At 39.1% G+C, this 57,671-nt stretch carries 51 protein-coding genes (1 of these 51 cut by a window edge); 19 read left to right on the top strand and 32 right to left on the bottom strand.

The genetic code is table 11. The features are described 5' to 3' along the window. Nucleotides 1–1,365: the 3' portion of a polysaccharide biosynthesis C-terminal domain-containing protein gene (locus MWU84_RS04935; protein ID WP_246898933.1), read on the top strand. Its footprint begins 105 nt before the window's first position; only the last 1,365 of its 1,470 coding nucleotides appear in the window; the start codon falls outside the window, past its left edge; the stop codon is at nt 1,363–1,365. Nucleotides 1,366–1,434: 69 nt separating this feature from the next. Here the strand turns inward: MWU84_RS04935 and MWU84_RS04930 are convergent, their stop codons facing one another. Together MWU84_RS04930 and uvrA are read right to left on the bottom strand one after the other, a co-directional pair. Next, entirely contained in the window at nt 1,435–2,736 is a 1,302-nt protein-coding gene (locus MWU84_RS04930) for a hypothetical protein (protein WP_246898931.1), read from the bottom strand. Between the two features lie 353 nt (nt 2,737–3,089). Next, nucleotides 3,090–5,873: an excinuclease ABC subunit UvrA gene (gene uvrA, locus MWU84_RS04925; protein ID WP_246898929.1), complete on the bottom strand. Its 2,784-nt coding sequence runs from the start codon at nt 5,871–5,873 to the stop codon at nt 3,090–3,092. Nucleotides 5,874–6,114: 241 nt separating this feature from the next. Between uvrA and MWU84_RS04920 the strand changes: the two genes are divergently transcribed. Together MWU84_RS04920 and MWU84_RS04915 are read left to right on the top strand one after the other, a co-directional pair. Next, nucleotides 6,115–6,696, top strand: a complete 582-nt coding sequence (locus MWU84_RS04920; protein ID WP_246898927.1) for a sigma-70 family RNA polymerase sigma factor — start codon at nt 6,115–6,117, stop codon at nt 6,694–6,696. A 746-nt stretch (nt 6,697–7,442) separates the two neighbouring features. Further along, nucleotides 7,443–8,024: a sigma-70 family RNA polymerase sigma factor gene (locus MWU84_RS04915; RefSeq protein WP_031444405.1), complete on the top strand. Its 582-nt coding sequence runs from the start codon at nt 7,443–7,445 to the stop codon at nt 8,022–8,024. 234 nt (nt 8,025–8,258) lie between these two features. Here MWU84_RS04915 and nth read toward each other — a convergent pair whose 3' ends face one another. Next, a complete protein-coding gene (nth, locus tag MWU84_RS04910; protein WP_246898925.1) occupies nt 8,259–8,921 on the bottom strand; it encodes an endonuclease III in 663 nt (220 codons plus the stop codon). 87 nt (nt 8,922–9,008) lie between these two features. Between nth and bcp the strand changes: the two genes are divergently transcribed. Continuing rightward, a complete protein-coding gene (bcp, locus tag MWU84_RS04905) occupies nt 9,009–9,458 on the top strand; it encodes a thioredoxin-dependent thiol peroxidase (protein ID WP_246898923.1) in 450 nt (149 codons plus the stop codon). 74 nt (nt 9,459–9,532) lie between these two features. On the opposite strand, the gene MWU84_RS04900 is transcribed toward bcp, so the two are convergent. Continuing rightward, nucleotides 9,533–10,993, bottom strand: coding sequence for a TonB-dependent receptor (locus MWU84_RS04900; RefSeq protein ID WP_246898921.1), 1,461 nt, complete (start codon nt 10,991–10,993; stop codon nt 9,533–9,535). A gap of 88 nt (nt 10,994–11,081) precedes the next feature. On the opposite strand from MWU84_RS04900, the gene MWU84_RS04895 reads away from it, so the two are divergent. Further along, on the top strand, nt 11,082–11,846 hold the full coding sequence (locus MWU84_RS04895; protein WP_246898919.1) for an MBL fold metallo-hydrolase: 765 nt from the start codon (nt 11,082–11,084) through the stop codon (nt 11,844–11,846). Between the two features lie 79 nt (nt 11,847–11,925). After that, the gene (locus tag MWU84_RS04890) at nt 11,926–12,420 is read left to right on the top strand and encodes a hydrolase (protein WP_246898917.1); all 495 of its coding nucleotides are present in this window, start codon (nt 11,926–11,928) and stop codon (nt 12,418–12,420) included. On the opposite strand, the gene MWU84_RS04885 is transcribed toward MWU84_RS04890, so the two are convergent. From MWU84_RS04885 to MWU84_RS04815, 15 genes are all read right to left on the bottom strand, one after another. Then, the gene (locus tag MWU84_RS04885; RefSeq protein WP_246898915.1) at nt 12,417–13,076 is read right to left on the bottom strand and encodes an alpha/beta hydrolase-fold protein; all 660 of its coding nucleotides are present in this window, start codon (nt 13,074–13,076) and stop codon (nt 12,417–12,419) included. The genes MWU84_RS04890 and MWU84_RS04885 overlap by 4 nt on opposite strands. Nucleotide 13,077: 1 nt before the next feature. Beyond that, the gene (locus MWU84_RS04880; RefSeq protein ID WP_246898913.1) at nt 13,078–13,404 is read right to left on the bottom strand and encodes a hypothetical protein; all 327 of its coding nucleotides are present in this window, start codon (nt 13,402–13,404) and stop codon (nt 13,078–13,080) included. Between the two features lie 82 nt (nt 13,405–13,486). Next, nucleotides 13,487–13,804, bottom strand: a complete 318-nt coding sequence (locus MWU84_RS04875) for a DUF4870 domain-containing protein (protein WP_246898911.1) — start codon at nt 13,802–13,804, stop codon at nt 13,487–13,489. Between the two features lie 25 nt (nt 13,805–13,829). Then, nucleotides 13,830–15,083, bottom strand: coding sequence for a dihydroorotase (locus tag MWU84_RS04870; protein ID WP_246898909.1), 1,254 nt, complete (start codon nt 15,081–15,083; stop codon nt 13,830–13,832). Further along, nucleotides 15,080–17,002, bottom strand: coding sequence for a BatA domain-containing protein (locus tag MWU84_RS04865; RefSeq protein ID WP_246898907.1), 1,923 nt, complete (start codon nt 17,000–17,002; stop codon nt 15,080–15,082). The genes MWU84_RS04870 and MWU84_RS04865 overlap by 4 nt, the downstream gene beginning before the upstream one ends. A 130-nt stretch (nt 17,003–17,132) precedes the next feature. Beyond that, on the bottom strand, nt 17,133–18,140 hold the full coding sequence (locus MWU84_RS04860) for a glycosyltransferase (RefSeq protein WP_246898904.1): 1,008 nt from the start codon (nt 18,138–18,140) through the stop codon (nt 17,133–17,135). Nucleotides 18,141–18,331: 191 nt separating this feature from the next. Beyond that, complete coding sequence (locus MWU84_RS04855; RefSeq protein ID WP_246898901.1) at nt 18,332–19,024, bottom strand: SGNH/GDSL hydrolase family protein; 693 nt, start codon at nt 19,022–19,024, stop codon at nt 18,332–18,334. 37 nt (nt 19,025–19,061) lie between these two features. Beyond that, a complete protein-coding gene (locus MWU84_RS04850) occupies nt 19,062–20,756 on the bottom strand; it encodes an NAD(P)/FAD-dependent oxidoreductase (protein ID WP_246898898.1) in 1,695 nt (564 codons plus the stop codon). A gap of 52 nt (nt 20,757–20,808) precedes the next feature. Further along, a complete protein-coding gene (locus MWU84_RS04845) occupies nt 20,809–21,306 on the bottom strand; it encodes a hypothetical protein (RefSeq protein ID WP_246898896.1) in 498 nt (165 codons plus the stop codon). Between the two features lie 155 nt (nt 21,307–21,461). After that, complete coding sequence (locus tag MWU84_RS04840; protein ID WP_246898894.1) at nt 21,462–23,270, bottom strand: acyl-CoA dehydrogenase family protein; 1,809 nt, start codon at nt 23,268–23,270, stop codon at nt 21,462–21,464. 82 nt (nt 23,271–23,352) lie between these two features. Continuing rightward, entirely contained in the window at nt 23,353–24,546 is a 1,194-nt protein-coding gene (locus MWU84_RS04835; protein ID WP_031444385.1) for an acetyl-CoA C-acyltransferase, read from the bottom strand. A gap of 58 nt (nt 24,547–24,604) precedes the next feature. Beyond that, a complete protein-coding gene (locus MWU84_RS04830) occupies nt 24,605–24,940 on the bottom strand; it encodes a four helix bundle protein (protein WP_246898892.1) in 336 nt (111 codons plus the stop codon). Nucleotides 24,941–24,999: 59 nt separating this feature from the next. Continuing rightward, a complete protein-coding gene (locus tag MWU84_RS04825; protein ID WP_246898890.1) occupies nt 25,000–27,390 on the bottom strand; it encodes a 3-hydroxyacyl-CoA dehydrogenase/enoyl-CoA hydratase family protein in 2,391 nt (796 codons plus the stop codon). 34 nt (nt 27,391–27,424) lie between these two features. Next, entirely contained in the window at nt 27,425–27,856 is a 432-nt protein-coding gene (locus MWU84_RS04820) for a MarR family transcriptional regulator (protein ID WP_246899055.1), read from the bottom strand. 136 nt (nt 27,857–27,992) lie between these two features. Beyond that, nucleotides 27,993–29,765, bottom strand: a complete 1,773-nt coding sequence (locus MWU84_RS04815) for an AMP-dependent synthetase/ligase (RefSeq protein WP_246898888.1) — start codon at nt 29,763–29,765, stop codon at nt 27,993–27,995. Between the two features lie 481 nt (nt 29,766–30,246). On the opposite strand from MWU84_RS04815, the gene MWU84_RS04810 reads away from it, so the two are divergent. Beyond that, the gene (locus MWU84_RS04810; protein WP_246898886.1) at nt 30,247–31,356 is read left to right on the top strand and encodes a hypothetical protein; all 1,110 of its coding nucleotides are present in this window, start codon (nt 30,247–30,249) and stop codon (nt 31,354–31,356) included. A 98-nt stretch (nt 31,357–31,454) separates the two neighbouring features. Here the strand turns inward: MWU84_RS04810 and MWU84_RS04805 are convergent, their stop codons facing one another. From MWU84_RS04805 to MWU84_RS04795, 3 genes are all read right to left on the bottom strand, one after another. Continuing rightward, on the bottom strand, nt 31,455–31,907 hold the full coding sequence (locus MWU84_RS04805; RefSeq protein ID WP_246898884.1) for a GNAT family N-acetyltransferase: 453 nt from the start codon (nt 31,905–31,907) through the stop codon (nt 31,455–31,457). 2 nt (nt 31,908–31,909) lie between these two features. Continuing rightward, nucleotides 31,910–35,596 (bottom strand): phosphoribosylformylglycinamidine synthase, encoded by a 3,687-nt coding sequence (gene purL, locus MWU84_RS04800; RefSeq protein ID WP_246898881.1) that lies wholly within the window; start codon nt 35,594–35,596, stop codon nt 31,910–31,912. Between the two features lie 142 nt (nt 35,597–35,738). Beyond that, nucleotides 35,739–36,605 (bottom strand): cation diffusion facilitator family transporter, encoded by an 867-nt coding sequence (locus MWU84_RS04795; RefSeq protein ID WP_246898879.1) that lies wholly within the window; start codon nt 36,603–36,605, stop codon nt 35,739–35,741. A 197-nt stretch (nt 36,606–36,802) separates the two neighbouring features. On the opposite strand from MWU84_RS04795, the gene MWU84_RS04790 reads away from it, so the two are divergent. Next, nucleotides 36,803–38,614, top strand: a complete 1,812-nt coding sequence (locus MWU84_RS04790; RefSeq protein ID WP_246898876.1) for an acyl-CoA dehydrogenase — start codon at nt 36,803–36,805, stop codon at nt 38,612–38,614. A gap of 100 nt (nt 38,615–38,714) precedes the next feature. Next, a complete protein-coding gene (locus MWU84_RS04785) occupies nt 38,715–39,155 on the top strand; it encodes a hypothetical protein (protein WP_246898873.1) in 441 nt (146 codons plus the stop codon). A 68-nt stretch (nt 39,156–39,223) separates the two neighbouring features. On the opposite strand, the gene MWU84_RS04780 is transcribed toward MWU84_RS04785, so the two are convergent. Continuing rightward, nucleotides 39,224–40,441: a methyltransferase domain-containing protein gene (locus MWU84_RS04780; RefSeq protein WP_246898871.1), complete on the bottom strand. Its 1,218-nt coding sequence runs from the start codon at nt 40,439–40,441 to the stop codon at nt 39,224–39,226. 71 nt (nt 40,442–40,512) lie between these two features. Here MWU84_RS04780 and MWU84_RS04775 point away from each other — a divergent pair, with 71 nt between their 5' ends. Next, complete coding sequence (locus MWU84_RS04775; RefSeq protein ID WP_246898869.1) at nt 40,513–41,544, top strand: oxidoreductase; 1,032 nt, start codon at nt 40,513–40,515, stop codon at nt 41,542–41,544. Between the two features lie 132 nt (nt 41,545–41,676). On the opposite strand, the gene MWU84_RS04770 is transcribed toward MWU84_RS04775, so the two are convergent. Genes MWU84_RS04770 through MWU84_RS04760 form a run of 3 tightly spaced genes read right to left on the bottom strand, consistent with a single transcriptional unit; the run spans nt 41,677 to nt 43,216 of the window. After that, on the bottom strand, nt 41,677–42,129 hold the full coding sequence (locus tag MWU84_RS04770) for a hypothetical protein (protein ID WP_246898866.1): 453 nt from the start codon (nt 42,127–42,129) through the stop codon (nt 41,677–41,679). Next, nucleotides 42,119–42,637, bottom strand: coding sequence for a hypothetical protein (locus tag MWU84_RS04765; RefSeq protein WP_246898864.1), 519 nt, complete (start codon nt 42,635–42,637; stop codon nt 42,119–42,121). The genes MWU84_RS04770 and MWU84_RS04765 overlap by 11 nt, the downstream gene beginning before the upstream one ends. A 33-nt stretch (nt 42,638–42,670) precedes the next feature. After that, entirely contained in the window at nt 42,671–43,216 is a 546-nt protein-coding gene (locus tag MWU84_RS04760) for an RNA polymerase sigma factor (protein ID WP_246898861.1), read from the bottom strand. Between the two features lie 227 nt (nt 43,217–43,443). Here MWU84_RS04760 and MWU84_RS04755 point away from each other — a divergent pair, with 227 nt between their 5' ends. Beyond that, nucleotides 43,444–44,109 (top strand): uracil-DNA glycosylase, encoded by a 666-nt coding sequence (locus MWU84_RS04755; protein WP_246898859.1) that lies wholly within the window; start codon nt 43,444–43,446, stop codon nt 44,107–44,109. A 226-nt stretch (nt 44,110–44,335) separates the two neighbouring features. Further along, nucleotides 44,336–44,752: a response regulator gene (locus MWU84_RS04750; RefSeq protein ID WP_246898857.1), complete on the top strand. Its 417-nt coding sequence runs from the start codon at nt 44,336–44,338 to the stop codon at nt 44,750–44,752. 51 nt (nt 44,753–44,803) lie between these two features. Here MWU84_RS04750 and MWU84_RS04745 read toward each other — a convergent pair whose 3' ends face one another. The 6 genes from MWU84_RS04745 to MWU84_RS04720 form a co-directional block, all read right to left on the bottom strand. Next, on the bottom strand, nt 44,804–45,652 hold the full coding sequence (locus tag MWU84_RS04745; protein WP_246898855.1) for a substrate-binding domain-containing protein: 849 nt from the start codon (nt 45,650–45,652) through the stop codon (nt 44,804–44,806). Between the two features lie 120 nt (nt 45,653–45,772). Then, nucleotides 45,773–46,648 (bottom strand): nucleoside phosphorylase, encoded by an 876-nt coding sequence (locus MWU84_RS04740; RefSeq protein ID WP_246898852.1) that lies wholly within the window; start codon nt 46,646–46,648, stop codon nt 45,773–45,775. A 1-nt stretch (nt 46,649) separates the two neighbouring features. Beyond that, a complete protein-coding gene (locus MWU84_RS04735; RefSeq protein WP_246898850.1) occupies nt 46,650–47,582 on the bottom strand; it encodes a DUF1835 domain-containing protein in 933 nt (310 codons plus the stop codon). Nucleotides 47,583–47,655: 73 nt separating this feature from the next. Further along, the gene (locus MWU84_RS04730; RefSeq protein WP_246898848.1) at nt 47,656–47,985 is read right to left on the bottom strand and encodes a translation initiation factor; all 330 of its coding nucleotides are present in this window, start codon (nt 47,983–47,985) and stop codon (nt 47,656–47,658) included. Between the two features lie 111 nt (nt 47,986–48,096). Beyond that, nucleotides 48,097–48,702 carry a DinB family protein gene (locus tag MWU84_RS04725; protein ID WP_246898846.1) on the bottom strand — a complete coding sequence of 202 codons (606 nt, stop codon included), beginning with the start codon at nt 48,700–48,702 and terminating at the stop codon, nt 48,097–48,099. A 77-nt stretch (nt 48,703–48,779) separates the two neighbouring features. Further along, a complete protein-coding gene (locus tag MWU84_RS04720) occupies nt 48,780–49,730 on the bottom strand; it encodes a 2-oxoglutarate and iron-dependent oxygenase domain-containing protein (protein WP_246899052.1) in 951 nt (316 codons plus the stop codon). 126 nt (nt 49,731–49,856) lie between these two features. Between MWU84_RS04720 and MWU84_RS04715 the strand changes: the two genes are divergently transcribed. The 7 genes from MWU84_RS04715 (at nt 49,857) to MWU84_RS04685 (ending at nt 57,618) form a co-directional block, all read left to right on the top strand. After that, nucleotides 49,857–51,833 carry a dehydrogenase E1 component subunit alpha/beta gene (locus MWU84_RS04715; protein ID WP_246898843.1) on the top strand — a complete coding sequence of 659 codons (1,977 nt, stop codon included), beginning with the start codon at nt 49,857–49,859 and terminating at the stop codon, nt 51,831–51,833. Between the two features lie 34 nt (nt 51,834–51,867). Then, a complete protein-coding gene (locus MWU84_RS04710) occupies nt 51,868–52,965 on the top strand; it encodes a HAMP domain-containing sensor histidine kinase (protein WP_348647849.1) in 1,098 nt (365 codons plus the stop codon). A gap of 4 nt (nt 52,966–52,969) precedes the next feature. Next, entirely contained in the window at nt 52,970–54,304 is a 1,335-nt protein-coding gene (locus MWU84_RS04705; RefSeq protein WP_246898840.1) for a sigma-54 dependent transcriptional regulator, read from the top strand. Nucleotides 54,305–54,663: 359 nt separating this feature from the next. Further along, a complete protein-coding gene (locus tag MWU84_RS04700) occupies nt 54,664–55,947 on the top strand; it encodes a Glu/Leu/Phe/Val dehydrogenase (RefSeq protein WP_246898838.1) in 1,284 nt (427 codons plus the stop codon). Between the two features lie 24 nt (nt 55,948–55,971). Further along, nucleotides 55,972–56,391, top strand: coding sequence for a GreA/GreB family elongation factor (locus MWU84_RS04695; protein ID WP_246898836.1), 420 nt, complete (start codon nt 55,972–55,974; stop codon nt 56,389–56,391). Between the two features lie 2 nt (nt 56,392–56,393). Then, complete coding sequence (locus tag MWU84_RS04690) at nt 56,394–56,771, top strand: hypothetical protein (RefSeq protein WP_246898834.1); 378 nt, start codon at nt 56,394–56,396, stop codon at nt 56,769–56,771. A gap of 352 nt (nt 56,772–57,123) precedes the next feature. Next, on the top strand, nt 57,124–57,618 hold the full coding sequence (locus tag MWU84_RS04685) for a lipocalin family protein (protein WP_246898832.1): 495 nt from the start codon (nt 57,124–57,126) through the stop codon (nt 57,616–57,618). Nucleotides 57,619–57,671 lie beyond the last annotated feature (53 nt).

The following is a 57,671-nucleotide window of genomic DNA, read 5'->3' as shown; positions in this document are numbered from 1 at the left end:
GACGAATATTTTGGATTGGTTAATGTAATATTATCGGCATCATCGGTTTTAATGCCTCTATTGGCATTTGGGATTCCCAATGCCATGGTCAAATATTATTCTGGTTTCCAAGGGCTTAGTGCTAAGGATGGGTTTTTGACCTTAATGGTGTTACTTCCTCTGGTGCTTATTGTGCCTATTGGAGCCATTTCCTATCTGGCCAATGAAACAATTGGTGATTTTTTGTCCAAGGAGAACCCAATTGTGAAAGGATATGTGTGGCATATTTTTATTATAGGTGTGGCAATGGCTTATTTTGAGGTGTTTTACGCCTGGGCCAAGGTTCAAATGAAGTCGGTTTTCGGGAACTTCATGAAGGAAGTATTCAGCAGAATAGTGGTTACCCTGCTGCTTTTGCTGATTTATTTTGAAATAATTTCGGTATTGACCTTTCTCAATGCCCTGGTAGGGATGTATATTCTTAGGACCCTTATCATGCAGGTCTATGCCTTAAGATTGCTCAACCTAAAGTTAGATTTCAATCTTCCTTCCAACACCCGTGAAATTATAAGTTATAGTACTCTTATTATATTGGGCGGATCTGCAGCTATCGTTCTGTTGGAGGTAGATAAAGTAATGATAAATCAGTTCATAGAAATTAAAAATGTGGCCTATTACAGTGTTGCTGGGTACATAGCAACCGTTATTGCGGTTCCGTCCCGGTCCATGCACAATATTACCTATCCTTTAACTGCGGAAATATTGTATAAAAAGGATATCAAAGCCCTTAAAACACTATATCAAAAAAGTTCACTGACTTTGTTTATAGTTTCCGGACTCATATTTATTTTAATTATTTTAAACCTGAACGATTTGTACAATTTACTGCCCGATTCATATCGCGGTGGATATGTAATCGTTTTTATCATAGGAGTGGCCAGGGTCTATGATGCGCTATTGGGGAACAACAATGCCATAATGTACAATTCCGACTATTATCGGGCACTGCTTCTTATGGGGGTTGCATTGGCCTTTCTAACCATTTTATTGAACCTTTGGCTAATTCCAAAATACGGCTTGGATGGCGCGGCCATTGCTAGTTTTATGGCTTTTTTTATTTATAATACTATAAAATTGGGTTTTGTGAAGCTAAAATTTGGTATTCAGCCCATTACCAAGGAGACTCTTAAAGTTGTCTTTCTTCTTTTAATGCTATCGGGCGTTTTTTACTATATATCCTTTCCTTTCCATCCGCTGGTGAATATAGCCCTAAAGAGTGTTTTGGTCCTATTCTGTTATATTTTTGTCTTATACCGCTTTAGAATATCCGAAGATGTATATGGAGCAATCTCATTTTATTTAGGAAAGTTTGGAAGTAAAAAATAAGACAAAATAAAACCCCGCAGGAACGAATTCGCTACGGGGCTAAACAACTAACCAACCTAAAAACTATTTTTAATTTCTTCTAGAACTTCTTCCTCTGGAGGAAGCAGTTGAGACTTGTCTTGCACTCTTGGAGGATGACTTTGCCACCGACCTCTTTGCTGGACTTGTAGACCGTATATTTGGTCGTTTTACGGACGTATTCCTTACAGTTGAACCACTATTACTTCTACTTGAAGAACTTCTTCTGACCGAAGTATTTCTAGGGCTTTTGCTCACTTCCCTTTTTACCGTTGTTCTAGTATTTCCGGAAGGTCTCCTCACTACCGATTTGCTTCTGGTTACAGAACTCCCGGTTCCATTACTACTCCTTGTAGTGGTTGTTCTTCTTACAGTTCTCTGGGCATTGCCCTTGTCGTTGGTGCGAATTGAAGAACTTCGGGAAATGGATTTGTTATTTCTAGCACTTGGGGAATTGCTTCTCACCGTGGTGCTTCTCCTTATGGTACTATTCCCATTACTGTTACTACGCTGGGTTGTGGATCTAGAAATAGTGTTATTTCTGGATGTTGTACTTCTGGATACATTATTACTTTTTCTTAAGCCATCTTTTCTACTGGCTACAGATCTGTTTGATCTTATGTTACTGTTACTTCTATACCTATGGTCCCTTACGGCCACCCTTTTGTCATTTCTGTAATGGGAGCTTCTCTTGTAATGAGCTGCCCTGTTATACTTATATTGGTGGCCAATCTTGGCATAAGCCCTACGCTTGTTGTAGTGATATGGCTTGTAATAGGTGTATCTTATTGGTTGATAATACCGTCTGTAAGGACTATTGAATACCAAACCAAAGCCAAAAGCCGGTCTTACGAAATAGCTATGGAAAGGGCTGTAAACATAATGCCTGTTGTATATATTTATAAATCCCCTATGATGGCTGTAAAGTCCACGGTTGTTATAATACACATAAAGACCACCAACTCTTGAAACCCTACCACTGTTATAGTTGATATCCACATCCCCAATTTGCGTTACTCTTCCATAGTAGTCATAGTACACGGGAACGTTCTCTACTTGGATAACCGCACCGTAGTCGTCATACTGTACGTATGGGTTGTAATCGTAGCCAGAATTAAATGTGATATTGGTGTGTCCAAAATTTACATTGGCATTCACACCACCTCTATTGTCAATATAGAAATCGAACTCCCCATCTGGGTAAACTGAAAATGTGATGCCACTTTCAACAAAAATAAATGAGTTATTATTTCTATAAGTATTGCTTGTGGCAACCTTATCTTCCGTTGAAGCTGCCTTGATACCTGAGGTACCTAATATAAGCGCTGTAAAAAGGAGTATTAAATTTCTCATGATATAAGGTTTTAATTTAGAATGCAACTATTTACATTCAATATCTATATACCAAACAGCATGCCAAAAATTTAAAATTGATTTTAAACTATTGATTATCAACTGTTTATTATTTTTACTTATTGAATTGTGATCAGAGAAATTTTAAAAGGTGAGAGCCAATAGGTAGTCTTCAGTTATCAGTTTTCAGTAAGCAGTGAACAGTGAATTAGGCAGTCTTCAGTAATCAGTAAGCAGTCTTCAGTAATCAGACGGGGGATATGAAAACTGTAAGGCAGCAGTTAATGTTAAGTATAATAACTAAAAACAATACTGGACAACTAATTCATATCCTATCTGTTTTGCTTGCTAGGCTAATGGGACAATTTCTCCTTTAAATACTTGGCCGTATAGGAAGTTTTGTTCTTTACCACCATTTCTGGGGTTCCCTGCACTAATAATTGTCCTCCCTTATTGCCTCCGTCAGGTCCAAGGTCTATGATGTAATCGGCACATTTGATCAAGTCTATGTTATGCTCTATTACAATGATGGAATGTCCTTTGGTTATTAATGCATCAAATGATTTAAGCAATTTTTTAATATCGTGGAAATGGAGACCCGTAGTAGGTTCGTCAAAAATAAACAGGGCCTTGTCCTTGGTGTTGCCCTTTACTAAAAATGAAGCCAGTTTAATGCGCTGTGCCTCACCCCCGGAAAGGGTAGAGGAAGATTGTCCCAAGGTTACATATCCAAGTCCAACATCTTGAAGTGGCTTCAGTTTGGTTACAATTTTGGATTGATTGTTCTTGTCAAAGAAAGCCACGGCATCGTCAATGGTCATATTAAGGATATGATCTATATTGGCATCTTCAAATTTAACTTCCAACACTTCTTTTTTAAACCTTTTTCCATGACAGGTTTCACATTCCAAATGTACATCGGCCATAAATTGCATTTCCACGGTAATCTCTCCTTCTCCTTTGCATTTTTCGCACCGACCACCATCAACATTGAAAGAAAAATGTTTGGCCTGATAGCCTCTTAGCTTGCTTAATTTCTGGTTGGCAAAAAGATTACGGATATCGTCATAAGCCTTAATGTAGGTAACAGGGTTGGATCTGGAAGATCGACCAATGGGGTTTTGGTCAACGTACTCTACGTGTTTTAAGGATTGAAATTTCCCCTCCATGGAGCTATATTGTCCGGCTTTTTCTCCGTATCCTCCCAGTTCCTTTAGAATTATGGGGTACAACAGTTTTTTCACCAAAGTACTTTTTCCACTGCCCGATACCCCGGTAATTACCGTTAAGATGTTAAGGGGAAAGGTAACATCTATATTTTTGAGGTTATTTTCCCTAGCTCCTTTTATTTCTATGTAATTTTTAAAAGGTCTCCTTGTCTTGGGTACTGCAATTTCCATGTTACCATTAAGGTAGGCCGCAGTAAGGGAATTGGATTTAAGAATTTCATCCATAGTTCCATATGCAACCACCTCACCTCCATGCGTGCCCGCTTCCGGGCCAATATCGATTACCTCGTCCGCCGCTTTCATAATGTCCTCATCGTGTTCCACCACAATTACGGTATTGCCCAAGTCGCGCAAAGATTTCAGCACTGTAATCAGGTTTTCGGTATCCTTTGGGTGAAGACCAATGCTGGGTTCGTCCAAAATATACATGGAGCCTACCAAACTACTTCCCAATGAGGTGGCTAAATTTATTCGTTGACTTTCTCCTCCGGACAAGGAATTGGATTTTCTGTTCAAGGTTAAATAACTAAGTCCAACATTATGCAGAAATCCCAATCTGCTTTCTATTTCCCTAAGTAATCTACTGGCAATTTTCTCCTCGTTGAAATTGAGGTTAATTTCCTTAAAGAAGCTGATAAGATCTTCAATAGGCAACTCCACAAGATCGGAAATGGATTTTCCAGAGACTTTTACAAAGTCGGTTTCCTTCCGTAAACGCCTTCCTTTGCAGGTACTGCATTTGGTTTTACCGCGATACCGGGACAGCATGACCCGGTTCTGTATTTTATAGCTCTTTTCTTCCAGGCCTCCAAAGAATTTATGAATACCGGTAAAATAGCTGTTCCCTTCCCAAACTAGTTGCTTTTGCTCTTCGGAAAGCTGATACCAGGGTTTGTGGATTGGGAAATCAAATTTGTAGGCCGCATTTACCAATTCATCCCTATACCATCCCATACTTTCCCCGCGCCATGGAAAAATAGCGTTTTCGTATACGGACAAAGAGGTATTGGGAATAACCAAGTCTTCATCTATACCTATAACATCCCCATAGCCCTCGCATTTGGGACAGGCACCGTATGGGTTGTTAAAACTGAACAAATGAACATTGGGTTCTAGAAATTGCATTCCGTCCAATTCAAATTTATTGCTGAATTGGGTATTTTGGCCGGTTGCTAGTTCCTGAACTATGCATTCGCCCTTTCCTTCAAAAAAGGCCGTGTCGATGGCATTGCCCAACCGGTTAAAAAAATCCTCGTCATTTTTATATATAATTCGGTCTACCACAAGTTTAAATTCCCGACCTACCTCTTTTAAATCCTCATCAATTCTGGTAACCTCTCCGTTGTACAATATTCTTGCAAATCCCTGCTTGGAGAACAATTGGAGCGATTTATAGGGATCTCTATCCTCACTAATTTTAATAGGAGCAAGTAAAAGTAGTTTGGTACCTTCTTCAAAGGTCTTTATATGTTCCACTACATCCGAAACGGTATGTTTTTTAACCTCGCTGCCGGATATAGGGGAAAAAGTACGGCCAACACGTGCGAACATTAATTTTAAATAGTCATATATTTCCGTAGTGGTCCCAACGGTAGACCTAGGATTGGTAGAATTTACTTTTTGTTCAATGGCGATTGCCGGAGCTATACCTTTAATATAATCCACTTTTGGCTTGTCCAATTTTCCTAAAAACTGCCTGGCATAAGAGGATAGACTTTCTACATATCTTCTTTGACCTTCGGCATAAAGGGTATCGAAGGCCAGACTGGATTTCCCCGAACCCGATAATCCGGTAATGACCACTAGTTTATTACGTGGTATTACAACGTCTATATTCTTTAAATTATGGAGCTTTGCCCCTTTAATTATAATATTATGCTTGGGATTAACGTCTGTTATTGTGGTCATGCTCGTATTTAAGTTTGCAAAGATACGATATGTGATTTTTATTCGCTAGTAGCCTTTGTCTTACAATTAAATATTATTCAAAGCAGGGAAAGTGCTTTGAATCGATTTATTTTTTTTTATATTTGATGCATAATAAACCCTAAATAGCCTATACGTAACAAAATTACTTTTTTAAAATTTTGCTTAAATGCACTTGTGAAAATAACAGGTATGTCATTTTAGCCTCAAAAAAGTAATTTGTATGGAACTATTAATAGAGGATTCAGTATTAGTAAAAGACTACATGAACGGGGACGAAAGAGCCCTGGAAGCATTGATCCACCGTCACAATCAACGACTTAGCAGTTTTATTTATTCCAAAGTGCAAGATCGGGAAATTACTGAGGATATTTTTCAGGATACCTTTATAAAGGTTATTAGAACCTTAAAGAAAGGTAATTATAACGAGGAAGGGAAATTTCTACCTTGGGTTATGCGGATATCCCATAACCTAATAATCGACCATTTTAGGAAGAGTAGACGAATGCCAAGGTTTGAAGGCAATAATGATTTCAATATTTTCTCTATAATTAGCGATGATCAGTTGAATGTTGAAAAGCGACTAATTAAAGATCAAATAGATCAGGATCTGACCTTACTTATCAAAGAATTGCCAAAAGATCAGATGGAAGTTTTGGAAATGCGTTTATATAAGGATATGAGCTTTAAGGAAATTTCTGAAAATACAGGTGTCAGTATTAATACCGCTTTGGGTAGAATGCGTTATGCACTTATCAATCTTCGGAAGATTGTAGAAAAGCACAACATTATTTTAACGAATTAATAGGCTTTATAACTGCCTTTCGTTAATTTCTTCATAACACTTGCGTTATTTGACAATAGCAATATATTATTATGGAGAAATTCAACGTTACTACAGAGAACAATTGTAAACTAATGTCGACACGTAGGTCCAAGATAGATTTTTTGTTGAATTACTCTAAATCATTATATATCATTAAAAGCGATAAATGCAATGATGAATTGCAGGAGCATTGCTTAAATTAGATTCTTCCGGCTATTTTGCCAATAGGTTGTGTGCACCAATATGAACTAATGGGCAACACCTTCAGAAAGACATTGGCATTATACAGGTATATGCCTTAAAAATTGAACTACCTCTATAGCTTCAAACTTATAATACACTTTCAAAGAATTTCTTACAGACTTAATTCCCTTTACACGACTCCCATAAAGATAATCTGTAGAGGGTTTTCTTTATACATTAATATATAGGTAATTATATATTTCCAGCAACTGACAATAATGAATAGTCTTACAAGTAATTTTTTTGGGCCGTCTAACTTCATTTTTGGCCAATTATTATGCGTAAAACAAGAAAATTGGCATTTGACATCAATTAACGGGGGTTTTACAACATAGTTTTTTGCACAGCTTACCATTTATATACTTTTATCCTGTTACTAATTAACAATGAAGATTTATAGTCTTCATCCAAAGAAGAAGTAATAACAAAAAGTCCGAACCGAAAGGGGAGGCCCCCTAGTTTAACCAAAAACAATAATTTGTATGGAACTGCAAATAGATGACTCAGTATTAGTAAAGGATTACATTAACGGTAATGAAAAAGCTTTAGAGGTTTTGATCAACAGGCACAACCAACGTATTAGTAGCTTTATTTATTCCAAGGTATTGGACCGGGATGTTTCAGAGGACATTTTTCAGGACACCTTTATCAAAGTGATTAAAACCTTGAAAAAGGGAAATTATAGCGAGGAAGGCAAGTTTTTGCCTTGGGTTATGAGAATTGCCCATAACTTGGTAATTGATCATTTTAGAAGAAACAAAAGAATGCCAATGTTTGAGGGAAATGATGATTTTAATATCTTTTCCGTAATTGGTGACGATAAACTAAATGTAGAAAAGCAGCTTATCAAAGATCAAATAGATTCTGATTTGACCTTATTGATAGAGGAATTACCGGACGATCAAAAAGAAGTTCTTTTAATGCGTATTTACAGGGACATGAGTTTTAAGGAAATTTCAGAAAACACTGGGGTTAGCATCAATACGGCCTTGGGAAGAATGCGATACGCGCTTATCAACCTTAGAAAAATAATAGAAAAACACAATATCGTTTTAACGAATTAATAGGTCATAGGACGAACCGAACAATATTTCCATTTTAGTAGCGTTATCTTAACATAACAATACTATAATCCTATGGAAAAAATTTACTCTGAGAATCAAAACAAGTGTAAACTTGCCAAAGCAAGTCCGGAAACTATTAAGTTTTTGATTGGCTATTCCAAATCTTTGCAAATAGTTGAATATAACAATATTCAATTCGAAAATAATTTAAACTAGATTAAAAAATCCCAACTTTTAGTTGGGATTTTTTGTTTTATAGTAGGCGTCCAGAACTTTTTTTCTTCCTATAGTCTTGGTTATCACGTCTTTTTCCAAATTCCACCCTCTTGCAGGGGAATATTCCCTTCCGTACCATATTATCTGTAAATGAAGGTCGTTCCATAATTCTTTTGGGAATAATCTTTTCGCATCCCTTTCCGTTTGTACTACATTTTTACCATTGGAAAACCCCCAGCGGTACATAAGTCTATGTATGTGGGTATCTACCGGAAAAGCCGGTATGCCAAAAGCTTGGGAGACCACCACGCTTGCTGTTTTATGACCTACTGCAGGTAATTGTTCCAAAAGCTCTATTTCCTGTGGTACTTGTCCGTCATATTTTTCAATCAAGATTCTGGAAAGACCGTAAATTCCTTTGGATTTCATAGGGGAGAGTCCCACTGGTTTAATAATTTCCCTAATTTCATCAGCTGTCATTTTCACCATGTCATACGGATTGTCGGCCTTGGCAAAGAGTATAGGGGTAATCTTATTTACCCTTACATCGGTACTCTGCGCGGACATTAATACTGCAATCAGCAGTGTATAAGGGTCTTTATGGTCTAAAGGAACTGGAATGGTCGGATATATTTTTTGTAAAGTTTCTATGGTAAAGTTTACTTTTTCCGCTTTCGTCATTTATTGCTTAATTTTATATAAAATAAATAGGACAACGCCCTGTCATGTGGGCTTGTTTTTGAATATAAATTTACTTAAAATATAACTATGAAGACTTTAAAAGTAGGGGATAAGGTACCCGCATTTTCGGCCAAGGATGAAAACGGTAACACAATTTCCCTCTCTGACTATAAGGGTGAAAAATTGATTGTCTTTTTCTATCCTAAGGCAAGTACTCCTGGATGCACGGCGGAAGCCTGTAATTTGAGGGACAATTACACAGAGCTAAAAGCACAAGGTTATGAATTATTGGGTGTAAGTGCCGACTCAGAGAAAAGGCAATTAAATTTTAAAAATAAATATGAATTTCCCTTTCCGTTGTTAGCGGATGAAGACCATACCGTTATTAATGTATTTGGTGTTTGGGGACCAAAACAATTTATGGGTAAAAAATATGATGGTATTCATAGAATGACTTTTGTGATTGATGGGGACGGCGTTGTTGAGAAGGTAATCGAAAAGGTCAAGACCAAGGATCACGCAGCGCAACTTCTATAAAGGGCGGTATATAAACAAGGGGCTATCCTAAATCCAAATATTAAGACAGCCCCTTGTTAAGGATTATTGATGTGTTATACTTTTTCCTGTTCTTCCCCAACTGGTTTGCGGGTAAAAAGTTTTTTCTTTTTTATTATTTCCGCGATACCCTCAGGAAGTACGGATTCCCAACCTTCTTCGCCAGTAATTATTTTTTTGAGAACGTCCCTTGAGAAAACATGTAATATCTCCGGGTCGTAATCTATAATGTCCATTACCTTACCATTGTACTTGAAGAATTTGTACAATTCCTTCATTCTAGGGTGTACTTTTATAGTGTTACTGGTCATAATTTGCCCAGTTTCCTCGTTGCGCATTGGGTAAAGGTAAACTTTTAGGTCTTTAAAGAATAATTTACCAAAAGCCTCTAGGATCCCACCACTAAGATGACGGTAGTATTTTTCATCAAAAATATCGACCAAATTGTTTACCCCCATGGTTAGGCCAATCTTGGATTTGGTGTAATTGCTAAAATATTCAACGAGTTTAAAATACTCCTGAAATTTGGAAATCATTACCGTATGGCCCAAGGAACATAATAGTTCCGCCCGATCCATAAAATCCTGTTCATCTATCTCTCCGGAAGCTCGAAGGTTGGAAAGGGTAATTTCAAAAATTACTACGGTATTCTCCTCCTCAACACTGGGCTCCCTGATGAATATTTCATAGGATTTTTTAAACATATCCATATTGACCTTGGTCACCGGTCTAAAGCTTCCGCGTAGGGCCAATATATTTTTTTTGTAAAGAATGGTTGCCGGCAAAAGATTATTGCCATCAGGTCCAAACATTACGGCATCGGTCATATCATTCTTAACAAGCTGTAAACTCATTAACCTGTTATCGACTTCTGCAAAATTAGGTCCAGAAAAATTAACCAAATCTATTTCAACCGTATCCTTGTCAATATGGTCATAAAGGTATTTTAGTAATTTTCTAGGCTTGTCATATTTGTAAAATGCACCGTAAATAAGATTGACACCAACAATACCCAAGGTTTCCTGTTGTAACCTCGCTTCATTCTGCTTAAAGCGGATATGTAGGATAATTTCGTTTAATTCTTTTTGTTTGGGATCCAATTGGTAACGTATTCCGATCCATCCGTGCCCTTTGTATCTCTTGGAGAAATCAATAGTAGCAACAGTATTGGCATAGGAAAAAAACAATCTGTCGGGATGTTTTTCCCGACTTATCCTATTGTCCATGTTTTCCATTTCATGGGCCAACATTTTTTTTAATCTGGACTGGGTTACATACCTACCGTCTTCCTCTATACCATAAATAGCATCACTAAAATCCTTGTCGTATGCACTCATTGCCTTGGCAATGGTACCAGAAGCACCGCCCGACCTAAAAAAGTGCGCGGAAGTTTCTTGTCCTGCGCCTATTTCAGAAAATGTACCGTAAATATCTGGATTCAAATTTATCCTTAAGGTTTTTGCCTTAATGGACGGAACATTGGTAAAAGCGATTTCTTTCTTAAAAATATTGGACATAGTGTCTTATTTGCTTGTAGCAAAGTTAAAAAGATTGAGTTATCTATTAAATAAAATAGTTATAAATTTGGATTAAATAGATATAAGATTGAAATTAACTTTTTTAGGTACTGGAACATCGCAGGGAATCCCCGTAATTGGGAGCAAACACCCTGTCTGTTTAAGCAATAATCCCAAGGATAAACGGCTGCGGGTTTCAGTAATGGTTTCTTGGGATTCCTATAATTATGTAATAGATTGTGGCCCCGATTTTAGACAGCAAATGCTTACCAATAATGTGGAAAAGATAGATGGAATTTTATTTACCCACGAACATTCCGACCATACTGCAGGTATAGATGATATAAGACCATTTTTTTTCAGACAAGGGGACATACCCATCTTTGCACATGAACGTGTAGTTAACTCCATCAAGGAGCGATTCAATTATATATTTGCCAATGAAAATCGCTACCCTGGTGCCCCCGCCGTAGAGATCAATACGATTAAAAATAATAAGCCTTTCAGAATCGGCAACTTAATGGCCATTCCTGTAGAGGCGCAACACAATAGATTGCAGGTTTTTGGGTTTAGAATACAGGACTTTGTGTACCTAACCGATGTAAAAAGTATGGAAAAGGAAGAAATGGAAAAAATAAAGGGGGTTAAAACCTTGGTGATAAATGCGTTACGAATAGAGCCCCATCATTCCCATTTCAATTTGGAGGAAGCCTTGAAATTCATAGATATCGTGAAACCTGCTACGGCCTACCTTACCCATATTAGCCACCTAATGGGCTTCCATGATGACGTTGAAGAACAGCTTCCCAATAACGTGCATTTGGCCTATGATAATCTGGTTATAGAGGTGTAAACAGCCTTAATAGTGATACCCCAGGGAATTATCAACTTAAAACAATTAATATTAAACCAATAAAATAGATAATAAAGGAATGAAACATAAAATTTACCTGTATTTGTTCATATTTGTTGCCCTAATAGCACTTTACCAATTTGTAAGTACCAATAACATGGTGAAGGCAAAAAACACAAAAATAGAGGCCCAAGCGGAGCAACTTACGCAATTGGAGGATTCTATTCAGAAATTACATTTAAAGGTCTTGGACAGCCAATATTTTTCTTTGGAGAATAATGATGATGCCTTGGCCTACTACGATCATCTTAATTTGACAGACCCCAGTCTCTACATATCGGATAAATTATTGGAGACCAACGAAAGTAAAGGGGATAACCCGCTTATCCCATATGAGGGTATGGAAAGCCATTTTAAAATAAACAAGATCAAAATTTTAAACCACAGATGGATTTTAGCCGATTTCTCAGACGGGAAATATTGGGGCGAAGTGTTGATCAAATATGAACTCAAGGATGATCTTGGAGTAGATTTTTCCTTAACCGACCATTTGTTATATACCCGTAGCAATTAAATTTTATCCTGCAGCCAGGTCTTGAAGGAGTAAAAATTCTGTGGGGCCACACCATGGCCAACAGGGAATTCCTCATAAACATGATCAATGTTTACCTCTTTTAAAATACCAGGGGCCTTTTGTGCCCAGGAGACCGGTATTACCTGATCTACACTGCCGTGCGAGACATAGACCTTTAGATTATTATAATTATTTTCCTTATAATTCTTTAGAATTAGGTTTTCATTTATATAACCGCTTAAGGCGATTACATTTTTAACCAACTGAGGATAGGACAGGGCAACGGCATAACTCAGAATGGAGCCTTGGCTAAATCCGAGTAGCGTCACATTGTTTTCATCCAACCCATAGGTTTTACAGGCTTCCTCAATGAATACTTTAATTTTATCCCTGGAGAGAACCGCTTGCTCTTCGTTGTTCCATTTGCCTTGTTCAGCCTCAAAGGTAATGGCATACCAAGCATTGCCATAGGGTTGCATTGGGTAAGGGGCCCGAACGGATATGATACAAAGTTCTTTTGGAAGTTCGGCGGCAAAAGAAAAGAGATCTTCCTCATTGCTTCCGTAGCCGTGGAACATGAAAAGCACTGGGGGCTTGCCCTCGGTAATATTTGATGGTCTAATAAGGTGTTCCAGTGATAAGGGCGCTGTTGTCATTCTAAGATATAAAAGTGAACCATTTTTGAAAATAGGCACCTAGTACAGGTACCTCCTGCTTCTTGTTATTTAAGGCACCAAGAAAGCCATAAAACCAGAGTACAATGTAAAAAACATAGAGGCCATACCAAGCATACTCGTTGTACCAATTGCTTAAGAAAATAGCAAACCCAAGAAAAACAAGATGCAGTCCAAATGCCTGTCTCGTGTGAAAACGGGCAAACTCGTTCTTGGGATCAGAATTCATCGAAATGGCAATCAAGGCTCCAACCATAGTGAGGTAAGCTACAATTGCCGTAGTCTTTCCTTCTTTAATAACGTTATCCATAGGGGCAAAGTTAGGTCAAGTTTAAAAATTTGAACAAAAAGGAGGTCTTTTTAGACCTCCCTAAGTTTATTGATCGTTGTAATTATTCTCCAATAGAACCGATAATAGGTAATTTTTCCAATTTTCCGTTATTGGCATTTATGGCACCCATTACAGCCAAAATCCATGGGGCCCACTGTAAAATTCGTAGAATACCCATACCCATTGTAGCAGCAATAATTCCAAGTACAATAGAAAGTGCAATGGCCAATATCCATACCCTTAATGATTGTCCTATATGGAATTTAACGAATTCGTTCTTTTTATCGCTGTTTACAATAAAGGCAATGAGCAGACCTATAACTGTAATGTAACTGATTATTGCCATTGTTTTTCCCTCACTTATAGTTTTCTGGTCCATCTTTAAATTTTTAGTTCCTATAAAATTAATTAATTATTTGCTTGTTGGATACTATTCCATAGACCTTTCCCTTAAGTTGACTTCCCAAAAAGCAGCTATTCTTTGAGTTGGATAAAATGTCCTTCTCTTCAAAGGTATATTCCCGGTCGGGGTCAAATAGGGTAAGTAATGCATTTTCACCTATTTTCAGGCTAGGCGCTGAAATGCCATATCTTTCCCGACCTTTGGTCAATAGGGAAATGGTGGTTTCAAGATCAAAGATCTGGTTCAACATTCCAAAAGCGCTTTCCAAACCTATAGTCCCGTCCGAGGCATTGTCAAATTCCACTCTTTTATGTTCAATATCCATAGGTCTATGGTCTGTGGTAACAAAATCTATGGTTCCATCCTTTAAACCTTTTATCAAGGCCTTACGGTCCGATGTGGTTCTAAGTGGTGGCATCAATTTATAGTGGGAATCGAACTCTTCCAAGGTCTCATCCGTAAAACATAGGTTGTGTACTGCAACACTGCAGCTAACATCCAATCCCTTTTTTTTGGCTTCTGCAATGAGTTTTACGGAATTGGCCGTCGAAATCGTGGGAACGTGCATTTTACCTCCCGTATATTCCAATATAAAAAGATCCCGAACAATATTTAGCTCCTCGGCTAAATGAGGAATTCCTTTTAGCCCCAGTTTTGTAGATACCTCCCCTTCGTTCACGATTCCTTTTCCGGCAATCTGTAAATCCATAGGAAAAGAATGCACCAGTCCATCGAAATTAAGGGTATATTGGAGCGCTATTTTTAAGAGGTTTGAGTTCTTTAAAGGTAATTTGTAATCATAAAACCCTACGGCTCCGGCACTCTTCATATCATACAGTTCTGCCAAACTTTCGCCTTCAGACTTAACGGTCAAAGTTCCCAAAGCATGCAGTGTGGTAGCAGCATTTTTAGAGGCATTCTTTAAAAAAACAATATCGGAGCTACTGTCAGGAAGGGGATTGGTATTGGGGTTTAGGACAATATCGGTAAAACCACTTTTTGCCGCTGTATATAGTCCATTTTCAATGGTTTCCCTTTCCTCGTACCCCGGTTCCCCAAAACTCACACTGGAATCGAACCATCCGAGGGATACGTGTAAATTCTTTAATTGGACGACTTTTGTTTTCCCTTGAACATCCAAATTGGCGGCAATTTCTTCAATGACCCCATTTTTTATAAAAATATCGCGCTTTTTTAAATGAAGCTCCTTGTTGGAAGGAGCTACTATCTTGGCAGATTTTAAAAGTATGTTCATTTCAAGAATTTTTGGATAAGAACCTCAATAAATATAAATGCTAATGCTAAAATAACAAACCATTTCCAAAGCTCATTGATGCTATTGTCTTTTTCTATATTTTGGAACAATGCTGTAATATTGTTGTTTATACTGCTTGCGTTAAGCTCATTCAGGTCCATATAATTTAGCTGACTTTCCTCCCTGGGAAAGTTGAAACTTATGTTCTTAATATTCTTTCCTTCGTCTGTTATGTTGTATATCCCGGAAGTCTCAGGATAATCATCAAAAGTCAATGTGGTTTTGTTGGTAAAGGATTGTTGAAAGGGAATAAATTCGAAATCATCACGGGATACTTTTAAAATCCTATCTTTTGTGAGACTAACTGGGATATCTACAGTGGTTTTGCTACCGATAATTTCATAAATCTTAGGAATCTTAAGGCTTGCCATACCCATATTGTATAAGGTTGGCACGATTAGGGGGGAATTTAAAATATTCGAATTTTCCCTGGATATGGATGCTGTAAATAAATAAGTTCCGTCTTCCCCAACCAAAAACGGATCACCACTCTGAAAGGAAAGGATTTTTGGTAGGGTCGATTTAATACTATAGAACGCATTGACTGTAGGATACTGGAAATTGGTTACCTCTTTTTCGAATACATTTTTGTAAAGGGGATGGGAAAAGGCAATCTGACTAATTTTTCGATCTTCCATGACCGAAGAAATGAGTGTTGTATTGGACAGACCCATCAAAAAGGAGTTGTAATTATTCCTGTCAGCTTGGTTACTAGGAACAACGACCAAATCCCCTCCATTATTTTTAAAGGCGTGCAATGCGTTTTGCAGGGCTATGGGGATGGAATTAAGTTCATTGAGGATAATCAAATTCTGGGATTCCAAAAGGCTGTAATTCAGTGATTTTAAACTGAAATTGGAATACTGGAAGGGCTCTTTGTCAAAAATACGCATTAAGTAATCGTTATTGACATCCCCTACGGATAATACCCTGATTTTATCCTGTTCGGCTATATTAAAGTAAAGTTGATTGTCGTAATTAAGTCCTGAATCTGAGATCAGAATTTCGCCATCTATAAGCTCGTTTGCCGGAATGGTAAAAATTACTTCGCCTTTTTCATTCTTATCGAAGGTAACGGATGTTTTTGCAATCAATTTTTCTCCATTATATAAGGAAATTGGAGTATTATCCATTTCTGTGTTGGAGGAAAGTATGCATTTCAAATCTAATTTTTCTGAGGAAATGGTATTAATATATACTGTGTCGATTGATATATTAACAAGGTTTTCCAGTGTCGATTTTACCAAATGCCTATTTATATTGGGCAATGAATCCGTAGTAGGCGGATAAAGACTCTTTTGAAAATCTGAAATCAACACCAGATCTTTACGAGTGCTGCCCGCATCCGAGAATAAGGTTTTTGCCTTTAAATGGATTTCGTCCAACCGCAATTGGTTGTTGGAATAGGGTAGGGCAAGCAAATCGTTTTTGATATCCACAATACGAACCTCCCTAAATATCTTATCATTGGTAAAAAGAGTGAAGGTACTTTCTTCAGGAACAGATTTCAGTATCCCTTGCACCATATTTTCCAATAAAGTACCCGTTCCCATCTTGGCCTGCATACTTAGGGAATTATCTAGGTAAATGACGATTTCATTGCTTTTCAGAGCCGATTTTCCGGGAATAAAGGGTTGGGCAAAGGCAACTATAAGTGTGCTTAGTAGCAGTAGACGAGTGAGCAAGAGCAGCCATTTTTTTAGGGAGTTGCTCTTCCTGGATTCGGCTACTACTTTTTGTAATATTTTAACATTGGTAAATGGGGTTTTCTTAAATCTACGAAGTTGAAAAAGATGAATGAAAATAGGAATAAGGAGAAGAAAAAGGGCCCAAAGGAGTTCCGGATGTTTAAACAGCATTCCTAAATTTTATTTTTCAAATATAAGAAAAGTATTTCGAGGCAGTCTTAAATTTATGGTCCATATGTTAACTAAATAAGTCGCTGGGGAAAGTAGGAATATTTTTTGCGCAAGCGCCTCAATGACAGTGTTAACAAAAGAAGAAGTAATCTAGAACAGGTTTTTTTCCTTGAGCCAGCAAATAGTCTTTTATAAATTCCTGAGCTTCTTTGTTAGCAACGGTAATTATAATTTGGGCTTGTTGGAGCTTATTTATTTTTAGATAGTGATACATTTTCTTGTTATATATATCCAATCCAATCTTATTGGAGTTGTTGCACACCCATGTAAAATCCAATTTTTTTTCCAAAAGATTTTTGGCCAAATTCTTCCCTTTGTTTCCCGCACCCCAAAGCACCAATGGTCTTTGACTGTCATGTTCCAATTTAAGAAAATACTTGAGTTTAATGTCCAAGAAAAAATTTTGGGCGTAGTGCTCACTGGTTCTGGAAGTTCTATGGCCATAATCGCGCCAGTAATGAAGTGTTTCGCTGCAAGGAATACATTTTAGACCGGACTCATAAAACCGGAATGCCAGATCGTAATCTTCTGGATAGCGATCTGGGGAAAATGATCCTGCCCTTTCCAAATCCTTTCTATACACCATCCAACAAGGGGAGGGGATTACACATTCCTTATATATTTCCGAATAATTGAGACCCTTTTCCGTGAGGTGGTTCAACCACTTTTCATAACTTTTGTATCCACCTCCAACACCCTCTTTGGAAAAGTATTTTACCTTTCCAAGAGCCACATGTCCATCTCCATGTTGCTGGAGGAAAGTAACCATAATTTCCAACTTATTAGGGGACATAATGTCATCCGAATCCATCCTAGTTATAAAAGTGCCTTTGGAACGGGAATAAGCTGTTCTTAATGCTTCTATAATTCCATGGCCTTCATTTTCCAATAGGTTTATTCTGTTGTCCTTTTTCGCATATGAGTCTATAATTCTATGGCTATTGTCGGTAGAATGGTCATTTACCGCCAGGACTTCCCAGTCGTCATAAGTTTGGTCGATGATAGACTGTATACATGCCGGTAGAAATTCCTCAGTGTTCTTAAAAGGAATAAGGATGCTGATGCCACATTTGTTCATATGCCATAATTAGAAATATATTTCGCTATTAGGGTATCCTCCACAACACAACTGAAGCTATAATCAGGGGTCTTCCCCGTATTTTAATAATCCTATGCCACGGCCTTGGGAATTGTTTAAGCCCGATTGTTATTGATCTGAAATAAATTCACCTTTAAAAAACAACAAATAGTACCACGGACACGCTGTACTTACTTTAGGAGTATGGCCTTATTTATTGCTGCTTCTACCAAGGGTTCCATAACTGCATAACCAGCTGCAGTAGGATGTACTTCATCTTCAGCATATTTTTTGGGAAGTCCGTTTCTTTCATCGGCCATAGCCGTGAAATAGTCCAAATAAATATGACCATTTGCTTCGGTATATTCTTTTAACAAGGAGTTTAATGCAGGTATTTTTTCATTTGGTTTTAATCCCGGTCTCCAAGGATAATTGAAGGCAGGGAGTACCGAGGAAATAATAACTTTAATTCCGTTGGCCTTTGCCAGTTCCGCCATGGATTTTATATTGTCCAGAATCATTTTGGGGGTGGAAGGCCCAGTATTTCCTGCAATATCATTGGTGCCTGCCAAAATAACCACAACTTTGGGTTTTAGGTCGATCACGTCCTGTCTAAAGCGCAAAAGCATCTGCGGGGTGGTCTGTCCACTTATACCTCTGTTGATGTAGGGTTTCCCTTCAAAAAACTCAGGTCTGGTATTTATCCAGCCTATGGTAATGGAATTTCCCATAAATACCACACGATTTTCGTTGGCTGCTGGCATTCCCACCTTTTTGTTATCTTCGGCAAAGTGTTCCAGATTAGGCCAATCCTGCCCGTGACTATAGTTCATTGTAAAAATGGTTAAAGCAAATAATGCCATTGATAATTTTAATGCTTTCATAGTGTTTTAATTGATTAGGAAATATGTTAATTAGGGTTTAATCGTCATGTTTTTTTTCATTTGATAACAATCGAGCTTTTCTCACCTTTATTTTTTGTTGGATATCTGTTGGGTAATCGGAATCATCTTCCGCCTCAAAGATCCTTATATTCTGTAACTCATTTGGTTTTATTAAGTCGTCCTGTCTGCAATTTAGTATGGCGGCCGCTGTTTGGACCCCGGAATAACTGGCACCTGCCACTCCATGGGATTGAATACTTGCCCCGCACATAAATAAGTTCTCTATTTCGCTCTTAGCCCTAAACGCAAAGGGACCAATCTGCCTAAATGTCTTTTCTGTTCCATATACATTACCGTTGGTCGTATTTACATAATGCTTATTGGTGATCGGAGTCCCCAATTCTTTATGAATAATTTTATCCTTTATACCTGGCAGGGCCCGTTCCAAGGTATTTATCATTTTACAGGTCAATAGTTCCTTGAATTCCATATACTCCTTTGACCGTAGGTTGCTTTCTTTATTAAATTTGGAAAATGAATCGGGATTGATATAAGTTATTACTTCCAGACTGTGGTATTTCCCATCATAACTTGTGGGGTCTTTGAGCGTGGTACAGCTAACGAACAAACCAGGAAACACTTTGCCAATGCTGATATCAACAGCAGTCATCTCCTCATAAATACCATCCATATCCCTATTGTCCATCATCCATATATTTCCCGAGTCCATTCCTAATTTTCTGACGTCTGCATCAACGGTAAGAAAAAGCATTAGGGAACTACAGGAATACTTCGTTTTATTGAGTTTTTTAAGAAGCTTTGCACTTAGGTTTTGTGCTTTCACCAAGTTTAAATAGGTAATCCCGGGATCGGCATTGGAAATGATTCTGGACGCAAATATTTTCTCGCCATTTTCCAGTTCCACACCTATGGCTTTTTTCTTTTTGTCACCTTCCAAAAGAATGCTTTTTACTGCCGTTCCAGTACGTATGGTCCCGCCATTTTTCTGTAGTGCCTTGGTCATAGCTTTTACTATGGCAGCTCCGCCGCCCATGGGGTAGTAACCCCCGCTAAAATAGTGGCCCATTACAGCGCAGTGCAAAGGAAAACTTGCCCTGGCAGGAGCTAGACCATGGTCTCCCCATTGAATATTGAGCACTTTTTGAAGTAGGGGGTCCTTTATATGCCAGTTAATAACACGCTTTAGGCTAAACATTGCATACTTGCCCATATGCTTGGTTCTATAGGGGATGGTGATATGGTCCCAAAATCCATTAATTTTCGGAATCAGTTGTATTTGACGGGAAACATTACGGACTAACTTCAAATAATGGTATATGCGCTTTTTTTCCTTAGGGAACCTTTTGGCGAGGGAAGTGTTCAGATCATTAAAATTGCCAGGCAGGTCTATTCTATCTTCTCCAATGAAGCAATGCTCATATCCTTCGGGATTCATTCTAAAAAAGACCAAATCATTGGCTATCCCCAAGCCTTCATATAGGACCCTAGTTGATTCCCCTTCCCCGAGCAGACCAATATAATGTACTCCGGGCGAAAATCGGTGGCCGTTTAAATAAAAGCTGTGGCACCAGCCACCGGGGACATCGTGTTGCTCCAATACCAATACACGATGCCCTGCTTTTGATAGACAAATGGCAGCGGACAACCCACCAGCACCAGAACCAATAATAATCGTATCTATATTTTGATGTACTTTATTTTTTATGTCCATAGTATAGATATAGAATATTCTGGGTTGCTGGTACTGCCCAATATTATTTCAATTAATTTCCCTGTCCTTTTTTTTGAAAGTAATGTTGGTCCTCCAAATTTAATTCTAAATCACTTATGACCATGTTCTTACCAGGCCTAAGTTTAAAAAGATAAAGAACTAAAAGTAAGGAAATAACTAGATAAAAAATATTGGGATTCAACCTATAGGCAATAGTGCTAAATATTACTGCACCTTCTACAAAGGCAAATCTTACAATGCATGCCTGCAGATAAAGTACTAATTTACCATTTAAAGAATTAAGTTTAGTAATGTCCTGTAGCTGTTTTCTGAACAGAAAGTTGCTTATAAAATAACTCAGCATGGCAATGGTGGGGACAAGGAATACAAAAACATCTTTGCCATTGGAAAAACCAATCAAAAAACCTTCTCCGGTTACATAAATGTAAATGATAAACAGCAATGCCCCGACAAGCAAGGCGGCGTGTATGAATATAAGGGTTTCAAGGTAGGCCTTAGGGGTTAACTTTTTTTCTTTTTTATTGTTCATGGGGGCTTCTTAAGAGGGAAGAAATTTTAGTTGGACTAAAAATAGGCAAATATTTAATCACCTAACATGTTCCTTAAATAAAAGAACCGCTCCAATAGAGCGGTTCTTCGTTTTTGCTTCATTACGAAGCATGAGCTTGAGTTAGTCAATCTTCACTAAAAACAATACTTGTTCTCAGCCTTGAGTTTTTCTGCAATTGTATTTCGTAGTTCAACTACATTGGGTTGATTTGTATATTTCGTAAATCGTTTTAGCCCCATAAGCATCATCCGTTGCTCATCACCTTCTGCCATTGAAACTATGGCCTCCTTGCCATTTTTTATAACAGTGTCCACTGCATTGTACAAGTACAATTTGGACATAGCTATCTGTTCTTTTTGAGCAGCTTCACCAAATCGTTTTACATTTTTTTCCGTTCTTAGGATTGCTGATTCCGCCAAATAAATTTCTATTAAAATATTGGATGCAGCCAACAGTAACATTTGATGTTCATCCAAGGCTGGACCAAATTTTTGAACAGCAGATCCGGCAACCATTAAGAATACTTTCTTAAGTTTTGCTACCATTTCTTTCTCTTCCGACAACATTTCGGAATAATCCGGGATATCAAATGAGGGTATGCCCATTAGTTCATTCCCAACTGCAGTAGCTGGACCTAAAAGGTCCACATGACCTTTCATGGCTTTCTTCACTAATAGCCCAACAGACAACATTCTGTTGATTTCATTGGTGCCTTCATAAATCCTTGCTATACGCGCATCTCTCCATGCAGCTTCCATAGGGGTCTCCTCGGAGAAGCCCATACCGCCAAAAATCTGTATACCCTCGTCCGAGCAGTTCTGTACGTCTTCCGATACGGCAACTTTTAATATGGAACATTCAATGGCATATTCCTCAACTCCTTTAAGTTCGGCTTCTTGATGGCTATTACCGGCCGCTAAGCGCATGGCAATACGGTCCTCAATATTTTTGGCAGCTCTGTATGAGGCAGCTTCCCCGGCATATAAACTGGTTGCCATTTCCGCTATTTTCGATTTTATAGCTCCGAAATCGGCAATGGCAGTTTTAAACTGCTTACGCTCGGTAGCATATCTTATGGAGTTGGTGGTAATACGTCTTTGGGAATCCAAACAGGCAGCAGCCAATTTAATCCGTCCGATATTTAAGGCGTTCATGGCAATTTTAAACCCATTACCTCTCTCCGAAAGCATATTTTCTACGGGGACCACCGTATCATTAAAGAATACCTGTCTGGTAGAGGAGGCCCTAATTCCCAATTTATGTTCTTCCTCACCTAAAGTAATACCATTGCTAGGGTCGTTTTCAACTATAAAGCCGGTGATATTTTTGTCATTTTCAATTCGTGCAAAAACAATAAATAATTTGCAGAACCCTGCGTTGGAAATCCACATTTTCTGGCCATTGATTTTGTAGCTTTTGCCATCTGAGGATAGGGTAGCGGTGGTTTTGCCCGAATTGGCATCGCTACCGGCACCTGGTTCCGTTAAACAGTAAGCGCCGAACCATTCGCCACTAGCTAATTTTGGAACATATTTTTGCTTTTGGGTTTCGGTACCGTATAAAGTAATGGGCATGGTCCCAATACCGGTATGTGCACCAAAGGCCGTACTAAACGAACCGCTTCCACTAGATATATATTCGCAAACGATCATGGTAGAAATAAAGCCCATTCCCAGTCCGCCATAGGCTTCAGGAACAGCAACACCCAAAAAGCCCATTTCTCCTGCCTTGGTCATTACCTCCTGTGTCAGGGCATAATCCTTGGCTTCGAAACGATCCCGATTGGCTACAATCTCCCGATCGTTGAACTCAATAACGGAGTCGCGCATCATTTTTTGCTCTTCGGAAAAATCCTCAGGCGTAAAAATATCTTCGCAATTGGTTTCCTTTACAAGGAATTGTCCGCCCCGCAATATTTCTTTAGTTGTTGTTTCTGTACTCATTGTTTGTAATATTAAGTTTTATAGTAAGTATTGAAGGATACCTTGAAAAAATAATCGCTTCAATATTTTTGTCTTTTGTTTTCTAATTTAAAAATTCAAATATACCCGCAGCTCCCTGACCGGTACCTACGCACATGGTCACCATGCCGTATTTTCCTTTCATATCCCTCTTTCTCATCTCATCGAATAGTTGAACGGACAACTTGGCTCCGGTACAGCCCAACGGGTGGCCTAGGGCAATTGCCCCCCCATTTACATTGACTATATCATTGTTTAGGTCTAGCTCTCGAATTACAGCCAATGACTGGGAGGCGAAAGCTTCGTTGAGCTCTATCAATTCAATATCGTTCTGTTTAAGCCCCGCTTGTTTTAGGGCTTTTGGAATTGCTTTTACAGGGCCAATTCCCATAATTCTGGGTTCAACTCCGGCTGCGGCATAGTTGACCAATCTTGCAATTGGTTCCAATTTTAGCTCCTTTACCATATCTTCACTCATGACCAGTACAAAAGCCGCACCGTCACTCATTTGTGAGGAATTCCCGGCAGTAACACTTCCACCTGCGGCGAAAACCGGACGCAGTCCTGCCAGAGCTTCCTTGCTGGTTCCTTTTCGCGGTCCCTCATCTTTGGTGACTGTGTATTTTTTTGTAGCCCTCTTTCCGTTATCATCAACGTATGTCTGTTCTACCTCAATAGGGACTATCTGACTTTGAAAACGATCCTCGGCCTGTGCCCTAAGCGCTTTCATGTGTGAGTTATAGGCAAACTCGTCCTGATCCTCACGGGACACATTAAATTGTTTGGCTACCGCTTCCGCCGTATTTCCCATACCCCAGTAATAATCTTCGTGTCCGGCCTTTGCAAGGTCATAGTTGAGCTCCGTTTTATAACCGGTCATAGGAACGGCACTCATGCTTTCTGCTCCACCTGCAATAATACAATCGGCCATACCTGCTTGTATTTTGGCGGTGGCAATACCGATAGTTTCTATTCCAGAGGAACAAAATCTATTGACCGTAACCCCAGGGACATCCACAATATTAAGTCCCATTAAGGAAATTAATCGGGCCATGTTAAGGCCTTGCGAACCTTCTGGCATAGCATTGCCGACGATTACATCATCTATTCGCTTTTTGTCCAATTGAGGCAGCTCATTCATCATATACGCTATGGTTTCGGCAGCCAATTCATCCGTTCTTTTAAAACGGAAAACACCTTTTGGAGCTTTTCCTACTGCAGTCCTATATGCTTTTACTATAAATGCTTGTTTGTTCATAGTTCTATTTTTGTTTTGAATTTGAGATTTTAGACTGCTAGATGCTAGAGTCTAGACCTTACTTACCTAAATTGTCGATAAATGAGGCAATCATTTTTTGAATTTGCAAAATTTTAGTTTCAAGTTCTTCGAACTTCCCTTCATCCAAATATTTTTCATTGTACGAAACAATTAATTGAGTTTCCCATTCGAAAGCAGAACCCAGACTATTCTCTAAATATTTAATAAAATGTCTATTTGTACTTTTACTAGAACCTTCAGAAATATTTGATGGAATGGAAACCGCAGATCTGTTCATTTGACTTATTAAATTAAACCTTTCATAATCCGCATAAGTTCGTGTAAGCTTATAGTTTTTACTTACAATTTCCATCCCCTCTTGCCAAATTTTCAATTTCTTAAAATTATGTCGTCCCATTTGGTCTAGTCTCTAGGGGCTAATCGTCTATTATCTTAATTTCTTAGAGGCTTCCCTGTCTTCAACATATGTTGTATTCGCTCTAAGGTTTTTCTTTCCGTACACAGGGATAGGAACGCTTCCCGCTCCAGATCCAATAGGTACTGCTCAGTGACCAAAGTTGGTTCCGACAAGTCACCCCCGGCCATTACATAGGCTAATTTGTTGGCAATCTTATGGTCGTGTTCGCTTATATAATTGCTGTCTTCCATGGCATCCGTTCCTACCAAAAACATTCCTAAGGCCTGTTTTCCTAAAACCTTAACATCTTTTCTCTTGGGTGGTTGGGTGTAGCCCTGTTCTGCCATTAGTTTGGCGTAAGCTTTGGCTGTTGCAATTTGTCGGTCCTTGTTTACGACCACTATATCTTTCCCTTTTTCCAAAACACCCATATCGAAAGCCTCATAAGCTGAAGTTGAAACTTTGGCCATCCCTATGGTGAGGAAATATTCTTGAAGCACATTAAGTTCCACGTCATTTTTTCTAAAGGTATCCGATGCCCTTAAGGCCATTTCCTTGGAACCACCACCACCTGGGATAACCCCAACTCCAAATTCTACCAGTCCCATATAGGTTTCGGCTGCAGCAACAACCTTATCGGCATGTAAGGACAACTCGCAACCACCACCCAAGGTCATTCCGTGTGGGGCGGAAACAGTAGGAATGGATGAATAACGCATACGCATCATTGTATCCTGAAACATCTTTATGGCCATGTTAAGCTCATCGTATTCCTGTTCCACGGCCATCATAAATATCATTCCAATATTGGCGCCAACAGAAAAGTTGGGAGCCTGGTTGCCCACCACTAGACCTTGAAAATCTTTTTCAGCTAGATCAATGGCCTTGTTGAGTCCGGCCAAAACATCGCCACCAATGGTGTTCATTTTGGACTGGAATTCCACGTTCAATATACCATCGCCCAAATCCTCAATAACAACTCCCGAGTTCTTCCAAACCTCCTTGGATTTTCTAATGTTGTCCAAGATGATAAAGGAATCCTGACCTGGTATTTTCTCCATCGCCTTTTTGGGGATGTCGTAATAATAGGTTGCCCCCTCTTTTATCGTGTAGAACGTCTTATTTCCGGAGGATATCATTTCGGTAATCCAAGCTGCTGGTTGAAAACCTTCGGCCTTCATCATTTCAATACCTTTTTCAACACCTATGGCATCCCAAATTTGAAAGGGTCCATGTCCCCAGGCAAAACCCGCTTTCATGGCATCATCTATTTTATATAACTCTCCCGTTATTTCGGGGATCCTATTGGAAGCATATTCAAATAAGGAAGAAAAACTTTTTCTGTAAAAGGCGCCTGCCTTGTCCTTTCCGGAAACCAACACCTTAAATCGGTCGATTACATTTTCTATGGATTTGGTGAGTTCAAGGGTGGCGAAACTAGCCTTTTTACTGGGCCTGTATTCCATGGTGTTAAGGTCCAAGGCCAATATTTCCCGACCTTCTTTTTTATAAAACCCTTGACCTGTTTTACTTCCGAACCATTTGTTTTCCATCATTTTTACGATAAAATCCGGAAGTGTAAATTGTTCCCGCCTTTCATCGTCCTTACAGTTTTCCGCAATACCGTTGGCTACGTGAACCAAAGTGTCCAAGCCAACAACGTCTACGGTGCGGAAGGTGGCCGATTTAGGCCTGCCTATTACCGGTCCTGATAGTTTATCGATCTCTTCTACGGTAAGGCCCATTTCCTTTACGGCATGGAACAGACTCATGATGCTAAAGGTTCCTATTCTATTGCCTATAAATGCAGGAGTGTCTTTGGCTACAACCGAGGTCTTGCCTAAAAACTGTTCCCCATAGCCATTTAAAAAGTCCAATACCTCCGTGGAAGTTTTTGGCCCCGGAATTATTTCAAAAAGTTTTAGGTAGCGGGCCGGATTAAAAAAATGGGTTCCGCAGAAATGTTTTTGGAAATCTTCACTTCTTCCCTCACTCATAAATTTTATGGGTATACCCGAGGTGTTCGAAGTAATTAAAGTACCAGGTTTTCTGTGCTTGTCCAGTTTTTCAAAAACTAATTTCTTGATATCCAAACGTTCTACTACCACTTCAATGATCCAATCTACCTGTCCAACTTTGGAAATGTCGTCCTCAAGATTCCCGGTCGAGATTCTCTGGGCAAAATTTTGATGATAGATAGGGGAGGGTTTGGATTTTAATGCAGCGGCCAAAGAATCGTTTACCAATCTATTCCTAACAACCTTATCCTCTAGGGTAAGGCCATTGGCTTTTTCTTTATCATTAAGTTCCCGTGGTACAATATCCAAAAGCAATACCTCCACTCCTATGTTGGCGAAATGGCAGGCTATACCGCTTCCCATAATACCTGAACCAATGACTGCTACTTTTTTAATGTGTTTGTTCATCAATAAAAAGGTGTTAACTAGTTTTTAAATATTCTTAATAAATTTTCTTTTCGGCAATTAATTTGTTGATGACCTCTGTTACTTCAAAAAAAGTATTTAGTTTTTCAGTGGGCACATGTGCCCTTACCACATCGTTAAAACGTAGTACCACATCTTTTGAATCCTTCCTTTTTTCCAGGCCAAAAGCTGTAAGATGTATCAGAACACCTCTGCCATCATTGGGGTTGGGCCTACGTTCAATCAGCCCTTTTTCCTCCATACTTTTTAATATTCGCGAGAGACTAGTGGCTTCCATTCCCATTTTAGGGCCAAGGGCCGTGGACGGGGTACCTGTTTTTGGGTCTATGCTCAATAAGGTAAATCCTACGGCCATAGTGCTGTTAAATTTTCTCGCCTCTTCATTATACATCTTTGTTACTGCTTGCCAGGTGGCTCGGAGCGCGTAATCTATCGTTATTTCGTGCATGCTGTTTTGTTGGTTCTTCCAAAGATATAAAAATATATTATGCATGCATAATATATTTTAAAAAAAATAAGTGGACTAAAAAATAAAACAGCTTCCTGTCATAGAAGCTGTTTTCAAATTAATATATGGTAATCTGTTAGTGCTCGTATATGTCATTGTATAGATCCATATATTTTTCCTTTACTATTTTTCGTTTTAGTTTCATGGTAGGGGTAAGGTGCCCTTCCTCTATACTCCAAATGTCCGGTGTAAGTCTAAATTGTTTTACTTTTTCCCATTTGGCGAAACTTTCATTGGCAGCATCCACTTCCTCTTGGAACCTGGCTTTTACTTTTTCATTTTTGACCATTTGTTCATTGTCGCCAACCTCTATATTATGCATTTTGGCCCAATCTTGTACAAATTGAAAATCTGGTTGTATAAGGGCCGCGGGCATTTTTTCCCCTTCACCAATCACCATTATTTGTTCTATGAATCTGGATTGTTTAAACCTGTTTTCCAAAAGTTGGGGTGCAACATATTTACCTCCCGATGTTTTAAACATCTCTTTCTTTCTGTCGGTGATTTTAAGAAAACCGTCTGTATCTATTTCACCGATATCCCCTGTGTGAAAATAACCATCCTTGATTACCTCGGCTGTTTTTTCACTATCCTTATAATAGCCCAACATCACTTGGGGGCCTTTAACGCATATTTCCCCGTCTTCTGCAATTTTTACCTCGGTATTACCCAATAATTTCCCAACTGTCCCTATTCTAAATCCGCCATCCCTCATATCGTTTACAGAAACTACCGGCGAGGTTTCCGTAAGTCCGTAACCTTCCATCACTCCAAATCCAGCCGCATTAAAAATACGTGCCAATCGCGGTTGCAATGCAGCGCTACCTGAAGATATTAATGAAAGATTTCCTCCAAGACCTTCTTTCCACTTACTGAAAATTAATTTTCTGGCCAAGGCCAACTTTTGTTCGTACCACCAACCGTTTTGTCCATAAGGTTCATATTTTAGACCAACTTCAACGGCCCAAAAAAATAATTTCTTTTTAATGCCGGTGAGGGCAGTTCCCTTGGCGATAATTTTATCGTATACCTTTTCCAATAATCTAGGTACTGCAGTCATGACATGGGGAGCACATTCTTTGAGGTTGTCACTTATTTTGTCCATAGACTCGGCAAAATAAATGGTAACCCCGGCGTATTGATATAAGTATACCATCATTCTTTCGTATATATGGCAGACGGGTAAAAAACTTAGACATGTGGTATTTCCATAATCTATTGGCAGCCGTTTGGAGCTCTCGATGGCATTGCACACCACATTGTTGTGGGTCAGCATAACTCCTTTTGGCCTGCCAGTGGTCCCCGAAGTATATATCAAAGTCGCCAAATCATCCGGCTTAACCTTATCCTTGAGTTTTTCAACCTCATTTTGATTGGAGGTATCCGCACCCAATTCCAACATTTCGCTCCAATTTTTGCAATTGGCAAGTTGGTCAAAAGAGTAAACTTCCTTCAAATTCGGTGTATTACCTTTAATAGCATTGACCTTGTCATAGACTTCCTGACAGGAGACAAAGACATATTTGGCCTCCGAATGGTTAAGGACATATGCATAATCTTCTTCTGATATAGTAGGATATATTGGAACGTTTTGTGCTCCTAACTGAAGTATTCCAATGTCCATTATATTCCATTCCGTTCTGTTGGTCATGGAAATAAGGGCAATTTTATCATTTGGTTCAACACCTAGTCGCAATAAAGCCCTACTAATGGCATTTGCCTTGTCTATATATTCCTGGGTGGATGTTGCTACCCATTCTCCATTGTACTTTGTGACTAATGATTTTTTTAAATTGAATTTCTTTAATTGATAGTAAGGAAAATCAAAAAGGCGGGTGATTTCTTGCATATTTAATTTGCTGTTCGTAATCGCAAATTAAGAAAAGGGAACGGTATTTTAAAATCACATTCGTATAAAAAATGTAAAAAAATTATTGAGTCTGTAATTTTAGTTGTAATAAATTACAGATGACCGCAATGATTATTTGGGTAAAAGGGTGTGATTGTGGTATTTAAACTGGTCTTTATAAAGGTGCTGTTTTTTTTATCGCCCTGATTTTCACTCATTTTTAGCAACATGTCACTTCATTTTGGTCAAATGGCAATTTTAGTGAATTGGACCTTCGGTTAATTACATTTGTCGTGCAATTTTGTTGTTTGTATTATTTCTGAGGTTACTTAGCTAAGATTTTAGGGCTTAAATTATTTAAATGATTAAGTTCATTCCATATTACCATTTTTAAGTGACTACCCAGTAAAACTCTATTGAAGTGAAGTAGGTTGTTTTATTGTGAATTACTCTAACTATTACTAACAAATAAACTAAACCAATGAAAAAGCTTTTTGTAACGGCAGTTGTTATTTTTACCATGATTTCCTGTGCCGAAAAAACTAAAGTCCCTGTTTATGCTTGGACGGGAGGACCAGGAGAGGCCACCGACCAAGAACTTGCTGAAAAATTTAAGAACTATAAAGAGAAAGGGATAGATGGGCTCATGTACAATGGAGGCCACGATCCGGAAACCTATAAGCGGGTTGGTAAATTGGTAAAAGGTGCCGGAATGGAATTCCATACTTGGGTACCAACAATGGTGCAAGGTGATAATCCTAAATTACCTGCTGATCTTTATGCTGTAAACAGAAATGGCGAATCAGCTTTTGACAAACCGGCCTATGTTTCATACTACAAATTTCTTTGCCCGAACAAGGAAGGCTCTTTTGAATTTTTGTCCGATTTGTACGGGAGCATTGCGGCTGTGGAAGAAGTAGATGGGATACATTTGGACTATATCCGTTTCCCGGATGTAATCTTGGCGGAAGGTCTTTGGGATAAATATGGATTGGTGATGAACGAGGAATATCCCGTAGCCGATTATTGCTATTGCGACAAATGTGTGGCTGATTTTAAGGAGAAATCCGGAATAGACATAAAAGAGGTTGAAGATCCTTCCCAAGTTCAGGAATGGAAGCAATTTAGATATGATCTAATAACGAATATTGTAAACCGTTTGGTTGAGGTGGTCCACGCCAAAGGGAAAAAGATAAATGCCGCGGTCTTTCCAGGCCCTAGCAATGCCATGAAAATGGTTAGACAGGAATGGAACAAATGGAATTTGGACTCCTTCTATCCTATGAATTATAACGATTTCTATTTAAAAGGTCCTGAATGGGTTGGAGAAATAACCAAGGAAGAGGTAACTTCCGTGAAGGGGCAAAAGCCTATTTATAGTGGACTTTTTATTTGTCCAAACCCTGAGAACAAGACTGAGGAAAATGATCCGGAAAATCACGGCTTGTTGCCCTCTGAAATTGAATCGGCCATAAGGGGCTCCATGGAAAACGGTGCTGCAGGAATATGTCTTTTTACTCCCGAAAGGATGAAGCCAGAACATTGGGAGGCTTTTGATAAGGCTATCCATGCCGATTATTCCAAGAAGTAGAAAGTAAATTAGATTTCCTCTATGGAAGTATGATTATTTATATAAAAATCCCCTGAATAAAAGTCCAACTTCTATTCAGGGGATTTTAATTTGTGGAATTAGAGATGTAGTTTAAATCCTTCGTGGGTAGCTTTGAATCCGATACCTTCATAAAATCGAATGGCATTGGGTCGTAGTTTGTTAGAGGTTAATTGCACCAAATGAACACCTTTATCTTTGGCTCTTTGAATAATCCATTGAAACATTTGTTTGCCGATGCCCTTGCCTGTTTGATCCTCCCTTACATGGACATTTTCTACGAGGCAGCGAATGCCTCCTACATAGGTTAAGTATTGCAGAAAACTTAGTTGAAAAGAGGCTACAACTTCCCCTTCCAAATTCACTACAACCATCAGCTCCTGATTTTTGTCCTCGTCAATAAGATCAAAAGCCCTGTAATACTCCAAAGGAAGAGGGTCTTCGTCCTTCTCACGCAACTGGCCCAAGGTATCACTGGCTATCATTTCTATTATTGTTGGAAGGTCTGCTTTGGTGGCTCTACGAAAGATCATATTTAACCGTTATTTGCCTCCAGCCATTTTCTGGCATTTACAAATGCCTCCAGCCATGGTGAAACCTCATCTTTTCTTCCAGCAGGATAATGTGCCCAGTTCCATTGAAAAATAGAGCGTTCTATATGGGGCATGGTCACCAAATGTCGGCCGGTAACATCACATAACATGGCCGTATTGAAATCACTGCCATTGGGATTTGAAGGATACCCTTCATAACCGTAATTTGCTACAATGTTGTAATTTTCCTTAGAGAGTGGTAGAATAAACTTTCCTTCGCCATGGGAAATCCATACCCCTAAATTAGCCCCTTCCAAACTTGAAAGCATTACCGACTTGTTCTTTTGAACGACCACAGAAGTAAAGCCACTTTCGTGTTTATGGGAATCATTAAAGGTCATTTTTCCATGTTCTGAATGCTCAGAATTGATCAGTTCCAATTCCATAAATAACTGACAACCGTTACAAATGCCTATAGAAAGGGTGTCCGGTCTAGCAAAGAAATTCCTTAATGCGGTATTTGCCTTTTTGTTGTACTTAAAGGCTCCTGCCCAACCTTTGGCACTTCCCAATACATCGGAGTTGGAGAAACCACCTACCGCACCTATAAATTGGATATCTTCCAAGGTCTCCCTTCCCGAAATTAAATCGGTCATATGCACGTCCTTAACATCAAAACCGGCGAGGTACATGGCATTGGCCATTTCGCGTTCCGAGTTACTGCCTTTTTCACGTAGAATGGCCGCTTTAGGTCGCGAATTTACCTTGCTTGGTACTTTGCCATCAAAATGTGCTGGAAAAACGTAGTTTAAGGGTTGTTTTTTATAATTGTTATATCTCTCAAGGGCCAAGTTGTTGGCGGTTTGCCTTTGATCCAATAGGTAGGAGGTTTTAAACCAGGTATCGCGAAGGGAATCAATGTTCAGTCCCATTTCCATCCCCTGATTCTTTATGGTCAGGGTAGGTGTTGTGCTCACCGACCCAATTTTGAAATATTCAATACCTTCATCGGCCAAAATATTTTCTACAGTATTGTCCTTTGCCTGAAAAACGATCCCTGCATTTTCGGAAAACAATAATTTGATGGTATCGGCTTCTCCAATGGAAGTTAGGTCCAAGGTGGCACCTAAATTTATATCGGCAAAGCAAAGTTCCAATAAGGAGGTTATCAATCCACCCGAAGCCACATCGTGCCCGGCCAATATCTTTCCGTCACGGATCAAACCTTGTAAGGTGTTGAATACGGTTTTAAAATTAACCGCATTGTTTATTGATGGGGCCTCATCGCCAACAGTATTCAAAATCTGTGCAAATGAGGATCCTCCTAATTTATAAGAATCCTTGGATAGGTTAATGTAATAAATATCCCCGCCATTTTTTTGTAAGATCGGTTCTACCACCTTGGTAATGTCGGTACAGTTTCCGGCAGCCGAGATGATAACGGTCCCTGGGGCTATAACTTCAGCATCCTTGTAGCGTTGTTTCATGGACAGTGAATCTTTTCCGGTAGGGACATTGATGCCCAATTCTATGGCAAAATTCGAAATGGCCTGTACCGCCTCATAAAGTCTGGCGTCCTCCCCAGGATTTTTACAGGGCCACATCCAGTTGGCGGATAGGGAAACCGAGTCCAGCCCATCTTTTAAAGGGGCCCAAATAATATTGGTCAAGGCTTCAGCGATACTATTTTTACTTCCAGCAGAGGGGTCTATCAATCCTGAAATAGGGGAGTGGCCAATGGAAGTGGCAATTCCTTCCTTTCCTTTGTAATCCAACGCCATAACACCGCAATTGTTCAAGGGTAACTGCAGTGGACCAGCACATTGCTGTTTGGCCACCTTGCCGCCTACACAACGGTCTACCTTATTTGTTAGCCAGTCCTTTGAGGCTACGGCTTCCAATTGCAATACCTGGTCCAAATAATCGTGAAAGTATTCCAGGGAATACGATGGGGCCTTATATTTTCTTGATACAGTGGAATCGTTCATTACGGTTTTTGGCGAGCTCCCGAACATATCGGATAACTCCAAGTCCATTGGACTTTCCCCGGTAGTGGAAGATTTGAAGGTAAAACGTTTATCGCCAGTAACATCACCGACCTCGTACATTGGGGATCGTTCCCTATCCGCAATTCTGTGCAGCATGTCAACATCCTTTTTTCCGATGACCAATCCCATACGCTCCTGGGATTCGTTCCCAATAGTTTCTTTTGCAGAAAGGGTAGGGTCACCTATGGGCAGCTTATCCAAATCTATTTTTCCTCCGGTCTCCTCGACCAACTCGGATAGACAATTTAAATGCCCACCAGCTCCATGGTCGTGGATGGAAACGATGGGGTTATGGTCACCTTCTACCATACCTCTTATGGCGTTCGCAGCCCTTTTTTGCATTTCAGGGTTGGAACGCTGAATGGCGTTCAGTTCAATAGTTGCTCCAAATTCGCCCGTATCGGCACTGGATACTGCTGCACCGCCCATTCCAATGCGATAATTGTCCCCCCCTAGGATTACGATTTTATCGCCCGTTTTGGGAGTGTCTTTTATAGCTTGTTCAGCCTTTCCGTAGCCAATACCACCAGCCTGCATAATTACCTTGTCATACCCTAATTTTCTTCCTTGGGCAGTTCCATGTGTTTCTGTAGCCTCATCATGTTCAAAGGTGAGTACAGATCCTGCAATTAGGGGTTGACCAAATTTGTTTCCAAAATCGGAGGCTCCGTTGGACGCCTTTATTAAAATATCTATAGGGGTTTGGTACAACCAATTCCTTTCGGCCATACCCTTTTCCCAAGACCTGTTTTTTTCCAATCGGGAATAGGCGGTCATGTACACCGCAGTCCCCGCCAAGGGCAAAGAACCCTTTCCACCTGCCAATCTATCCCTAATTTCTCCACCAGCCCCTGTGGCAGCACCGTTGAAGGGCTCTACTGTAGTTGGGAAATTATGGGTTTCAGCCTTTAGGGAAATAACCGATTCAAAGGATTTTTCCTGGTAGAAATCTGGCTTGTCGGCACTCTTTGGGGCAAACTGCACCACTTTAGGCCCCTTAAGAAAGGCTACATTGTCCTTATAGGCCGAAACGATATCCCCGGGATTTTCCTGAGACGTTTTTTTAATAAGCTTAAAAAGTGATGATGGCTTTTCTACTCCATCTATGACAAAGGTCCCATTAAAAATTTTATGTCTACAATGTTCAGAATTCACCTGACTAAACCCAAATACCTCAGAATCTGTAAGTTTACGGCCAATTTTCTCGGAAACTTGTTGTAGATATGCTACCTCTTCATCGCTCAAGGACAATCCTTCCTTTTCATTATATTGGGCAATATCCACTATTTCCAGAATAGGCGCGGGCTTTACATCAACCTTAAAAATATCCTGCGAAAGGGCACTATATTTCTGAGAAAGCATAGGATCGAACCCTTTTTCATCTTTGTCTACCGAAGTAAACTCCTCAATTCTAATAATACCAGAAATACCCATATTTTGGGTTATCTCCGTGGCATTGGTGCTCCATGGGGTAATCATGGCTGCCCTGGGACCAACAAAAAAGGCGTCCAATGACGCCGCGTTTAATTTAGGTTGGTTGCCAAACAACCACGTAAGTTTTACGCTATCTTCTTGGGAAAGGTCGTTTTTGGTCTGTACCGCAAATATCTTAGTGCTAAGGTCTCCGAAGAAATGAATCATTTAATATATAAATTGTAAGGTTGAGAAAGGTGCAAATTTACGGTTTTAATGTGTAATTTTTCATTAGAATAGTTAACAGTTTTAGACAACAATTGTTAATTTCTACAGGAGGTCTATTTTAAAATGTTGCTTACTTTGGTTCTTATTTGGGCTCTATGTGAATCAAAACATGCCCTATGTTGGGTATATCCCTGCGAAGCCTGTCCTTAAGTTTATGGGACAGGTCATGCCCTTTTTTTACGCTAATATTACCGTCTACCTGGGCATGAAGGTCGATATGATATTTTGTACCTGCCTTTCGGATGAAACATTTTTCAGTTCCCAGTATACCATCAACGGTTAAGGAAACCTGGCGAATTTCTTCAATGAGGTCGTCGTACAGATGCTCATCCATTATTTCTCCTAGGGCAGGCCTAAAGATCAAATATCCATTGTAGAAAATAAAAAATGAGGCAGCCAAGGCAGCCCAATCATCTGCTGTTTCATATCCTTTGCCAAAAATAAGGGCTATGGATATTCCAATAAACGCCATTACCGAGGTGATGGCATCACTTCTGTGATGCCAGGCATCTGCCTTTAGGGAGGAGCTGTTGGTTTGGATACTTTTTTTTAACACCACCCTATATGAAATCTCCTTCCACAAAATAATGGCACCCAAAACCAATAAGGTCCAAGGTTTAGGGGTTTTATGGGGAGTTAAAATGTTCGTGATGCTTTCATAAGCTATAATGGTGGCCGAGGTAATCAAAAAGCCAACCACCAAAAAAGTAATTAAGGGTTCAATTTTACCATGACCGTAGGGGTGATTTTCATCGGCCGGTCTTTTGGCGTATTTAAGTCCAAACAAGACCAAGAGAGAGGAGAAAATATCCGTGGTGGATTCAATGGCATCGGCTATTAAAGCATAGGAATTGCCAAAAAAACCAGCCAGACCTTTAACTATGGCCAAAATTATATTTCCAGCAATGCTGAAATAGGTTGTCCTTATGGCTGACTCCTCATTGTTCATTCTTTGCTTAAACTTGATAAAAATTTAAAGGTAAGAAACTTATGGTTCCTTTTTTGCGAGGTTTAGCCATATTAATGGATTCACAGTATTTAAATAAAAATAAATTTCCAAAGATTTCATTTCTCCTTTTCAGTCCTTATTTATCAGTAAATTGTATCTTACGTACAGCACAACAGTTAATCCTTAAATTTTTTACCATGGCTAAGGAATATATCGATATTACAACATTAAAATTCTTATTATACCGGGTTCACGGAGTGGAGGAACTTCTTTCGGAGGAACGTTACCAAGATTACGACAAAGATTCCTTGGACCTGTTTTTAAATGCCATCAAAGAATTTTCCGATCGTGAATTATTTCCCTATTTCAAAGAGATGGACGAAACTCCTGCCGAGTTCAGTGATGGAACCATATTGGTCCATAGGCAGGTAGATGTAATGATGAAGAAAGGCGGGGAAATGGGAATTATTTCAGCTCCTTTTGACTATGGGGAAGGGGGAATGCAGTTGCCGTTTATGGTACACACGGCCTCGGCATATATCCAGGAAGCTGCCAACAATCACCTGCCGGGATATGCTGGGTTGACCCAGGGGGCGGCCGAGCTAATTGTTCATTTTGCCAATGAAGACCTTAAGAAGACCTATGTTCCCAAAATGCTATCCGGCGATTGGGGAGGTACCATGTGCCTTACCGAACCCCAGGCTGGAAGTTCCTTGTCCGATATTACAACCAGGGCAACGCCCACACAAGAAGGCCATTATAAAATAACTGGACAAAAAATATTTATTTCTGGAGGGGATCATGAATATGCCGAAAACATAGTACATCTGTTATTGGCCAGGATTGATGGAGCGCCTTCGGGAACAAAGGGCATTTCCTTGTTTGTAGTGCCTAAATTAAGGGTCGATGTCGATGGTAGTCTACAGAAGAACGATGTGATTACGGTGGCCGATTTCCAGAAAATGGGACAAAAGGGGTATGCGACCACACATCTGGGATTTGGTGATAATGACGATTGCCATGGCTGGTTGGTGGGAAAGGTCCATAAGGGTTTAAAATATATGTTCTTAATGATGAACAGTGCTAGGATAAGTGTTGGACGTGGGGGTGCAGCCATTAGCATGGCCGCCTATCAGGCATCATTGGAGTATGCCAATGAACGTCCCCAAGGACGAAAACTTTCAAGTGATGGAAAGAAAGATCCAGATGAAAATCCTTGCCTGATCATTGAGCATCCAGATGTACGGCGCATGCTCTTATTGCAAAAAGCGATTGCGGAGGGTTCTTTGAGTTTGGTTTTGTTGGCCGCCAAGTATTACGACATCATTCAATCTACCAAAAGCCCGGAAACCAAGGAAAAATACGGTCTGTTATTGGAAATGGTTATTCCTATTGTAAAAACCTATCCTACCGAGGCCGGATCCGTGGCCGTGAGCAATGGACTGCAGGTGTTGGGGGGATATGGATTCTGCTCTGATTTCATTCTTCAACAATACTATCGCGATATAAGGATATTTAGTATTTATGAGGGTACCACAGGAATACAATCCCAAGATTTATTGGGAAGAAAGGTTCCTATGGAGAATGGCAAGGCTTTGGAATTATTATTGACAGAAGTACTGAATACCATTACCTCGGCAATGGAATATGATGAATTGCGGTCATCGGCCAAAATACTGGGAGATAAGATCAAGTTGACCAGGGAGGTTTTGGAATTCTTGATGCCTTTTGCTAAAAAAGGGAATTATGAGCGCTATCTGTCCGATGCAAATTTGTTTATGGAATTTTTGAGCCATGTCGTAATAGCATGGTTATGGCTCGATATAGCAGTTTGTGCTAAACGAAACCTCATGGATGGGGATCAAACTTATTCCCAAGCCTTTTACGAAAGCAAAATCCATACTATGAAATTCTATTTTAAGTATGAGTTGCCTAAGACCACTAGTTTGGCGGAATCGTTGATGCATGCCGATGTACTCACCACGAATACCAAAAAAGAGGTCTTTTAAAAATCATTTTTTGCCTACCCAGGTAGGGTAATTTTCCATTTGGTTGTTTTATTTACAAACAGTGCATATTAAATCACAGTTTAAATAAAACAATGAAGTTATGAAGAGATTACAATTTTTAAGTTTGTCCGTCTTACTTTTTTCAACTGTCGGTACATTAGCCCAAGAAGTGGAATCCAATGAACAGGAAAAGCTGTACTATTATGAACAAAGGGCAAAAGAGGATGCACAATTTGAGCAATCCCAGGAATTGGCTGAAGCAGAGGAAGAGGAATTTTGGGAATCGCAAAAGGAATATGAGCGTGAATTAAAGAAAAGGGATAGAAAGGCCCATAAAGCTTATATGAAAGGTAAAAGGGACGCATATGCGGAACATCGTGAGCATTGTGACTCCCATTGTCATCACAGTCAGCATTACCATACCCATGCCAGCTTTTATTATTACCATAACGACCATTACAGTTATAGAAGCTATCCCAGAAGAACAACGGTTCGCACGGGAGTTGGGATTAGTGTGCCCAGTGTTAGAATTGGACTATAGGTTTTAAAACTTAAAAAGAGGCTGCCCATTACCTTGGACAGCCTCTTTTTTATTTTCATTTTAAAAACTTAGGCTTGTTTTTTTTCCAAAAGGGCCATGTAAAATCCGTCAAAGCCCGTTTTGCAGGAATATATATTATTATCCTTAACAAGAGTAAAATCTTTTCCGGCCTCTGAACTGAGGAATTTCTTTACTTGCTGAATGTTTTCCTGTGGCAAAATGGAGCAAGTTGCGTAGACCAATTTCCCGCCCGGTTTAACAATACGACTGTAATCCTGTAGTATCTGTTGTTGGGTAACCATGATTTTCTCCAAGAAATCGGGTTGTAATTTCCATTTGGCATCAGGGTTTCTTTTTAGGACCCCCAAACCGGTACATGGGGCGTCTATTAGCACCCTGTCTGCGGAGCCATGTAATTTTTTTATCACTTTGGTAGAATCTATAGCCCTGGTTTCCACATTATGGGCCCCATCGCGTTTTGCCCGACGTTTTAATTCCTTTAGTTTGTTGCCGTAAATATCCAAGGCGATCAGCTGGCCTTTATTTTCCATAAGTGCGGCCAAATGAAGCGTTTTCCCACCAGCACCTGCACAGGTGTCTACTACACGTTGGCCAGGTTCCACCTCCAAAAATGGGGCTACCAATTGGGATGAAGCATCCTGTACTTCAAACCAGCCATTCTTAAAGGCCTCGGTAATAAACACATTTGAACGTTCCTTTAGCCTTAAAGCATCTGGATAACCTTTTATGGATTCAGTTTCAATTCCGGCTTCGTGTAGAACACTGCTTAGGTTGTCCTTAGTTGTTTTTAGGGTATTTACTCTAAGAATTACATCTGCCTGCTCATTTAGGGCATGAATTTCTTTGGTCCACAGTGCTTCGCCCAATGCTTTTACACCTAGCTCGTCCATCCAGTCCGGTACAGATTCCTTGAATTTTCTTATTTTGGATAGTTCATCAAATTTTCCTTTGATTCTTCTTTCGGGTGTTGGTTCAATTTGTTTCCAATCGGGTAGTTTAATACCCTTAAGAACGGCCCAAACGGCAAACATTCTAAATAGGTTTGGTCTACTATATGGGGCCTTTACTTCTGCTATCTCGGCATACAATCGTTTCCAGCGCACCATTTCATAAGTGGTTTCTGCAATAAAACCTCTATCCCTGGCTCCCCATCGCTTATCATATTTTAATACCTTTTCCACTACCTTGTCCGCATATTCACCTTCATTAAATATATAATTTAACGCATCAACAACCGCAAACACTAGATTTCTATGTAATCGCATTTTGAAAAATTAAGATTGCAAAGGTATTGTATTAGAACCTATTCCTCTTATTTTTGGTGAAAATTATAAGCATGCGTAACTTTTTGGTGATTCTCATTCTTTTTATTTTAGGCTCATGTTCTGAAATGGACGAAAAGAGAACATTTAATTCTGTAAAAATAGAAACCATTTACACCGATTCCTTAAGCTTTAGGGCAATCGAGATAATGGACGGGGGCAATATGGCATTTGCAGCCAACAATGGCGCTTTTGGTTTGGTAGACCTTAGGTCCAACAAAGTGAGGGTCAATACCCAAAAGTACGACAGTATATTGCCGGAATTTAGGGCTGTAGCACAGAATTCCACCGATTTTTTCATGCTTTCTGTGGGTAATCCGGCCTTATTGTACAAGACTGGAGACAAGGGAAATATGGAATTGGTATACCATGAAGAAGATGAGAAGGTATTTTATGATGCCATGACTTTTTGGAACGATCAGGAGGGCATTGCCGTTGGGGATAGTATGAATGGGTGCCTATCTTTAATTATTACAAGGGATGGCGGCAATACGTGGAAGAAGCTACCTTGTTCTTCCTTACCAAATGCGGAAACCGGGGAAGGGGCTTTCGCGGCCAGTAATACTAACATAAAGGTGTTGGGTAACATGGCATGGATAGCTACTACAAATGGAAATGTGTATTATTCGAACGATAAAGGATTTACTTGGGAAGTAATAAAAACCCCAATAGAAAGTGCCGAAACAACTCAGGGAATTTATTCCATTGATTTTTACGACGAAAATATAGGGGTAGCCATAGGGGGGGACTATACCAAGCCAGAAACTAATAAGGCCAATAAGGCAATGACCTCGGATGGCGGAAAAACATGGAGACTAATCGCCAATGGAGCCCTTCCAGATTATAGGAGCTGTGTACAATTTATACCTAATTCAAAAGGGAAAGCACTAGTTGCAGTGGGCTTTAATGGGGTCGCTTATTCACAGGATACTGGTGAAACATGGAAACAGCTTTCCAATGAGTCCTTTTATACCCTAAGATTCATGAACGATACTATTGCCTATGCTGCGGGAAAGGACAGGATTGCCAAACTTATTTTTAACTGAGATGTCCACCATCCTGAGAGTGTCGATCCTATAATGAATCTCTTATATCCAGGGAGGCTGGGATGGGAGTTACTCGATAAACGATCTGAAACAAGGCTTCTTTCTATGCTTCGAGGGCCTGCCCGGAGGTAGTTACTTGCCACCCCTTTTTTGTCTATATTGTTTAATTAGTTGACGTTTAAAATCCTCTTCCGAACGCATCAACAAGATGGTTTTCTTGGCCGAAATGGTCTTGGAAATTTTATCGATATAGGCTTTTTCCACCATGTGTTTTTCTTCTTCCAACTTTTGCATACGGATAAGAAGTGCACTGGCCTGTGCATCCGATAGCGCATCCAAATTTTTTATCTCGGAACCTATTTCAAAGCGCTCCTCCTTAAACAAATCTTCTTTTTTGGATTGATGCTCATTATATATGGGCCAAAAACTTTGGGCTTCTTTAGGGGAGAGATTTAATCTTTCTGTAATGAAAGCTATTTTTAGGGACTTTATTTTATCCCAATCCTGCCTTTCCTGAGAGCTTAGTGACAAGGTGGCTATTAGGAACAAGAGAGGGGTAAGTATTTTTATTTTTCTAATCATCATTGTGCATATTTAATTCTTCAAAATCTTCAATATGGGAATCCAGGTAATCTATGATATTTTCATTTTCCAGCCTACTTTCCATAATATCGTTCAGATCCAAATCCTGGATTGGAAGTATTTCCACCAAATCATAGGAGGTTAGTTCCAGATCATTAAATTCGAAATATTGGTCAATATCCGAACTGGCCAAATCCGAATAGGATAGTGGTTTATCGCTCTTAAATTGGACCAAAATGAAAAGAAGTACAACGGCTGCCACAGAAGCAGCGGCCAAATAGTGCTTTTTAAACGACTTTAATGGGATTACCTTTGTCTCCAATGCGGTGTTTTGCAGTTGCCCCAAGAGTTTGTCATTTAAATTTTCAAAATAACCTTCCGGAACCTTGAATCCTTCACTTGGAGGCATTGAGGTTTCTTCCTTGGCAACCTTATCCATGATCTTGCCGGAAAGGGTATCAAAATACCCATCAGGAACCTTAAAGCTATTATTTTTATTTAATTTATTCATTTTAATGGTTTGACCTTGAACAATATAAAAGGTTTAATTCTCTTTCAAAAAAGCTTCGATCTTTTTTGATGCCAGATGATAGGAGGCTTTTAATCCACCTACGGAGGTCTCTAAAATTTCAGAAATTTCTTCATATTTAAGCTCCTGAAAATATTTCATATTAAAAATTAATTTTTGTTTTTCAGGAAGTGTTGCAATGGCCATTTGTAATTTAAGCTGAATCTCGTCACCTTCAAAATACACATCGGCCCTTAAATCTTCAACTACCTTATTCATTAACTGTTCGTTATTGATCTTAAGTTTTTGCGATTTTGATTTTAAAAACGACAAGGCTTCATTGGTCGCTATCCTATACATCCAAGAGTATAATTTACTATCACCCTTAAACCCATCGATATTTCTAAATACCTTAATAAAGGTATTCTGCAACACATCATCGGTGTCGTCATGGTTTAATACAATTCTTCTTATATGCCAATACAGACGTTCCTTGTAGGTGTTAACAAGCACCTCAAAAGCCTTGGCCTGATGCTCCTTTTGTTTTAATTGTATTACTAAAGTTTCTTCCGCAATCAACATTTTGGACTTAAGTTCCTTTATAGGACTATAGAAATGGAAAAAGGTTTATTAATGGCTTCATTATTTATTTGTAAGGGATTACTAAGGTACACAAGTTTAGCGAATGCTATATTTTTAAAGGATAAGGCGCTATAGGTAAATTTGTTTTAGTTTTTTAACTATTTTTATGTTTTTACTTGCAAAAAGAAATCAGTTTTATGTTTAATAATTTTAAAATGAAATAATAAGTGACGTTTAATTTGCACGACAGCTGGAAAAAGCTTTTGATGTCCGAGTTTAATAAACCGTATTTTGAATCCCTTATCCTATTTGTTAAACAGGAATATGACGGGCATAGCTGTTACCCTAAGGAGAGCGATATTTTTGCTGCATTTAATCATTGTCACCTAGAGGATACCAAGGTGGTTATTATAGGTCAGGATCCTTATCATGGGCCACAGCAGGCCAATGGCCTATGTTTTTCAGTAAACGAGGGCGTGTCCCACCCACCTTCCCTGGTAAATATATTTCGGGAGATTGAATCCGATTTGGGGAAGCCATATCCGGACAATGGAAATCTGGAACATTGGGCAGACCAAGGAGTCCTATTGCTCAACGCGACCTTAACGGTAAGGGCTCATGAAGCGGGCAGTCACCAAAACAAAGGATGGGAAATTTTTACGGATACCATTATCCGAAAATTATCGGATGAAAAGGAAGGATTGGTATTTTTATTATGGGGCGGTTATGCCAAGAAGAAGGCGAAATTTATCAATGCCAAGAAACATTATATTCTTACTTCCGGACATCCTTCTCCATTAAGTGCCAATAGGGGGTATTGGTTTGGTAATAAACACTTTAGTAAAACAAATAAAATATTATTGGAAAATGGAAAACAAGTAATTAAATGGTAATTATTATTTTAAAGGTTAATTTTAAGACTAAAGGGTGAACTGGCCATAAAGTATCGATCCTATTCCAAATTCCTTGTCCCGAACCTCTTGATGCAAAATAACATTTGTATGACTTTTTTGGTCAAAATTTAAAATGTACAATGAACTAAATATATATTTGTACTTTTTTTGAATTGGTTTCACATAATTTACAAAAGCAGTTGTGATATTAAATATTAATAAGTTAATGAATTCTACTAGATTAAAATGGGTGTTATTGGTTGATGACGACGGAACAACCAATATGCTCAATAAACTTTTTTTAAAAAAACTAATTCCAGATCTGGAAATAGATACTGTTACTGACGGCCATAGGGCGTTGGATTTTATAGAGTCAAATATTAATGATATAGATCAGGGAAGTTTTCTTTTGATTTTGGATATTGAAATGCCCATAATGGACGGATGGCAATTTTTGGAGGCTTTTGATATTCTATTTAGAAAAGAAGAAAAAGAAAAAATTGTAATAGCTGTTTTAACAGCCAATGGTTGCGAAGAGGTTACTTATAAGGCCTTATCCAATCCCCGTGTTAAGGAGTGTCTTCACAAACCTTTATCGGATATTAACTTTAGAAGCATAATCCAAGCCTATTTTTACGATTAGGGGAACATAAGGATGTCGCCTTAATAAATTCAAGTTCTGCTTTTTTTAAGTTCATTTATACAATATCTCCGTTCTAGGAGTTATTTTTTCAATAAGCTTTAAGTCAATTAAAGTATTTTGTACCAATTCCAAATTCTGTTTACTGATATTCCTATGTCCCCAATCGGTTAAGGATAGCCAATGTGTAATATCCTCCAACTGCTGGTTGTAGGTATTGGCCAAAGTACGGTCTATGCTGGGAATTTGCTTAAAATCTGTGGTATATATATTAATAATCTCCAGAATATGGGTCAAAGTGCCTGGATTTTCATTGATAAATTTATCCGTGGCAGCAACTACAAAACAAGGCCAAGGTGTTGGACAATCTGTAATTCTTCTAAATATCCCTTTATCAACCAGAGGTTTTGTAGTGAAGTGTTCCCACATAAAATAGTCGGCCTTGCCCTCCGTTAAACTAGTTACGGCCCCATCTAAATTGTGGACCACCTCGAATTTTAATTCATTGGTGTCCCAGCCTTGGTTTTTGGCATTTACGTAGGCCATGAGATGACTGCCGCTCCCATATCTACTAATGGCGGCGGTCTTATTTCTTAAATCGGTTAAAGTATTATAGTCACTTTTATCGGCTACATGGATACCCCATAAGAGGGGAGTAGCTATGTATTCCTGTACAATTTTTGAGGGATTTCCCTCGGTAATACTTTTTACAATCCCTTCGGTAAGGATAATGGCCAAATCGGTTTTGTTTTCTTTTAGCAATTGGGCCATTTTACCGGTTCCTTCCGGAATATCCTTCCATATTAATTTAATTCCACGCGCCTCAAAAGCTCCTTCCTCAATAGCTAATTGCCAAGGAAAATTAAAGTGTTCGGGAACTCCAATGATGCTTACATTTTTCAAATCAACTTATTTTTTTGTTGGTTAACTTATTAGGAGTATGTGCTCTAAGATATCGTTTAATGTTTTATTGTAAATTAAACAACATAAGACATTAGCAATCAATTAAATACATTTATTTGTTTAGGAGTCTTGAGTTATTCTGTTCAACGCATATTTAATTAATTCATCTATTGCCAAATCCGGTCTCTTGGAAAACTCCCCATTGGGTCTGTTTGCCAGGATACAGTTAAGGGAAACCGCCCTGTGTTCCAATAACTTGGACAAACCGTAAATTCCGGATGTTTCCATTTCCAAATTTGTAATCCTCTTATTATTATAATTAAAGCTGGCCAATTTGGAGTTCATGCTTTCATCTTCCAGTTTTAATCGTAAACTTCGGCCTTGGGGTCCGTAAAACCCAACATTGGTGGCGGTAAAGCCAAGTTGGATTCTGTCCGAGATAAACAAATCTCCTAAAGATTTATCATATGCAACAACATAGGGGTTGGACTTGTCTTTCAGCCAGTTGGTGTGCTTTAAAAATGCTTGCTGTATCTCCGGGTGTTGAATATGGGTACTATCGTAAAAATGTAAAAGACTGTCCAGGCCAATGGCAAATTCGCTTAGCAAAAATGAATCTACTGGAATATTGGGCTGAATGGAACCTGAGGTGCCGATACGGATAATATCCAATCGGGTTTTATCCTTTTTTATAGTCCTTGTTTCAAAATTGATATTGACCAAAGCATCCAGCTCATTAAGAACAATATCTATATTGTCCGTGCCTATACCGGTGGAAATTACGGAAATGCGTTTGTTTTTGAGCCAACCAGTATGGGTAAGGAATTCCCGTTTCCCTTTTTTTAGTTCAATACTATCAAAATATTGGGAAACCTGTTTTACCCTATCGGGGTCGCCAACGGTAATTACCGTATCTGCTAGGTCTTGAGGTAATAAATTAAGGTGGTATACGCTATGATCTGCGTTTAGGATTAGCTCTGAAGAACCAAATTTCATTTTACAATTTTAGTATGCGGTCTGTTTCAGAGTTATATAGGAAATTATATTTTAGAGCTCCACCCAAATAGGCATCATTTTCTTGGATACAGGAATAATAGCTGGTTTTTCCTTCCAAGATTTCCATACCTTTTTTTGAAAGTCTAACGGGATTGAAATTGGTGAAAAGCGGCTTTAACTTGGTAATAACCCTTTCGTATTGGGTATCACCAAAGCCATAACGACCTTGATTCTTTAGAACCGTGTTCAGCAATTCGAGCTTGGTTTTTGGTTTGGCGCTACGTGCCAAACGCAAAATATTATTTTCTACTTCGTTGAGACCATTTCTTATAGTTGGGAAACGCATCAAATGTGCTTCGATAGCTCCAGAAAGATGGGAGAATTGGAAACTGTCAAAATCCTTAAGATTCTCTAGTCTAATTGGGTTATCGGAACAATACAACTGCCAAACATAATCGGCATATTCTATATCGTCCTGGGTTAAAAGTGTGGGTTTGGTGTATAATTTGCGAAGTTGGTCATCTGTTAATTCCCCAAGCCCCAACAAATCAATAGTATTCTCTTCTTCTTCACTGGAAACCATAGAAATTTCGGCATAAGGCCTATGGGTCTTTAGCCAACTAATTACGGCCAACATATTTATTTGATCAAACAGATCGTAATCGAACCAAAGGATAATCCGGTCTTCCTGCTTGTGATTACAAAGGGTACGGTATTCTTTTAGGGTTTTATCAATAAACCAGGATTTGGAAACTTTATAGTTCTTGTTTAAAAATTCAAACCTAGTTTTCCAAAATGATTCGCTCCCAACATTGGTCTCTGTCTTACCCTCACATAACATTTCACGCCAGGTAATAATTTCCCCGTCCAATTTCAGGGTGCTTAATTTGTTGGTGAGTATATCACCGTTTGTAATATGTAATTGGGAACTCATTATTATGGTGGTTTAGGTTGTGGCTAATAAAAGTAGTGTTTTATCTTAATATCAAAAAATAATTAACAAAAATCTAACCTCCAACGCGTTTAACGCTAAATCCTTTTTCTTGTAAGATTTTCATTATTTTATCTCTATAATCCCCTTGAATAATTATAGAATCGTCCTTAAAACTTCCGCCTACGCTAAGTTTGGTTTTAAGTTCTTTGGCCAATTTTTTAAAATCTTCATCTGCCCCTGTATACCCTTCTAAAATGGTTATAGGTTTGCCCTTTCTTTTTTCATATTTGCAGATGATAGGTTCTTTCTGCAACCAAATTGCATTTTCGGTATCTTTTTTCGGTTCATCCTCAGTTGGTTCATGATCCGGAAATAGATTCTTCAATTGATCCTTTAAGTCCATTTTAAATTTTAAAGATTATGCTAAAATAGCATTTCAGCGTAAAAATCAAAACCCATCCTTCAAAAATTGGAACTTTTTGCAGGAGTGGGTCTTATTAAGTTGGCAACGGAACTATTCCATTGGAAAGTCCTCGTCATCCATCACTTCCTCCATTTGTTTAATATGCCTTTCGGTGTGGCCGGACATAAACAAAAGTATTTGATAGGCGTCTACGGTTCCAAAAGGGAGTTGTTGGTAATGGTTTCGCAGGTCATCCTGAGTGCTTTTAACATATTCTATATGTTCCTTTCGTTTGGATTTGAATTCTTCCACAGTTTCTTCAAAACTGCCATATTTCCCTGATGGTTCAAAGGCCTCGCCTGTTTTTACTTTCTTGCTACGGTCTTCAATCATGGCAATTAATCCTTCATCGGAGACCTTAACTTCCGAACGTCTGGAAGGGTCTGCCTCATTGGCCAAAGTACCTTGAAGCATACCAAAGATCATGTTTTCAGAAATTGCAATATGCTCGGCACATTCCGCAATGGACCAAGAATCATCAGTCACTTTGTAATTAAGTTGTGCTTCATTCAAACCTTCCAAAGTGTTTAAAAAGTGATCATGGGATTTTGTCAATTCTTTTACGGCAAATTCCCGTTCGGCGTCTGTCAGCGTAGATTTAACTACTCCAAATGCCATAACCGCCAATAATACGATCGGTAAAATTACTTTTTTCATAGTGTCCAAGGTTAAATTGTTAATACTAATAATTGTTTAATTCTATAGGCAATAACCAAGCTTGGATCATTTGTAATCTACTTCTTAATTAAGCCTAATTCGATCAGTCTTTCATGCAAAAATTCGCCAGCGGTAATGTCTTCAAATTGTTTTGGATGGTCTTTATCCACACAATTCTCTAAACAATTTAAGGGCATTTCGCTAATTGGATGCATGAAAAATGGTACGGAATACCTAGAAGTACCCCATAGTTCCTTGGGAGGATTGACCACCTGGTGTATGGTGGATTTCAATTTATTATTGGTTAAACGGGAAAGCATATCCCCTACATTGATCATCAATTCATCTGGTTTGGCAATGGCATCTACCCATTTTCCGTCATGGTTTTTTACCTGTAGTCCCTTTCCATGGGCTCCCATTAATAGGGTAATTAGGTTAATATCCCCATGGGCCGCAGCCCTAACGGCATTTTGGGGTTCTTGTTGAATTGGAGGATAATGTATAGGCCTTAAAATGGAGTTTCCATTTTTAATATAATCGTCGAAATAGGTTTCCTCTAGGTCTAAATGAAGGGCAAGTGCCCGCAAAACAAATTTCGCCGTTTTTTCCAGCATTTGATAGGTCTTCTTTCCAGTGGCATTAAAATTGGTCAACTCTTGGACCTCTACATTGGCAGGGTATTCTTTTTCCAATTTTGGATTATTTTCCACATACTGTCCAAAATGCCAAAATTCCTTCAGGTCACCCTCCTTTCTTCCCTTGGCATGTTCTTTTCCAAAAGAAGTATATCCCCTTTGTCCCCCAATCCCGGGAATTTCATATTTATCCTTGACTTCTTGTGGTAGGTTGAAAAATTTCTTGATTTCGGAATAGAGATCTTCCACCAATTTTTCGGACAAAAAATGACCACTTAAGGCTACGAATCCAATATTCTCGAAGGCACTTCCTATCTCTTTAATGAATTTATCTTTTCTATTTTTATCGTCGGAAATAAAGTCTTCAAGATTTACACTTGGTATTGCACTCATCATCATTATTTTTAATTAAATCAAAGTTAATAATTATGGGCAATCTTCTTGAAATATTATTCGACTTTGTTTTTCCGTTTTGTTACATTTATAAATTATTTAAGCCAAAAAGAATAAAAACATAACATGCAATATAAAGGAGATAGTGTTGATAAGGCCATGCAATTGAAACTTTATCGACGGATGCTAAAGCCACGTTTGATAGAGGAGAAAATGTTGATCCTTCTACGTCAGGGAAAAATAACCAAATGGTTTAGCGGCATAGGACAGGAGGCCATATCGGTAGGGGTTACCAGTGCCTTGAAAGATGATGAGTACATATTGCCCATGCATCGGAATCTCGGTGTTTTCACCACAAGGAATATACCTTTACACCGTCTTTTCTCCCAATGGCAGGGAAAAGGGAATGGCTTTACCAAAGGACGGGATAGAAGCTTTCATTTCGGAACCCAAGAATATAAAATAGTGGGTATGATCTCCCATTTAGGCCCTCAACTGGGGGTGGCAGACGGGATAGCGCTTGCAGATCTGCTGCAACAGAATAATAAGGTCACCGCTGTCTTTACGGGAGAGGGGGGTACAAGCGAGGGCGATTTTCATGAGGCCTTAAACCTAGCTGCGGTATGGAATTTGCCCGTATTGTTTTGTATAGAGAACAACGGCTACGGTTTGTCCACCCCAACAAATGAGCAATACAGATGTGAAAATTTGGTGGACAAGGGTGTAGGTTACGGAATGGAATCGCATATGGTGGAAGGCAACAATATCTTGGAGGTATTTTCCATGGTCGATGAACTCTGCAAAAGTATGCGGAAAAACCCTAGGCCCGTATTATTGGAATTTAAAACCTTTAGGATGCGTGGCCATGAGGAGGCCAGTGGAACCAAATATGTCCCACAGCAATTGTTGGATGCTTGGGAGGAAAAGGATCCCATTGTAAATTTCGAAAACTTTCTTTTGGAGGAAAAGATTCTTTCGGCCCATTTAATAGAAACATTTAAAAATGAAATATATGCCGAAATCGACTACGATCTAAAAAAAGCTTTTGCGGAGAATGAGATTGAAGTAGATGAAACAAAGGAATTAAAGGATGTTTATAAAAAGTTTGATTATCAGGTATTTAAACACAATTCCACAACCAAAAATATTAGATTGATCGATGCTGTTTCCCAAGGATTGAAACAGTCTATGGAAAGGCACGAAAGTTTAGTGGTCATGGGGCAGGATATTGCAGATTATGGCGGAGTTTTTAAGATTACCGAGGGTTTTGTGGAGGCCTTTGGAAAGCACCGGGTCAGAAATACCCCTATTTGTGAATCGGCAGTGGTTTCTGCAGCAATGGGCCTTTCCATTAACGGAGTAAAATCGGTAGTGGAAATGCAGTTTGCCGACTTTGTAAGTACAGGATTTAACCCTGTTGTAAACTATTTGGCCAAGGTGCATTACCGATGGGGAGAGCATGCAGATGTGGTAATAAGAATGCCTTGTGGAGCAGGCATGGGGGCAGGACCTTTTCATTCCCAGACCAATGAGGCCTGGTTTACAAAGACTCCGGGATTAAAAGTGGTCTATCCGGCCTTTCCGTATGATGCAAAGGGCCTTTTGACCACTTCCATAAATGATCCCAATCCTGTGTTGTTTTTTGAGCACAAGGGACTTTATAGGAATATTTACCAAGATGTTCCAGAGGATTATTACACCATACCTTTTGGGAAGGCTACCCAATTGAGGGAGGGTGAAGATATTACCATTGTTTCTTATGGTCTGGGTGTACATTGGGCCTTGGAAACGCTAAATGATAATCCGGAAATAAAGGCTGATCTATTAGATCTTAGGACCTTGCAGCCCATGGATATGGATGCTATCTATGCTTCCGTAAAAAAGACGGGCAAACTTATTATTTTACAGGAAGATAGTCTGTTTGGCGGCGTGGCCAGTGATATTTCTGCCTTGGTGGTAGAAAATTGTTTTGAGTACTTGGATGCACCCGTGAAGCGGGTTGCCAGTTTGGAAACCCCTATTCCTTTTGCTAAAAATTTGGAAAACAATTATCTGCCCAAGGAAAGATTCGCAAGGGAGCTTTTAAACTTGATATCCTATTAAATAAAATGCCTCCAGCAAAATAAAACGGATTAATATGCAGATGATTACAGCAGAAGAAAAACTTAAAGAGCGTATAAAGGAGCTTACTTGCTTATATGAAGTAACCTCTATAATCGTGAATTGCGACTATGATCAAGTTGAAGATGCACTAAAGGGGATTCTGCATTGTTTGCAGAAAGCTTGGCTTTTTAGTGAGGCCGCCCAGGTTAAGCTCAATACCGATCAGTACAATATAGTCACGACAGATTTTCCGGACGATCCGGTGTACCTGGAGTCGACTGTAAAAGTATTTAACAAAAAGGTGGGAGAAATACAGGTAGCCTATCCCAGGCCAAAATATAGCAAAGATGATTTTTTGCAGGAAGAAGAAAAATTGCTTCGAAACGTGTGTTTGGAGGTAGGCAATCTTTTGGAAAGAAAGCAGATCAAGGACAACGAGATAATTATTAAGCGCAAAATGGAAAGAGCGGACCGCCTAGGTATTTTAGGCGAAATTACCGCTGGTATCGCCCATGAGCTAAATACCCCTTTAGCTAATATACTTGGATTTGCAGAATTATTGAAAACTCGGATAAAAGAGGATGCCCAAGCCTGTAAGGATATGGATAAAATTATAAATAGTGCCATATTTTCTAGGGAAGTGGTTAAAAAGCTGATGTTCTTTGCCTGTGAAATGCCCCAGCAAATGACTTTGGTCAATATAAACCCCATAATTGCCAATGCCGTTAATTTAATGGAACCCAGTATCAAGAAAAAGAAAATTGTTCACGAACTCAATTTGAGTCCCGAACCCATTTTTCTTAGGGTAGACACAATTCAGTTGACACAGGTTATTTTTAACTTGGTGCTCAATGCCATATATTTTTCTCCTGTTAAGGGCGGGATTAAGATAGATGTAAGGGAAACCGATAAAAAAGTGGAAATAATTATAACGGATGAAGGTCCAGGTATAGATCCCAAAAATAGTGACAGGATCTTTGAGCCATTTTATAGTACCAAACCGGTTGGTGAAGGTTCGGGATTGGGGTTAAGTGTTGTACATGGTATAGTAAAAAGTCATAAAGGGACCATAAAGTACAGATCCAACAAACCTAAAGGAACTATATTTACCGTTGATTTTCCAAAGAATTAAGATTATGGGCTTTAATAAAGAGAACGTATTGATCGTTGATGATGATGTAAATATATTGGAGCTGATCCATAGACACCTTCAATCTTTTAATTACCATACCTATAAGGCCGTTTCCGTTAAGGAGGCTCTGGTAATCCTAAAGGATTCCAAAATAGACCTTTTGATTACGGACCTTAAAATGCCGGATGTAGATGGACTTCAGTTGGTTAAATACGTTTCCGAGCATTACCCCCAATTGCCAAAATTAGTGGTTACCGGTTATCCTTCTGTAGACGACGCTATGAGCGTTATAAAATCAGGGGCCTTGGATTACCTGGTCAAACCTTTTACCAAAGAGGAATTAAAGCAAGCGGTCTTAAAATCATTTTTAGGACATCCCTCCACAAAGGTGGGTTCCAAAGAGGCTTCAAGCCCTAAAAGAAAGAATATGGATGCATATGGGGAGCTCATTGGTGGATCTTTGGCAATAAAAAAGGTAACCGATATTATAGATAGGGTAAAAGACAACAAAGCAACCGTGCTGATCAACGGGGAAAGTGGTACCGGAAAAGAATTGGTGGCCCGTTCCGTACATTATATGGGTAAATTCTCAAGAGCTCCGTTTATTGCCGTGAATTGCGGTGCTATTCCGGAAAGCCTATTGGAGGCCGAGCTTTTTGGTTATGCCAAAGGAGCTTTTACGGGGGCTAATGAAAACCGTAACGGTTTTTTTCAGGCGGCCGACAAGGGTACCCTATTTTTGGATGAAATAGGCAACGCATCCCTATCCGTTCAGTCCAAATTGCTCAGGGCCTTGCAGGAAAAGGAGGTTGTAAAGGTGGGTTCCCAAAAAATAGAAAAAATCGACATCCGGGTCATTGCAGCTACCAATAGTAATTTGTACTCTCAAGTACAAAAAAAATTGTTTAGGGAAGACCTTTATTATAGGTTGACGGTGGTGGAAATCAATGTTCCTTCCCTCCGGGAGCGAAAAGAAGACATTCCATTGTTGGTGGAGAAATTTCTTTTAAAATACGGAGTGGAGTATAAAGATAGGTTGGTCAATATAGCTCCTGAGGTTTTGGAGCTTTTGGAACGATACCTTTGGCCGGGAAATATCAGGGAGTTGGAAAACGTAATTCAACGGGCGGTAATAATGTGCGACAAAAGAATCGAAATCGACAATTTACCGGATAATTTGAAATTCAAAATAGATTTTCCGGAAGACGGCTTATTGCCTTTAAGGGAAGCTGAAAGAAAGTATATCTTAAAAGTTTTGGAAGCTACTGGCTACAATAAATCAAAGGCGGCGGAAATACTACAGATCGATCGCAAAACACTACGTCAAAAAATCCAATAATCTCAATTCTTAAGTGGGTAAAAATTACCCAGCTGGGTAATTTTTACCATAAATATATTCAAGTAAAGATCATTGTATTATGTTTAATGCTTTGATATATAGCTATTTGAATATTAAGAAAGGGGCTTGTCTTTTTTGTGGCATTCTAGTTGCCATTAGTGTAATTCTAAAATACACAGGTATGGGAAACAACACTAGTTTATGTCCAAGTTGTGAGTATTTCAAAACATGTGTACTTACAAAAAATAAAAAACATATTTGGAGCTGCAATGAATTTGAATCTACGGATTCAAAGGCAGTTCCTGTAGGAAATCAAGTGGCTTTTAAAAGAGAAGTGAGATTATTCTAAACAAAAATTTATGATTACAAAGTCAAAAATAGAATCGAAACAAGGCATGTTGGAAAACGTGATGCGTCAATTCAATAATGCTGCCGATATTATTAACTTAAATAGTAATATTAGAAAAATACTTAGTATTACCAATAATGAATTACTGATACATTTTCCTGTTAAAATGGATAATGGGGATGTGGAAGTATTTACGGGATATAGGGTACAGCACAATAATGCATTGGGACCGTATAAAGGTGGTCTTCGTTATCACCCGACCGTTGATATTGATGCGGCAAAGGCCCTTGCTATGTGGATGACCTGGAAAACTTCTTTGGCAGGTTTACCCTATGGCGGAGCAAAAGGGGGAATCCAAATTGATCCCTCCAAATATTCCAATGCAGAACTGGAAAGGATTACTCGAAGGTTTACATATGCCTTGGGTGATAATATTGGTCCAGAGCACGATATACCCGCGCCGGATGTAAATACAAATTCACAGACCATGGCATGGATCGTAGATACCTATATGTCCACTAAATCGCCTGCGGAAAGGTCTAAAAATCAGCATGTGGTTACTGGAAAACCTTTGGGGTCAGGTGGATCCGAAGGTAGGGATAGGGCTACAGGCTATGGTGTTTTTCTGAACATAAAATTATGGGCCGAAAAGAAAAAGGTAGATCTTAAGCATAAGAGGTTTATTGTTCAGGGTTTCGGTAATGTGGGTTATTGGACGGCCTATTTCTTGGAAAACGAAGGAGCTAAATTGGTGGGGGTGCAGGACGCCTATGGCAGTATTGCCAACAGCGAAGGTATTGAAGTGTCCAAGTTGTCCCAATATATGCTGGCTAATAAAGGTAGTATTGTAGGTTATTCTTCTGCACATGGGGTAGATAAGGATCAATTTTTTGAATTGGATTGCGATATATGTATTCCTGCTGCATTGGGGAATCAAATAACAGCTGAGAATGCGGGTAAAATCAAGGCTTTTTTAGTGGCCGAAGGGGCCAATGGCCCTACCGATGTGGAAGGTGAGGAGATCTTGCTCAAAAATGGAGTAGGTATTATACCGGACATCCTATGTAATTCCGGTGGCGTTATAGGTAGCTACTTTGAGTGGTTACAGAATAGAAACGGGGAGCTTTGGCAATTGGAGGAAGTATTGGCCAAACTGGAAAAGAAAATGAAGGAAGTCTTTGAAAAGGTATATGAAACTGCCGAAAACAGGGACGGGGATATGAGAACTGCAGCCTATATCATTGCTATTGAGAGAATAGAAAAGGCCTATGTTCAACGAGGGATATTTCCATAAATCAATTTAAAAAAAATCAGAATTATGAAGTACGGAAATTTAGTGCTGGAAGAGAAGGAGTTTGTCCTATTAAAGCGTTTAGTGAATGTATCCGGTTTCTATACGGATAATACCTATAAGAATTCCATTGCAAAGCTAACCGAGGAGTTGAAGTCCGCAGTGGTTTATGGAGAGGAAGAAATGCCCAAAGATGTCATTAGGTTTAATTCTATGGTTACGATCCAAGCCGTTAACGGGTGGTCCAAACAGTTTCAGTTGGTGATACCATCGCAGGGTGATTTCAAGAACAGTAAAATCTCAATTTTAACGCCTATGGGGGCGGCGGTTATCGGCTATGCCAAAGGGGACGATATTGTTTGGGAGTTTAGAAATGGGGAGCAAACCCTAAAGGTGGCGGATGTAAAGCAGCAACACAGCACTATTAATTCTGATATTTTATTGTAATTATGGAAGTGTTTTATGAGCATGATTCGGATGATAGGTTAATTGCCAGAAAAGATGCCTTGGAGCTGAGCAATTGGATAGATCATCTGGTAAATAACGTCGGGGAACTGGAAATTCTGATCAACATTGCCAAAAAATTGGGAAATGACGATGACATGGTCGGTAAGCTGACAGAATTGACCTTGGAAAACAAATTGCATCTAGGTGTATTTTACCGGTATAAGAGTTCCATGGTCAATTTGCATGAGTGTGAAGATATGGAGTGTGATATTTATTATGTGAACAAACACGAAGAATATCGGAATCTATACAGGACTATACTGCAGGCGTCCCATAAATTGAAGGAGGAATTACATACCCAGATTTTGGTAAAATTATAAAGTTGTTTTGTTAGCAGTCTGTTTGTTGGTTTTAAGATTAGAGTTTTGGCTGTTAATGCACAAGGGAAAGCAATGCTTTCCCTTGTTTTTTTAAGAGTATTGGTGTTATCTTTTTTGGCTGCGTTGTTGGATGGTTATCTTCCTTAAAGTGACTATCATTACTTGGGACAGTCAATAATATCTTTTTTGGAGCAAAGCGAACATGACCCTTAACAATAGTTTTGAAAAAATAAGTTGTTCAGAGGATTCTGTGCCTGAAGCTCTTAGTTTTTATATTCATAATTAAACAGGCTGTGGTATACTTTTTTTCCACTTTCAACGTATATATGTTCAAATTATAAATATGAAAATTATGCATTTAAAAAAGCTTATATTTTTGGTGGTTTTTATGGCTGGTCTTATGACCTCCTGTTCGGTATCCAAGGCGGCAAGACAGGATAGAAATGTTTTGAGCGGTAACTGGATTTTGAACAATGTTTCTTATCAAGGGGGACAGGGAAATTTTAAATCCGTGCTTTTTAATGATTCGGATGCCACATGTTTCGAAGGCAGTACCTGGTTTTTCAGAAATAATAACAGTACAGGTAGTTATATGTTGGCTAACAACAGTAATTGCGATGGTATGGAGCGCTTTATCCGTTGGTCCGTTGTTGACAGGCCTGGAATGGCCAGTCAGTTGCAATTTAAATTTATCGATGAGAAGTATAAGGATATATCCGGAGGTTTAGGATATAGATTGGATATTGAACAACTCACCGATCAACAGTTGAGATTGACCTCAAAAGTTTCAGTGGAGGGCCAACCATTGACTGTGGTATATGAATTTACAAAAAACGACCTACCCTAATAAATTATAACGACTAAGATATTTTAAATCGGAAATGCGGTTAAGCCGGGATT

Source organism: Arenibacter sp. F20364 (assembly GCF_023015905.1).
Classification (GTDB): Bacteria; Bacteroidota; Bacteroidia; order Flavobacteriales; family Flavobacteriaceae; genus Arenibacter.
The sequence above is the reverse complement of the archived record's forward strand: the minus strand, read 5'-3'. Positions and strand labels throughout refer to the sequence as shown.

Excerpts from the sequence above, each read along its gene's own strand:
- nth (WP_246898925.1), bottom strand. The coding sequence starts at position 8,921 with ATGACGAAAGCGGAAAAAGTAAACTTTACCATAGAAACTTTACAAAAA.
- MWU84_RS04870 (WP_246898909.1), bottom strand. The coding sequence starts at position 15,083 with ATGAACATACTTTTAAAATCTGCCAAGATAGTAGCTCCTTCCAACAAG.
- MWU84_RS04840 (WP_246898894.1), bottom strand. The coding sequence starts at position 23,270 with ATGAGTACAGAAACAACAACTAAAGAAATATTGCGGGGCGGACAATTC.
- MWU84_RS04735 (WP_246898850.1), bottom strand. The coding sequence starts at position 47,582 with ATGAGTTCCCAATTACATATTACAAACGGTGATATACTCACCAACAAA.
- MWU84_RS04920 (WP_246898927.1), top strand. The coding sequence starts at position 6,115 with ATGGAACTATTAATAGAGGATTCAGTATTAGTAAAAGACTACATGAAC.
- MWU84_RS04860 (WP_246898904.1), bottom strand. The coding sequence starts at position 18,140 with ATGAACAAATGTGGCATCAGCATCCTTATTCCTTTTAAGAACACTGAG.
- MWU84_RS04880 (WP_246898913.1), bottom strand. The coding sequence starts at position 13,404 with ATGGATAACGTTATTAAAGAAGGAAAGACTACGGCAATTGTAGCTTAC.
- MWU84_RS04845 (WP_246898896.1), bottom strand. The coding sequence starts at position 21,306 with ATGAACAATAAAAAAGAAAAAAAGTTAACCCCTAAGGCCTACCTTGAA.
- MWU84_RS04705 (WP_246898840.1), top strand. The coding sequence starts at position 52,970 with ATGGGCTTTAATAAAGAGAACGTATTGATCGTTGATGATGATGTAAAT.
- bcp (WP_246898923.1), top strand. The coding sequence starts at position 9,009 with ATGAAGACTTTAAAAGTAGGGGATAAGGTACCCGCATTTTCGGCCAAG.
- MWU84_RS04785 (WP_246898873.1), top strand. The coding sequence starts at position 38,715 with ATGAAGAGATTACAATTTTTAAGTTTGTCCGTCTTACTTTTTTCAACT.
- MWU84_RS04885 (WP_246898915.1), bottom strand. The coding sequence starts at position 13,076 with ATGACAACAGCGCCCTTATCACTGGAACACCTTATTAGACCATCAAAT.
- MWU84_RS04725 (WP_246898846.1), bottom strand. The coding sequence starts at position 48,702 with ATGAAAAAAGTAATTTTACCGATCGTATTATTGGCGGTTATGGCATTT.
- MWU84_RS04750 (WP_246898857.1), top strand. The coding sequence starts at position 44,336 with ATGAATTCTACTAGATTAAAATGGGTGTTATTGGTTGATGACGACGGA.
- MWU84_RS04835 (WP_031444385.1), bottom strand. The coding sequence starts at position 24,546 with ATGAACAAACAAGCATTTATAGTAAAAGCATATAGGACTGCAGTAGGA.
- uvrA (WP_246898929.1), bottom strand. The coding sequence starts at position 5,873 with ATGACCACAATAACAGACGTTAATCCCAAGCATAATATTATAATTAAA.
- MWU84_RS04810 (WP_246898886.1), top strand. The coding sequence starts at position 30,247 with ATGAAAAAGCTTTTTGTAACGGCAGTTGTTATTTTTACCATGATTTCC.
- MWU84_RS04780 (WP_246898871.1), bottom strand. The coding sequence starts at position 40,441 with ATGCGATTACATAGAAATCTAGTGTTTGCGGTTGTTGATGCGTTAAAT.
- MWU84_RS04715 (WP_246898843.1), top strand. The coding sequence starts at position 49,857 with ATGCAATATAAAGGAGATAGTGTTGATAAGGCCATGCAATTGAAACTT.
- MWU84_RS04760 (WP_246898861.1), bottom strand. The coding sequence starts at position 43,216 with ATGTTGATTGCGGAAGAAACTTTAGTAATACAATTAAAACAAAAGGAG.
- MWU84_RS04695 (WP_246898836.1), top strand. The coding sequence starts at position 55,972 with ATGAAGTACGGAAATTTAGTGCTGGAAGAGAAGGAGTTTGTCCTATTA.
- MWU84_RS04710 (WP_348647849.1), top strand. The coding sequence starts at position 51,868 with ATGCAGATGATTACAGCAGAAGAAAAACTTAAAGAGCGTATAAAGGAG.
- MWU84_RS04765 (WP_246898864.1), bottom strand. The coding sequence starts at position 42,637 with ATGAATAAATTAAATAAAAATAATAGCTTTAAGGTTCCTGATGGGTAT.
- MWU84_RS04825 (WP_246898890.1), bottom strand. The coding sequence starts at position 27,390 with ATGAACAAACACATTAAAAAAGTAGCAGTCATTGGTTCAGGTATTATG.
- MWU84_RS04790 (WP_246898876.1), top strand. The coding sequence starts at position 36,803 with ATGGCTAAGGAATATATCGATATTACAACATTAAAATTCTTATTATAC.
- MWU84_RS04850 (WP_246898898.1), bottom strand. The coding sequence starts at position 20,756 with ATGGACATAAAAAATAAAGTACATCAAAATATAGATACGATTATTATT.
- MWU84_RS04915 (WP_031444405.1), top strand. The coding sequence starts at position 7,443 with ATGGAACTGCAAATAGATGACTCAGTATTAGTAAAGGATTACATTAAC.
- MWU84_RS04815 (WP_246898888.1), bottom strand. The coding sequence starts at position 29,765 with ATGCAAGAAATCACCCGCCTTTTTGATTTTCCTTACTATCAATTAAAG.
- MWU84_RS04900 (WP_246898921.1), bottom strand. The coding sequence starts at position 10,993 with ATGTCCAATATTTTTAAGAAAGAAATCGCTTTTACCAATGTTCCGTCC.
- MWU84_RS04720 (WP_246899052.1), bottom strand. The coding sequence starts at position 49,730 with ATGAGTGCAATACCAAGTGTAAATCTTGAAGACTTTATTTCCGACGAT.
- MWU84_RS04770 (WP_246898866.1), bottom strand. The coding sequence starts at position 42,129 with ATGATGATTAGAAAAATAAAAATACTTACCCCTCTCTTGTTCCTAATA.
- MWU84_RS04690 (WP_246898834.1), top strand. The coding sequence starts at position 56,394 with ATGGAAGTGTTTTATGAGCATGATTCGGATGATAGGTTAATTGCCAGA.
- MWU84_RS04700 (WP_246898838.1), top strand. The coding sequence starts at position 54,664 with ATGATTACAAAGTCAAAAATAGAATCGAAACAAGGCATGTTGGAAAAC.
- MWU84_RS04820 (WP_246899055.1), bottom strand. The coding sequence starts at position 27,856 with ATGCACGAAATAACGATAGATTACGCGCTCCGAGCCACCTGGCAAGCA.
- MWU84_RS04795 (WP_246898879.1), bottom strand. The coding sequence starts at position 36,605 with ATGAACAATGAGGAGTCAGCCATAAGGACAACCTATTTCAGCATTGCT.
- purL (WP_246898881.1), bottom strand. The coding sequence starts at position 35,596 with ATGATTCATTTCTTCGGAGACCTTAGCACTAAGATATTTGCGGTACAG.
- MWU84_RS04930 (WP_246898931.1), bottom strand. The coding sequence starts at position 2,736 with ATGAGAAATTTAATACTCCTTTTTACAGCGCTTATATTAGGTACCTCA.
- MWU84_RS04890 (WP_246898917.1), top strand. The coding sequence starts at position 11,926 with ATGAAACATAAAATTTACCTGTATTTGTTCATATTTGTTGCCCTAATA.
- MWU84_RS04685 (WP_246898832.1), top strand. The coding sequence starts at position 57,124 with ATGCATTTAAAAAAGCTTATATTTTTGGTGGTTTTTATGGCTGGTCTT.
- MWU84_RS04805 (WP_246898884.1), bottom strand. The coding sequence starts at position 31,907 with ATGATCTTTCGTAGAGCCACCAAAGCAGACCTTCCAACAATAATAGAA.
- MWU84_RS04875 (WP_246898911.1), bottom strand. The coding sequence starts at position 13,804 with ATGGACCAGAAAACTATAAGTGAGGGAAAAACAATGGCAATAATCAGT.
- MWU84_RS04865 (WP_246898907.1), bottom strand. The coding sequence starts at position 17,002 with ATGCTGTTTAAACATCCGGAACTCCTTTGGGCCCTTTTTCTTCTCCTT.
- MWU84_RS04775 (WP_246898869.1), top strand. The coding sequence starts at position 40,513 with ATGCGTAACTTTTTGGTGATTCTCATTCTTTTTATTTTAGGCTCATGT.
- MWU84_RS04730 (WP_246898848.1), bottom strand. The coding sequence starts at position 47,985 with ATGGACTTAAAGGATCAATTGAAGAATCTATTTCCGGATCATGAACCA.
- MWU84_RS04855 (WP_246898901.1), bottom strand. The coding sequence starts at position 19,024 with ATGAAAGCATTAAAATTATCAATGGCATTATTTGCTTTAACCATTTTT.
- MWU84_RS04740 (WP_246898852.1), bottom strand. The coding sequence starts at position 46,648 with ATGAAATTTGGTTCTTCAGAGCTAATCCTAAACGCAGATCATAGCGTA.